The organism is Paenibacillus sp. MSJ-34 (genome assembly GCF_018918005.1).
Classification (GTDB): Bacteria; Bacillota; Bacilli; order Paenibacillales; family Paenibacillaceae; genus MSJ-34.
In genome coordinates, this window is record NZ_JAHLPR010000023.1 from 1 (window position 1) to 57,671 (window position 57,671).

Sequence of the window (57,671 nt, forward strand, 5' to 3'; positions counted from 1 at the left end):
CTTGATTTTCGGGCTGGGTTTAGTTTGGTGCTGTCATTTTCCCTGACTCCCTTGCTTTACGGCCAAGAAAATTTCCAATTCTCAAGAATCAGGGACTTGACATCTTACCGCTGGACTTATCTATGATATATTAAAAGAAACATATGTTGCTTTAATGAAAACTATACAGCCAAAGGTTTAATGCAACAATCAACAACCCTGTGCGAATGTTGCTATAGCCACAATAATAATAAATTGTTGGGTTAGAGGTGAAGGAAATGGCCACAAAAGCAAGGAATATACGAATGACACAAACGAAACAATCATTGATTAATGCTTTTTTCAATTTGGCTTCTAAGAAGGATTTTGAAAAAATTACAATAGCGGATATAACAAGGGGAGCGCAGGTTAATCGGGCTACATTCTATGCACACTTTAATGATAAATACGATTTAATCGATTTTATTATGGGGGATTTCGCCTCAGCATCTATCAAAAACCATACTTCAGGCATTGTGCAGTTCGATCAGGACAGCATACAACAACTCGTTTTAGCCGTATGCGATTTTTATCAACAACCGAACATTGAATGTCGCAGCAGCTATGGTGGCTTGGTTCTACCGCAAATGAAAGAAAAAATACTAAATGAACTGAAGGTTTTTTTGTCGAAAAGTTTGGAACGTATTTATACCGATAACGAAAAGAACTTGTTTGTGCCTATTTTTGCACAAATCATTCATGAAGGTGCCTTGCAATGGGCCACTGGTAGCATCACCACGAATAAAGAGGAAGTCGCCAAGAAGGTTGCTTTATTTGTAGTAGCTGGATCTCAGTCTTTCGAAGGAGCATTACGCTAACGGGAGACGATGCTGCATGAATGAATGATATCAAGCGTTTGTGACACAAACCATGTGAAATCTGTAATACAAAGGAGTTAAATAACTTTATCAACATATGTACAAAATACGGGTTTTGTGAATATGTCATCGTGCAAACATTGCATAACTGTTTTGCCTAGATTTTGTTTCGGTATCGTTTTCAACTCAGGTTACTTTTTACTCTTTTGCAGATCATATTTTTGCAAACAAACGTCAAATCTTGTCCCTTGCCCGTACTTGCTGAATACGTGGATCGTGCCGTCATGCATTTCCACCAATTTTTTTGCGATCGCAAGACCAAGTCCCGAACCTCCATGTTCCCTGGATCTCGATTTTTCCACCCGATAAAACCGCTCGAACAGATAAGGAAGTTCTTTCGGGGGAATGCCGACACCAGAGTCTTCGACCGAGACGCACACCATTCCCTTATTTTGTTTCGCGGAAATGACAATATTGCCTTGTTGGGTGTAACGAATGGCGTTATCGAACAAATTAAAAAAGATTTGTTCCAGACGATTCGAGTCTCCATAGATCAAAAGATCGGGTTCGGACATCTTCTTTATCAGTTGGAGCCCTTTCGCTTCCGATTTCATCGAGACTTTCTTCATCACGCGATCGAGTAACTCGTTTACATAAACCGGCTCCGGCGAAAGAGGAATCCTCCCTTCTTCCATTTTCGAAAGATCAAACAGATCGTGAATGAGACGGTTTAACCGTTTCGCTTCCTCTGAAATAATGTCCAAATATTTTCGCTTCTCCTCTTCCGTTTCATACAACTCTTGGGATACGACATTCGCATATCCTTCCAAATAGGTGATCGGCGTCTTCAGTTCATGCGAGATGTTCGCGAAAAATTCATTGCGCGTATCCCGGTATCTTTGCAAGTCTTCCGCCAAGTCATTGATGGCCTGGGCTAACGAACCGATTTCATCTTTTGAAACGGTCTCCACTCTCGTTTCCAGTTTGCCGGCCGCAATTTGCCGTGTCGCCTCCTCCATTTGAATGAGCGGTCTGGACATTTTGCGGGAAAGGATGGACGAGAATCCGACGGCGATGAGAAATCCGGCAAGACCGGACAAGCATAGAAGCTGTCTTACTTTCATAACGGAAGCTTTCACGATATCGAGCGATGAAATGACAATGACGCCGCCTTGAATATGATCCAGTTGGTTGAGAATCGGTTTGCCGCATACAAGATACGACCTCCCGGCATCATCTTTATATTCCTTTAAGATCCCCTCCCCGTTCGTCATTCCGGAAATTTCATTTGGACGAATAAATTCCAGATGATTGATCGGCGCCTTGCTTGATTTTCCGATCAGCTGCCCTTGTGTATCGACAACGAAAATCTCCACTTTGGAAAACTCGGCCATCGTCGATATCAATTCTGTCGGAATCCCTTGCCTGGATTGCACCATCTTTACAAAATGCGCTGACAGTTCCGCCACTTCTTGATGAGCCTTCTCATAATAAAAGTTGGAAAAGATCCGATCCACAACATAACCTAAAAGAAGCAATAGGATGAAAAAAAGCGATACAATGATCATGCTTAATTTGACCGCAATGCGATTGATCTTCATGGCAGCTCCCCCGGATGATAAAATCTGTACCCTACGCCCCAGACGGTTTGCACCGGATTATAACCAAGGCCGGCTTTTTGCGCTTTATCGCGAATGTTTTTAATGTGCGTATCCACGGAACGCGCATCCCCCGTATAATCATAATTCCATAGAAGCTCCAGGAGCATGTCTCTGGAGAAGACCCGCTGAGGATTTTTGGCTAAAACCAGTAACAAATCAAATTCTTTTGGCGTAAAATCGATCTTCTGTCCGTTTATCTCCACTTCTCTCGATTCCGGAGAAATTTGAAGATTACGGAAACGAATGTACACTTCATGTTCCGGCGAATAGGGAGTTTTGCTTCGGCGAAGCAGAGCGGTTACTCTGGCAAGAAGTTCCGCAGCTTCAAAAGGTTTGACGAGGTAATCGTCGGCGCCTAGTTCCAATCCGAATACTTTGTCTCTTGTGTCCGTTCTTGCCGTAAGCATTAAAATCGGAACTTGGCTTGATTCCCTTATTTTTCCGCATAATGTCCACCCGTCCATATCTGGCATCATAACATCCAAAATGATGAGATGAAACGATTGCTCCGATAATAATTTCAGGGCGTCGCTACCATGACCTGCTTCCGCCACTTGATAACCGCCTTTGGTTAAATAGATTCGCAGCAAATTTCGTAAATTCCATTCGTCATCCACGACTAGAATTTTTTCTTTTTCCATGACGTTCCCCTCGAATCGGTATTTACTCATCCATTATAAATGGTAAATTTGAATTTTTTGTGTGTCTCCATCATTTCTACACATGTTTCTTTTATTGTTATGTACATAATCCAACCAAATCATAAAACAGGAGGAATACAAATGAAAGGCATGCTGCTTAAAAGTATTGTCGTTGCAGGTGCTGTAGCGATCATTACCACAGGTTGTCTGAACGTGGGGAATCATAATGCGATGGAAGGCATGGATCGTTACAACATGAATAGTAGCCCGTCGAACTCTGTTTCCGATACCCAAAGCGTAAAACTTGCGTCGGCAATGCCGGTGGTTGACGGTAAAGAATATACGATCACTGCGCAAGAGAGCAATCTTGAAGTATCGAAAGGTAAGATATTGCCGGTCTGGACATTTAACAACTCGATCCCCGGTCCGCAGATCCGCGTGAAAGTCGGAGATACGGTGAGAATTCATTTGAAAAACGAATTGAAAGAGCCCGTTTCCATCCACTGGCACGGATATCCGGTTCCCAATGATATGGACGGCATTCCCGGCGTTACGCAAGATGCGGTCGTTCCCGGTAAGACGTTCACCTATGAATTCAAAGCGACCGTACCCGGGACCTACTGGTATCATTCGCACCAGGACAGTGTGAACCAAGTCGATAAAGGCCTGTACGGTTCGCTTATTGTTGAAGATCCGAATGACGGTTACGATCGGGATTACACCCTTATGCTAGATGAATGGATGAGCTCCGGCGGGACGGGTATGAGTCAAGATGCCGGCCATTCCGGAGACATGATGAACAGGGGTGGGATAGATCATGGCAATATGCACATGGGTCAAATGGTCATGGGCGGACACGATATGAGCATGTACGATCTATATACGATGAACGGCAAGTCCGGCGACGCCATTGAAAAATTGGCCGTAAAAGAAGGCGACAAGGTGAGACTTCGCCTGATTAATGCAGGATATATTGTGCATCAAATGCACTTGCACGGGCATGAATTTAAAGTGATCTCTACCGACGGCCAGCCGCTGAGCAACCCTGCCGTGATCAAAGATCAAGTTCTATCCGTCGCTCCCGGAGAACGCTACGATATTGAATTTACAGCCGACAACCCGGGGTCCTGGCTCCTTGAGGAACATGGATACGATCAAAGATCCGAAAACATGAAAGCTGTGATTCAGTATGAGGATTCAGACGTGCAAAGCGACAGTTCCGATCGCTCCGAACAATTGCCACAATTTAATTTAGCCCAATACGGCAAACTGTCCGAGTCCCAATTTTCGTTGACGCAATCGTTCGAGCAAGAAGTGCTGATGAATTTAAATACGGAAATGAAAAACGGAGAAATGGTGTATACGATAAACGGCAAAGTCTTTCCGGAAACCGAAAAAATCAAAGTGAAAAAAGGAGATCAAGTCAAAGTGACGTTTGTGAATCAGTCTAAAACGGACGACCATCCGATGCACTTGCATGGCCACTTTTTCCAAGTATTAAGCAAAAACGGCGAACCTCTTCAAGGATCTCCGGTCATGAAAGATACGCTGAATGTTAAGCCGGGAGAAGAGTATGTCATTGCTTTTGAAGCCGATAACCCGGGGGACTGGATGTTCCACTGCCACGACTTGCACCATGCATCGTCGGGAATGGTGACCGATGTGAAATATACGGATTATAAAAACGACTATATGCCGGATCCGAATGTAGCCAATAAACCTGAATAAGGCTATGCGAATTCAAGCTCCTGCCGGATTCATTTCATAAGATAGGTCATCGAATCTCTCGCAGGCAGTGTCCTGCTTTTTGATATGGAAATTTGTCCAATCATAACAAGTCCCCCCTTCATAGAATGTAGAGTCTCCAATATCACCTATTTCAAATGGAACAAAATCACAAAAATGATGAAGGGAGGACTGGGATATGAGATATAATATGTCGCTCCCCTACTTTACTAAAGTCCCATTCTCTGTATTTACAATCAATCAATACCCGAAACGAGGCTATCATCGCAAACAAAACTCCATCTCTCAAACTAAAAAAAGAAAAAATATAAAAAATGATTCGATCGCCGTCAAAAAGATGAAGAGCGAAAAAAGGGCCTCATTGCCTAAAAATAGAGATCGAAATCCGATTCGAAAGAAAAAACGTTTGCGAAATAGCAATGAGGATTGGAAAGGTCAATACTTAGATAGTTCCTTGAATGAGCTGGAATGGTTAAAGGAGTTAAAGGATGGCTGATCTATGACAGGAATTACGCTTTAATTTCTAACTGCCGTCAAGGTCAAGTGCGAGCTGTTTATACGCACTCATCGCCGATCCTCCCCTTTCCAACGATCAGGGGCGTGCGGACGGACGATATCGACATTGGGATCCAATCGCGCAAATCATGGCGCCGCCCGCGAATGCGAACGCATCCGTCGTCTCCCGCCTCGACCCATCCAGCAAAAAGCGAAACCAATACTTCTTTAAACGAACGTAATCCCTGATTTAACGAGGTTTGCTAACTCGTTGTACTCAGGGATTATTTATGAGATTTAAATCGATTTTAATGACGTTTATGTTCGTTACAATTCGTATTTCCAATCGATATGATGTGTGTTAATATACTCCCATATAATAACGATAAAATCATAAGGACGACAATGAAATGAATCAGACGATGAATCACCGTTTTGCTAACGAGAGAATTCCCAAATTGATACTCTCGCTTGCCACTCCCGCAATTATCGCACAGGTTATCAATGCACTTTATAATGTGGTGGATCGAATGTTTATTGGAAGAATGCCTGACACGGGCACGCTGGCCTTGACCGGCGTCGGTGTCGCATTCCCGATCATCATGGCGATATCAGCATTTGCGGCGCTGATCGGATTTGGCGGCGCGCCGCTTGCTTCCATTAAAATGGGGGAAGGAGAACATAAAAAGGCGGAAGAACTGTTAGGCAGTTGTTTTGTCATGCTGTTAATCGCAGCCGCCGGGTTGACGATCGCTTTTCTGCTCTTTCAATCCCGGTTGCTGGCCTTATTTGGAGCGAGTGCCGATACTTTGCCGTTTGCCGAAGATTATATGGGGATTTATTTAATCGGCACGATTGCCGTACTCCTATCGCTAGGCTTGAACCAGTTTATTGCCGCTCAAGGATTCGCCAAAACAGCGATGATGACGATATGCGTGGGGGCGGCGGCCAACATCATCCTCGATCCTATCTTCATTTTTGGAATGGATATGGGGGTCAAAGGCGCGGCGCTGGCCACTGTAATCTCGCAATCCATCTCTGCGGTATGGGTGTTGCGGTTTCTTACTTCGAGACGAACTCCTCTGCGTCTGCGAATACAAAACATGCGCATTGACCTTAACATCGTTGGAAGTGTGCTTGCGCTGGGGCTTTCCCCGTTTATTATGCAGTCGACCGAAAGTTTGATTCAAATCGTATTCAACACTTCTCTTGCTAGATATGGCAATGATCTGTACGTTGCCGCCATGGGAATCATGAGCAGCCTCATGCAAATTTTCACATTGTTGTTACAGAGCTTTGCACAGGGTGCTCAACCGATTATCGGATATAATTACGGGTCCGGCGATTTTGTTCGGGTCAAAGCTACGATAGTGTATTGTACGATCTTCTGTTCCATTTTCGGTTTAGTTCTGTGGGGTATAGCTATTTTTCTACCCGAGCTTCCAATTTTAATCTTCACTAACAATCCCGTACTGATCGCGCTAACGGTGAAGCTTATGAAAATATTTTTTCTAGGTACATGTATTTATGGCGTTCAATTAGCTTTTCAGCAAATATTTATTGCCCTTGGACAAGCAAAGGTTTCCATTTTCATTGCCATCTTGCGTAAAATCATTTTGCTTATTCCACTCGTATATCTATTGCCAACGTTCATCGCGCCGAAAACAAATGCGGTCATTATTGCGGAACCGATTGCGGATGTCTGTGCCGCCTTAACTTGTTGCGCATTATTTGGACTTACGATAAAGCGGCTTCTCAAAGCCAAATCGAATGCGGTAGAACTTTAATTCACCAAGCCGACGATGCCTATAGCCGTACAAAAAGGATAGAGACCCGAGATTTCGGCTTCTTCTATCCTTTTTCGTTGAATGCTTATTACCCGACGGCGTTTATCAAATCTATTTCGGTCTCTTGGCGTAAAACTGACGATGCAGCTCGCGCACTTCCTCCGCCAGTTCGGGAACAGGGCCTTCTATAACGGTATCGCGAATCACATCTTGGATCGGAAGATTGCGAACGCGCGCTGCGCCAACCCCCATTTCACTCAGCCATTGCGCCAACTGTTCGGAGGAACTGGCGTAAACGATCCGGCCTAATCCAACCCAGCCGTGGGCCGCGGCGCACATAGGACAATGTTCGCCCGAGGTATAAACTGTCGCCAGTGCCCTGTCTTCGGCTGTCATGTTCCCGGCCGCCCAACGCGCCAAAGCAAATTCCGGGTGCTGGGTATGGTCGCCGCCGGCGACATGGTTATGGTCTTCCGCAAGCACGTCTCCGTTGGCTGAGACAAGGACGGAACCGAAAGGCTCGTCGCCAATCTCCAGAGCAGCCCTTGCAAGTTCAATACAGCGTCGCAGATGCTTCAAATCTGTATCGTTTATCATCAATTGAACCTCCTCCATTTGAGCGGGTCGATCAACGCTCCCCTTTCCCTCTATACAGTTATGCTACCATGAAAGCAACGAAACGAATAATATATAAAACATAAGCGATGCATATGTTCTTCATATAGTAATCATGCAGTTTGAACGGATCGTTTTGTTAGTTTTTCAGCATGGGAAGCAATGCGCGTATCTCGTCTTCGCTCCATTGGCGACTGTTATAGTCCGCAATCTCGAACGGTTCCGCATACCGAATGCCGGCGCTCTTGTCTTTGCCATACCAGCGTTCCAATGCCGGAATCATCTCCTCAGACACATGAAAGAATTGCCCCCAGTATTTGAGAATAAACGCTCTCCTCCGTTCCCAGCCTTCCGGAACCAGATGATCAATTCTTTGCTGCCATGGAGCCAGTTCATAAAACTGCGATGCGTGGGCATCGCAGCCCATCAGCTTCTTTTCCAGCACGGAAGCGATATCGACGGCAATATCCGCTTTGTAGATGCTGCGGGCCGTGAAGTCCGGCATCAGCAGAAACAGAGGCTGCTTTCCGAATGTTGCGGCGCCACTGGCTACATATTGTGCGGCTTCGCGCACGATTCTGCCGACATTGCGATTGTCGAAATGACCGCCGCCATTTCCGTGGAAGGTAATAACGATGTCGGCTTTCCACTCGCGGATTTGCTCGATGACTTGATCCCGATTCTCGGGGCTGGGCACGAGCCAACCATCGGAAATTTCCCAGATGGTATACTCTTGAACGCCAAGCCGTTCGGCGGCCGATAGCGCTTCTTGGCGTCTGCGTTGCGCAAGTTCAGGACCTTTATAGTCGTAATGACCGATGTCGCCGTTCGTCAGCGTCAAGAACTTTACCCGGTGCCCAAGCTCGGCGAACAAAGCGGCCGTACCGCCGGCATATTCCTCGGGCTCGTCCGGGTGAGCGGCAATAACCAATACATTTAGAGCGTTTGTCATAAGAAATCTCCTCCAACATTCAAATATGAATTCCCATAAATAATGAAGCTGACTGATTTCCAAGCAATTCTCCAGCGATTACTAGTAATAGTAATGAAAATCTATACAAATAACAATATGGATCCGTCAAAACCTCCCTTTGCTTAACGTATACTTTGAAATTGCCTTGGTCATACTTGATTTGAATGAAGACATGAAGGGAACGGCAGAAGATGAATTTTTTCAGAAAGCGGCCGACCGCCCCGCTGAATCCGGACGAGGCGCAACGCAAGGACGGTATGAAAGAGATCGAGCCTTTACATATCAAGCTTGACGATACCATTGAGCAAATCGAATCTACCCTTGGAAACAGCGAGGATTTCGTCAACAGAGAGATTCGCTTTGAGATAGACGGGATGTCTATGAGAACATCGATACTATATATGGACGGTCTTGCCGACACCAAATCGATTCAAAACTTTATTCTGGAAACCTTAATGTCCAGCAATAAACATATCGAGATGGACAGCCGGAATGTTCTGGATGTTTTGAAAGAGCGAGTCTTAACGGTGGGAGATATTGCGGATGTTCGCGATTTCGACAAGCTATTCGATTCCCTCTTATCCGGCGAGGTGATCTTATTGTTCGACGGCTTTGCCGAAGGGCTTACGATCGATATGAAAAGTTCGGAAAAGCGTCCGGTGCAGGAAGCATCGGGCGAGGCGGTCATTCGCGGACCGAGGGAAGGGTTTATCGAGAACATCCGAACGAATACGTCATTGATCCGCAAAAAAATCAACGATCCGAATCTATGGCTCGAAACGTTTACCATCGGCAGAATTACGAAAACGAAAGTATCCATCATGTACATCAACGGGATTGCGGACGAAAAAGTAGTCGAAGAAGTCCGCGCCCGCATGAATCGGATCGATGTCGACGGCATCTTGGAGAGCGGATATATCGAAGAATACATTCAGGACGAAACGTATACTCCCTTTCCGACCATGAACAACACGGAACGCCCCGATGTTGTAGCAGGCGCTCTGCTGGAAGGCCGCATTGCCATTTTGGTCGACGGCACCCCTTTCGTTCTTTTAGTGCCGTCGTTATTTATCCAGTTCTTCCAGTCGGCTGAGGATTATTATCATCGTGCGGATATCAGTTCTCTCATTCGGGCACTTCGCTTTCTCGGGTTTTTTCTCGCCATGCTCGGCCCTTCCCTATATATTGCGATAACGACGTTTCATCAAGAAATGATCCCAACCGCGTTATTGATTAGTTTGGCCTCGCAAAGGGAAGGCGTTCCCTTTCCGGCGTTCGTTGAAGCTCTTCTGATGGAAGTGACCTTCGAAATATTGCGGGAATCCGGGGTCCGGATGCCGAAAGCGATGGGGCAGGCCGTGTCCATTGTCGGCACTTTGGTGATCGGGACCGCGGCCGTCGACGCGGGCATCGTTTCCGCCGCGATGGTCATTGTCGTCGCGATTACCGCAATCGCCAGTTTCGTCATCCCGGCATTCAACGCTTCCATCGCCGCGCGAATGATTCGTTTTCTCTTTATGGCTCTTGCCGCTTCCTTCGGTTTGTTCGGCGTGCTCGTCGGATTGATCGCTTTGATACTCCATTTGTGCAGTTTGCGTTCCTTCGGGGTGCCGTTTATGTCTCCCGTTGGCCCTTTCATCCTTGAGGATCAAAAGGATACGCTTGTCAGGCTGCCGTTTTGGGCATTGTTAACCCGTCCGCGGTTCATTCACTCGCATAATTCGATCCGCCAACGGTTGAATCCGCCGCGCAAACCGAAACCCCGGCCGTAAGCGCCGGAAAGGGGGCAGCCTTCATGAAACAAAAGACCGTTTCGGTAATTCTTCTCCTCGTCATGCTATCTTTCCTGACAGGTTGCTGGAGTCGGCGCGAGCTTAACGATCTTGCCATTGTCGTAGGAATGGGAATAGACAAATCGGGGAAACAGTATGAAGTTTCCGTTCAGGTTGTCGATCCGGGGGAAGTATCCAAAAAGGATGGCCGCGGCGGACAAGCGCCCGTTACGGTATACAGTTCCAAAGGGGATACGATGGCCGAAGCCCTTCGCCGGCTGACGACGGTATCTCCCCGGAACAATTATTTCGCGCATCTCCGGATTCTCGTTTTGTCCGAAGAACTGGCCAGGCAAGGAATCGGCGGGATCGTAGACTTTTTCTCGCGATACCATGAATTTCGCACCGATTTCTATATTTCGGTCGCACGGCAAACGTCGGCAAAACAAATATTGACCATGATGACGCCGACCGTGAGAATTCCCGCGGAAAAAATATTCAACTCTCTCGAAGTGGCGGAAAAGGAATGGTCTCCGGTCATAACCGTTAAACTGGACGAGTTAATTAACGATATCGTCATCAAAGGGAAAAATCCCGTTCTAACCGGCTTTCGTATCGTTGGCGATCCCCGGGAAGGCGAGAAGAAGAAAAATGTCGAGGCGATCGAGCCCGCGGCCAATATCCAGGCGTGGGGATTGGCCGCCTTCCGGGAGGACAGGCTGGTCGGTTGGCTGAACGAAACGGAAAGCAAAGGTTATTCGGATATCACAAACAAGCTGCACCGGAGTGTTGTTGAGATTCCCTGCGCGTCAGGCGGGCGTTTGGCGGTAGACGTAATGCGTTCGAAATCCGATATTAAGGGAAACGTAAGGAACGGCAATCCCGAAGCGACCGTTAAGATTCGGACAGAAGCAAGCGTATCCGACGTGCAATGCAAAATCGATCTGACCAAAACCGAAACGATCGCGCATTTAGAAAAAGAAGTAGAAGAGGAAATGGAGAAACATATCGAAGCTTCGCTAAGAAAAGCAAAAACGTTAAAAACGGATATTTTCGGTTTTGGCGAAGCGGTTCGCCGCGCTAACCCGGCATATTGGAAAACGGTAAAAGAGGATTGGCATCGCCGTTTTCCCGATCTCCCTGTGGAGATTCGGATCGAAGTTCATATTCGACGCGTTGGAACCATTACAAATTCCGTGTATAGCAAAACATAGGGAGGAGTGCCGTAAATGTTCGCTTCGATCGCAATCGTCGCCATCTCGGCCGTACTGGTGATTATAGATTGGCCCCAAATGTCGAAACGCGGAGATAAGCGGGAATTCGCCGTTTATTTTACGCTGCTTTGTCTTGGGATCGGCTTAACCGTATCCAAAATATGGAGCGTCCAAGTCCCGAATCCGCTGGATTGGATGGCTGTCGCTTATAAACCGCTTAGCAAGTTGCTGTTCGGATTATTTTAGACTATCCGAGAGAAGGTGAAAACGCTGAATCGCGTCAAAATATCGCCGTATCAATTAATGGTGATCGTGCTTCTGTTCACGATCGGAACTTCGCTTTTAGTGATTCCGTCAAGCTTGGCTTACTTTGCGAAACAGGACGGATGGATCGCGGCCGCCGTCGGGGGAATGACAGGATTGCTCATCGTCTGGTTATTCATTGCCGTCGGGAATCTCGATCCCCGGCTAACCCTGGTTCAATTAAACGACAAAGTATTTGGAAAATGGATTGGGAAGTTGATATCCTTATTGTTGGTCTCATCGCTCATTGTGGCGGCCCCGCCGGCCGTCTTGTATTATTTAAGCGATTTTATGGTGACCCAGATCATTCCCGCTACCCCGATTCAATCCATTAATATCGTGTATGCGGTTATTGCGGTCATCGGCGTTCGGCTCGGTATCGAAGTCATGGCTCGATCGGCAGAAATCTTGTTTCCTTGGGTGCTTTTGCTATTTATCGTTATGGTGTTTTGCATTTTGCCGCAAACGAAATTGGAATACGCCCAACCTGTACTGGAAACGGGTGTGAAGCAGTTATGGCCGGCAATTCTTACTTTTCTAAGCATTGCGATATTCCCGTCGATCACGTTGCTAATGATTTATCCGCCTAGCCTGAATCGCCCGAAAGCGGCGCAAAAAGCTTTTTACACGGGATACGTCCTCGGCTGCTTGATGATGATCCTTATTGTCGTTCTATGCATACTGGCGCTTGGACCCGATTTGACGGAACGGAGCCTTTATCCGAGCTATATATTAGCCAGAAAAATTAGCGTAGGCAAATTCTTTCAACGCATTGAAGCCATAATGGCTTTCATGTGGTTTATTTCTTTATATTTCAGGCTTACTATATTTTTGTACGCGATCGCTATAGGAATTGCCCAAATCTTTAACTTGCGAGATTACCGTCCTCTTGTCATCCCGTTAGGATTGTTGACGATCGCCCTCTCCACAATTATCTATCCGAATACGATTTACGCAACGGAATGGGATACTTATACATACATCCCTTATACGTTTTCAATCGGATTCGTCTATCCGCTCTTGTTGCTTGGCGCCGCTTCGATTCGCAAAATGGTTGGCAACGCAAAATAGGCGATCATGTCCCGTTCCGACTTGATCGCCTTAGTCGTTTGAATGCCTTATTTATTTCCTTGCGCCGCGCGAATCGCCGCTCCTTCTTCTTCGTTCGGACCATAGACGCCCGGAGGGACGACATCCGCCTGACGCATCAAAATCGTCATTTGGCCGCGGTGATGGATTTGATGGCGTACAACCGTCTCTAACACGCCGGCATAGGTCGTATCGATGAAACCGAATAGCATTATGCGCTCCGCAAGCTTGTCATCGGACCATTGTTCTTGCAGCGCGTCGATCGCGGCCCGGCTCATTTGGCGGTAAGCGTCAACAATTTCCGCCGCGCGAGCCGGCGTTGGCCGCTTATATTCCGGACCGTCGATCTTTAGTCCTGCGGCGCCAAGCATTACATCGAGGGCGCTAACCAAGTGCCACCCTAGATCTCCGAGCGTTCGTTTCTGCTTTGGCGAAACCGATTGTCCGAGAGACTCGTCGCTCAAAGCTTCAAGCACTTTCAAGGTCAGGGCCTCTTCCATGCGCCAGTCGGCGATAAATTCGTTTATGCTGTGGTACATTCCCAATCGCTCCCTTTCATTTTATTATCGTTTAAAGTATAACATTAACGCTTTGAATCTACAAAAGCGCAGTTTTTGAGTACAGATGTTCAAAACCCGGTAAAACCGCCGTATAAGCCGATCAAATACGTCGTAATTTTCGTCATTTGATCCGTATAAAGCAAGACGCCTGTCAAAACCATCAAAGCTCCGCCTATTTTCATCAGCTTGTTTGAATGTTTCAACATCCAACGCATTCTTCCGAGGAAAAAGGCCATCGCAAAAAACGGAACGGCAAAACCTAATGTATAAGCAAACGTGTAGATCAATGCCTGTCCGGGATTGCTTACTCCCAGCGCCAGAACGGCCGTCAAAATCGGCCCGACACAAGGCGTCCAACCTGCCGCATATGTAATTCCGACCAATACGGACCCGAGATACCCAAGAGGCTTGTTGTTCCATTCATACCGAACATTCTTCATTAGCAATTTGGGCGTAAATATCCCCAACATGACCAGACCCATCGCGGCGACCATTACGCCGCCCAGCTTCCGGATCAGTTCTTGGTTCCCGGAAAATAATATTCCGATGAAACTCGCCGAAAGTCCCAAAGCGAAAAAAATAATAGAAAAACCTAAAATAAAAAACAACGTATGCAGCAGCGCTCTTTTTTGCAAGATCCCCCTGCCCTCCTGCAAATCTTTTACCGATACCCCTGTGACGTACGATAAATAAGACGGGTAAAGCGGAAGACAGCAGGGCGATATAAACGATAAAAATCCGGCTCCGAATACAATCCATAACGTTAAATCGGCGGCATTCATCAATAATCCCTCTCCCCATATTGTTTCTCGCAATGCACGTAAAAATCGCCAAAAAGCTATTTACACTACAGATTGTAGTCTATAATGAGTAAAGATGTCAATTTCACTTCCCTGACTTAAAGCTTACGAACAGCTGCCTGCGGTGAAACCTGTCACCACGCATAACAAGGCGATCGTGAACATAAGCGGTTTGCCAAAGGAGAAAGGAACATGGATCGTTTGATCCGGTTGAAGCACTTGCAATATCCGATAATTGATCTCATTGCTTGCAAAAGGTACGGTCGCGGCGTCGCGGCGGACACGGGCAAGCGAAGATAATTTCATTAGTACGCTCCCCAGATAATACTCCGTACCCATTTGCTTCATAGCATAACGGTCGGCCAACAATTCTTGCCACGTCGCATAATGATGCGCTAACGTTCGTACGAGCGGAATATACCCCATACTATCCTTCGTCAATGCCGTCATAAACGCTTGCAGCGGATCTCTGCGTTGGCAATGGTAGCGCTCATGAAGAAGGATTGCTCTTACCTCCTCTTCCGTAAACATGGCAAGAAGACCGGTGGAAATAACGATGCGCGGGCGCAGCATGCCTATGCTCAATGCGACGAAGCCCGCGTCTTTTACAACAATAATTTCCGTTTTCCATTCCCGAAATTCCGCATTTAGGCGAGACGTGTGCCCATGATGCGTATCGTTTCGAAACGCGCGCATCCATTTTGACGTCAGAATCAGTTGTTTCGCCGTTCTCCACGCGATTCGGGCCAATGTATAAATGACGGCGAGATTCAAAATATAGACGATGACATCACGGCCGACGATTGTGTCTTGGGCACCGCTTACACAATATTGCAGTACATTCCATGCAAGAGGAACGCCCCACATTTGATGAGCGACGTACCAGCCCATCTGAGCCAGCACGATGGCGCCAAGCAGCATCAGAGCCGTGAAGATAAGATTCGCTTTGACGACCGGATTCATCGTTTTCTCTCGTTTTGCATTTGGTTTAATTTTTCTTGCAGTTTCGCGATCATTTCCGGATCCGCCTCATCCAATGCATCGATCATATGACCGACGACCAAATCGCCAAACTCGCGGATCAGACCATGCGTTACTTCTTTCGTCTGATCCGACAGGAACTGCTCTTTGCTTTGCACAGGCTGGAAAAACGTCGTTCTTCCCCTGCCGCTGCCCTGTGAGTTTTTCCGCAGCAATCCCTTTTCCAATAAACGGTTCATCACAGTCATCACTGCGTTGAACGAAATCGGCTCTTCTTGATTTAATACGGTCTGAACGTCCCGAATCGTCGTTGTTCCGCTCGCCCAAATGATGTCCATAATTCTCGCTTCCAACGGGCCAAAAAAATGATTCAATCCTTGTTCGTGCATATAAAATTTTTTAATTTTCAACGTCCTCACCTCTACACTACGGATTGTAGTATAAAGATGCCGCCGCTGTCAATCTTTCCTCAAAAACATATGAAAATAGCTGCAAAATATAACAAAACCATCACAATCCGTCACAAATCGTTCTGCCGCGTTTGATCCATATTAAAAAAATGATAAACTTGAATTGATTTCGCCGGAAAAGGTGGGCTATTCGTGAATGATATATACACGGTCCTTGTCGTAGACGACGATCAAAGCATCGTCGAACTATTGCGAGACTTTTTGGAAAACGATAGATTTCAAGTGAAGACCGCTAATGATACCGCCGAAGCATTGGCCGTGTTCCAGCAACATACGATCCATTGCATCGTCCTTGACATTATGATGCCGGGACAAAACGGGTTTGAATTATGCCGGCGGATTCGGGCGGAAAGTAGCGTCCCCATCCTGTTCTTGAGCGCGCGCAGCGACGATGTGGACAAAATTCGCGGTTTGACGCTCGGCGGCGATGATTATATCGTGAAAACCGCTTCGCCCGGGGAGATTGTTGCCAGGGTGAAAGCCGTATTGCGGCGCTCGGGCTCTCAGCAGGAAACGAACAGGAACGTCTTGGATTATGGGCGGCTCAGGATCAATCTGTTCACGAGAGAGGTATTCGTCGACGGGCGTATCGTATCGCTTACGCCGAAGGAATATGAATTGCTGCGGTTGTTTGTAGAGCATCCAAGATATGTTTTTTCTTATGACCAACTGCTTGACAAATTTTGGGACGGTGTTGGCGATAAGCATACGGTTCGGGTTCATCTCAGCCGGCTGCGCGAGAAAATCGAATCCGATCCGAACCGTCCCGAGTATCTGATCAACGTATGGGGCGTGGGGTATCGCTTCGAGGGAGAATCATGATGAGAACGCTCCGTATTCGAACGGTTACGCTGCTTGGACTGGCCCTCATCCTTTCGTTGCCGTGGATATTCTATGTCTCGGCGCACTTCCTTGAAACAAAAACGCTGAGCGTTACAAATCATCCTCAAAATCCGGAGCAACAACAAAATTTGACCGAGACGATGCAATGGATAGAAAGAAATGCGAACCGCTGGACCGATCCCAGTTGGCAGGATCAATTGCGTTCCCGTTTGCGGCAAGCGGGCATAGATGCGGCGATTCTAACCGAATCGGGCCAGGAAATTTATTCATCCGACCCGGAGCGCAAACGCGCTTTGAAATCAACGGAACAGTTTTCTGTCATTCAAGACGGGAAAGTGCTGGGAAGGGTTCTCGTATTCTTGCCCAATGCCAGAACGGTTCAAATGATTGCGGCATTGGCCGGGCTTTTGTTGGCTTTTATTATTATTGGATATGAAATGCGAAGGATGTTGCTCAAGCCGCTTGAGAGGATGGGATCGGCGGCTCGCCAAATTGCGGAAGGAGAGCTCGATGTCCGGTTGCCCGAATCCCGGATCGCAGAAATTGCCGAAGTGCGCGACGGATTTGAAGTAATGGTGAAGGGACTGCAGCAATCGTTCCAGAAACAAAGGGAATTGGAAGAAGAACGACGCTTTGTCATTGCCGCTGTCGCGCATGATTTACGGACGCCTTTGTTTGCCTTGCGAGGATATTTGGACGGCCTGGAACAAGGAATTGCCCGTTCGCCGGATAAAATGGCAGCGTATTTGAAGGTATGCAAGGATAAATCTGCGCAATTGGACCGGTTGGTTGAGGATCTGTTCACCTTTACGAAGACGGAATACGCGCAGGCGGAAATCGTCGACAACGCGATTGACCTGAAACTGCTGTTACTGAGGTCGATAGAAAGCCTGAGTCCATTAGCGCAGCAAAAGCACATATCGTTGATCGCGAATCATTTGGCAGATGATTGCATAATTATGGGCGATACGCATCTATTGGAGCGTGCCATGAACAATCTATTGGATAACGCTGTCAGGCACACTCCCCCCTACGGCAAAATTTACGTCCAATGCGCTAAAGAAGGTCATAAAGCGACCTTTGCCATTCGCGATACCGGATCGGGCTTCACTTCAGAGGAACTGGAGCGCGTGTTCGAACCGTTATACCGCGGCGAAGCGTCGCGAAATCGTTCAACGGGCGGAGCCGGTTTGGGATTAACCATCTCGCGAAAAATCGTCAGACGGCATGGGGGCGAGCTGATTGCAACAAACCATGCATACGGCGGAGCGCTTCTGTCAGGTTGGATGCCTGCCGCCAAGCAAGGCGAGAACGATATTCAACCTAATTAGACTGAGCATAAATCAATATAGTCGGCTTCAAGCGTTCGGCATCTATTTAATCAGACGTAAAAAATATGCGGCGGCAGCCTGGCACTCGTTTTTGTGCCAAATCTGCCGCTGCTTGTTACGGGGGCTCGAACAATGCCAGCTTCCTGATCGGAAGGCCGCCGGCCGCCGCCTTAAGGGCAAGAATCGCTACTACAACAGTACGACATTGAACCCCGCTTCAAAGTACGCATCTGCGGCGGCTGCGGAGATCCGGTGGCGCAGGCGCAATTGTTCGATCGCTTCTCCTTCCGAATCCGGCAGTATCTCCTCTCTTCCGCTGACGATCATTCTGCGGAACGTATCTCCCCGCAAATGAACGCCTTTCTCGAATTTCTCCGCAAGATGCTGTGCGACCGTCGATTTCCCGGAAGCCATAATGCCGGTGATCAGATAAATTCCCCTTTGCTCTTGGACAACCATAGTCATCTCCCCTTTCTTTGATTCGACAAGCGGCAAATTGGCTGCTACCCTCTATTTAGAAAATTACGCACGATATGAACGGGCGACCATTCGGTGTTGGAGGCGGCTATAATCGGATACGGCGTTGGGAAAAGTTCCGCCGTAATTTCGTTTATTTCTTTTCCTTGTTTTGAAAAAGCGAGTATTTTACCCTCTATTTCTTCTAAATAATCGACTTTAAGCTGAATCCATTTTTTTGCGTCCTTTACGTATCCTGCATGACAGCAATACATATGTTCAAAATCATACGTTAGCACTTTTTTTAATGAGTCCAGTGTCGAAACGATATTCTCATCAATGTGGACAACCTTTACTTTCGGGGTTACGAATAGGTCCCCGGTGAATATGGCCCCTCTGTCGCGATTATAAAAAGACATGTGGTCTTTCGTATGCCCGGGCGTTTCGATGACTTCCCATGTATCGTTCCGGGATACGAATGATTGGCCGAGAGGTTGGGATGTAAAAACTTCAGGCTGCCCCCAAAATGCTTGACGATACATAGGTAAGCGGGCAGACCGTTCCGTAAGGTGAGTGGACATCCGATGAATAAAAGTCGGAATTTCCCGATATTGCTGTAAAGAAGCCGCATTCCCGGTATGGTCTTCATGGAAATGGGTCAGCATGATTTGGTCGAAATCGGCTTGTTCGAAAAATGGCTGAAATTGTTCATGTAATGATCGAGCCCCCGTATCGATTAACACACCATCGATATTAAAACTATACACAGTTATTGAAGTGCCGGGAACAGATATCGTACATTTTGCCATGAAAATACCGTTTACATGCAATATTTCTCCGCTTTTTTCAATCGTAAACATCCAATCACTCCTTTAATTCATAAAGAACTCGATTGTTTTCCGCCAGGAATCGGATTGACCGTAGCAATTCCCTTCCAATGTTCCGCCGCAAGTAAAAACCCCTTCCCCCATTTTCACGTTCAACGTTTCATTCAAAGGGATTGTATACGGAATGGGCAACGAATGCCCTAAATCCTCATACGCCAAAAGCTTGTAGTTATATTTATAGTTATGTTTTTCCAAAATATCCATGAGTTCAACGCATGCATCGTACGTATTCCACACATTGTCTTTGCAGCCTGCAATGAATAATAGATCCGCATGCGCATTCTCGATTTTGATTCGCGCGTCTTCTTTATTGGCGGCCCTTTCCACACTCGTCTTGTAGGTGGAAGCAAACCCGAAAGGCTTGTTCTGTTCCAGGCAAATGCGATGATGCTCGTAAAAAATATCATTGTCGACCGGAATAAAAGGCAATGACACTCCCTTATATGACCACGACGAAACAAGGTTGCCGCTCGCCAGGCCGTCCAACGCTTGAAAACAATATGCATGAGGCGCGGAAACCGCAACTTTGGAAATGACATTATAGCGTGAAGCCAGAAGCAGCGCCAATTCTCCTCCTTTGGACGTGCCATGGACATAGATTTCGCCGTTACGGGTTAACGGGTTGTTTTTCAGCCATGCAAACACCTTCTCAAAATATTCGAGAGGCACCTCCTCGAGCTTCGCAGGCAATCCTTCTTCGTTAAAATATCCGACGGTCAGTACATGAAAGCCTCTGGACGCCAGCGGTCCGGCCAGAAGCGAAAGAGCGCTCCGCTCTCCGTCCGATCCGCCCAATAGAATAATCGTATTACGATTCGTATTGTCGGTGTAGAACAACTCTCCCCGAAATTCATCGGCAACCTGTTGTCTCTTCACTTCGGGCAATAGGAACAAGCGCTCCAGGCGTACGCATTCCCGATCTTGTTCGCATTCGCACACCATATCAATCATGACGCTCCGATCGATTGAAATATGCCGGGCAATATTCGCTCCCCCGCTGCTCGTCTTGCGCAACGAAGCAATCAGGCCCATACTATCGATATAATCGTAAGTCCCGGAATCGGGTTTTTGTTTGGACAAATCGACATGGCCGTTTGAGTCCGCAATGAACCAAGCGAATGACTCATACTTTTCGCTGGCCGCCCATGGAAAATGCATGGATGCGGTAACTTTCAGCTTTCCTCCCGGCGGCAATTCCGCGACCTGAATCGCAATCTTCTCGTCGATCAACCCAATTGTCGGCGTTATATGTAATTTCATATTTGTAAACCTCCATCCTTCTCATTCTTTGCCGTTTACAAGCCTCTTTCTCCGCGTGACAAACCGCTCCAACGCCCGAGTCTGCGCCTCTTGAAACCCTTCCAAATGTTCGAATTTATAATTCACATCTTCTTTAAAAGCAACCTGTTCTTCGTCTTTCACACCATGCAATCGTTTTAATAAATCCCATAACGTTTCGAGCTGTTCTGTTGTGAAATCGTTGAACGTGTCCGCCATCAGGGTAACCGCTATCTCGCCGCATTCCATCATCGCCTTTTTGCCCGTTTCGGTAATGGTCACGTTAATGGCGCGCTTATCCCGTTTGCTTGGCATCGTAACGACGTACCCTTTTTGCTCCAGGTTGTCGATCAGCTTTTTGGCGCTTTGTTTACTCGTTTCCAACTTATTTGCAATATTAATAAGCGTTGTTTCATCCTCCGGCAAATGGGATATTGCCAGCATGATCAAGTACTGCCGCGACGTTACTTTCTCAAAATAGTTGTCTCCTTGCGTCTGCAGCTTGTTCGTCACGGAAAAAAAAGTGGCGTATATCTGCTGCATTAAATATAAGTCTTTTAGCGCTTTGGAATATTCCATCATTCGAATCGATCCTCTCTATATTGTCACCATGTTGACAATATAGACTGTAACAGACTCATGTAATTTTGTCAACATGTTTACTAATTTCATCATACCGCAGCGGCTGACGACCCGTCAGGCTTACGAAACATAAACACGCTAATAGTCTGTAAACTACCTAGTTTCTCGTGTAACGAAACTGTAACACGCTAATGAGAGGAAAGAGGCGGTAAAACCGTCGATTTTCGCTGAATAACGATGCGTACTTTCGTTAGCTTGGGAACGTCTTCATTTTGAGCCCAATAAGGATTGTCAGTTTCGTTTGCGCCATTAGGGAGCAATCTATAGAAACAAAGAACTTCTCCAACCCTGCCTTGGCCGATGCCAGACAGAATGCGAAGAAGTTCGATGTTTACGGGACGACGAACGGCTGCCCGCGAGCAGTTTGCATCGCCTGTCCTTCAAAGCTTGACAAGACGCGTATTATGCAAACGAAATCCGTTCCAGCGTTACTTCCCATGAGGATAATTTCATCTCGCCATGGAAGGCGAAGCCTCTGTTCGCGTATTGACGATCGTTTATCTTAACCAAACATTCCGAGCCGGAATATAAACCGTTCTCGGAAACATATGCCGATAATATCGTATCTCCTATCATCATAAATTTTCCGGACAAAGTTCCCAAGGCCGGATTTTCCGATGTCCATGTCGTGAATTCTGCGCGGGCCGGTATTGGATCGATGGAATATGTATTGAAAATCTTGACCGGATGCTCCGATTGCAACTCCATATATCCATCCAAAATCCATTCCTTCTCCATATGTCTAATCGTCGTCTCCGCGTAAACTTCAACTTGATTTCCTTCTTGATCGTAATAACGGCCTGTCGCCTTCCAATGGCCCTCTTCGAATAAATACGAATGTTTCAATTTCACCGCCTCCTAGCGCGTCAACGCCTTCCTCATCTCCGCGGCGTATCCTTTCGTAATCAACTGGGGGCGCGTAATCGCAGAGCCGACGACGACCGCATGGGCCCCGAGCGTCAGCATATGCGCGGCCTGAGACGGCGTACCGATTCTCCCTTCCGCAAAAACCGGAATCGTCAATCGTTCCGCCGCGCTCTTGACCAAATCGTAATCGGGTCCTTCCAACTGCGGGGAATACGCGGTATATCCCGACAACGTTGTCGATACGCAATCCGCGCCCAACGAGGCGGCGTACATCGCTTCTTCCAGCGTCGATATGTCGGCCATAACCGTTTGGCCCCGTTCCTTCATATAAGCGATCAACGACTCGAGCGTTTCCCGGTTCGGCCTTGCGCGCCGCGTCGCATCCAGAGCAATGAGATCGACTCCCGCGTCGATCAGTTCCTCAATCTCTATCCGCGTGGGCGTAATATAGACTTCGCTGTCGGCATATTCTCTCTTGACGAGCCCGATCGTCGGCAGCTTCGTCGCATGTTTGATGGTCGCGATATCTTGCGCGCCATTGGCCCGAATCGCAACCGCTCCGCCCATTTCGGCCGCTCTGGCCATCTTGGCCATCGTATCCGCCCCGTGAAGCGGTTCATGCTCCAACGCCTGGCATGAAACGATCAGCCCGTTTCTAAGCCGTTCGAATAGCGTTCGATTCACGGCCGTCCCTCCCTTTCGGCAACATGCACTTTCAGGCAGACTTCAAAGTTGCTTTTTCATGCCTGTCATCCCCAATTAGCGATATCTCTTAATAAATTCGACTGCCTTGCGAATATCGGTCTCCGGCTGATCGCCTACCTCGCGTTCGATGGTCAAATACCCACGATACCCGATGTCCGATAGCGCATGGAAATAGGCATCGAAATCGACCTTGCCCTCCCCGAGCGGCACTTCCTTGAACATTTGCCCGGAGCGGACCATCTCGGCGATTTTGCCGTGGTCCATCGGCTCGTATCCCAGCGCGCCGTATACTTCGCGCGGATCGACCTCCTTGTAGCGGACGCCGTCCTTCACATGCGTGTGGACGATATAATCCCGGAGCGTGTAGACGCCTTGCACCGGATCGTCCCCCGTCACCATCACCATATTCGCCGGATCGAAGTTGACGGCTACCCCTTTGCCGCTCAGCGTATCCAGGAACGACTTCAAATGTTCGGCCGTCTCGGGCCCGGTTTCGATCGCGAAATGGGCGTTCATGGAGTTTGCATAAAGGCTTAATTCTTCGCACGCTTTTTGCATTTCGGCGTATACTTCGTTTTCCTCATGCGGCACGATCCCGATATGCGTCGTCACGACATTCGTCCCGAGCTCCACGGCCAGATCGAGAATTCGCTTCGACTTTTCGATTTTAGACGGATTTTGTTCTTTATCCTGGAAACCGTGGCCGCCCAAATCTCCGACCAATGCGGAAACTTCCAGCCCCAAGGATTGAATATAATCCTTAAGCTCCTTGCGCGCAGCCGAACTTAACGCATCGGGATCCATTTCTCCCGCTACCGCATAAATTTGCACGCCGTCGGCCCCTATTTCTTGCGTTTTGCGCAATCCTTCCCTTATAGGCAGCCGGAAGCTGTCCACGATCACGCCGATAGGATTGGTTAATTTCATGTCTTTCCACTCTCCTTTTTGTAAACCGTCGTTATACTTCATCCCAGATGCGCCGGATATTTTCCATTCCTATTTTTATGGCGGATTTGCATTCTTCCATTCCTTCGAATTCGATCGATATATATCCGTCGTAACCGGAACGTTTCACGATGCGAATGATTTCGTACATATCGATGTCGCCATGTCCTGCGATCGCGCCGCGCAAGTAATTGCCGTACGCCGTCTTGAACCAGCCTTCGCCCGGGTTGCGGGAATCTTTCACATGCACCATCGAAGCCAGCGGAATGTTGTTCCGTACCGCGATCGACGGGTTCTCGTCGACGCAGAGGAAGTTGCCTACATCCAGCGTCGTGCGGAAATGTTCGCGATCGACTGCCCGAACGAGACGTCCCACCCTTTCGCTTGCTTGAATATAATAACCGTGGTTTTCCACGCTCGTGACGATGCCGAATTGTCCGGCATATTCCGCGACGGTACGGCATGCGCGAACCAGCGCTTCGAAATCGCGCTCGAAATCGTCGACCGATATTTCGTCCGTCGGGCGCCACGCCGCATCGTGACGCATCCGTGTCACGCCAAGCTGCCTGGCGGCATCGACATGCTTCATCACGCGCTCGATTTCGGCCGCGTATTCCGTTTCCGTACCTTTCATAAAATTGGCTCCGATTGCATAATTGGACAATTCGATGCCGGCTTCCTCCGCCGTCTGGCGAATTTGCGCCGCCAGTTCCGGCCGCTCCACGAGATCGAAGCCGATCGGAACGATCTCCACATGCTCTCCGCCGAGTTCCGCCGTCCAACGAATCATATCCAATATCGTCATGCCCTCGCGCTCCGCCGCTCCTTGCAGGCTGTAAGAGCTAACTCCCAACTTCATTGCCGGTCACTCCCTATTCGTAATATCATGCCGTCCGCCGCCGCGGTGCCATGGAATTGAATTTGCATTTCGCCCATTTGATTTCCTTGCCTTTACAAGCGAATTTCCGCGCCCCTGGCCCCGGACTCGTAAATCGCGCTCAACATTTTCATCATCTCTACGCCGTCTTCCACCGGACAGATCGTCTCTGCCCGCCCTTGGCAACAATCGATAAAATGATCGATTTCGTTCTGAAACCCGTTCGCGAAGTCGAAGGTAAGCGCATCGATTTGCGGATGGATATTAAGCATCGTGTCATGCTTTTCCGTCGCCATTGCGAGTTTCGGTTCCAATTCCGCTCCGCCCCGATCCCCGTAGAGCTTGACGGAAATATGATCTTCCTGCGCATGCAGCGCAAAGCTGACATCCACGAACAAGGAAGCGCCGTTCTCGAAGCGGATGAGCGCATTGGCCATATCCTCGACCGTATTGGGGCCGCCTGTATCGGCGGCTTTATAATACGACAGGTGCCGGATATTGCCGCGATTGCCGAGCCGCTTATACGTATTGCCCGTCACCGATTTCACCTTCGGCTTGCCCATCATATACCAGGCGATGTCAATGACATGCACGCCCAGATCGATCAGCGGGCCGCCGCCGGAACGTTCGGTATCGGCAAACCAGCCGCCGGGATTGCCCAATCTTCTCAGGCATGACGCTTTGGCGTAATAGATTTCGCCCAAATCCCCGGCATCGACAAATTGCTTGAGAACTTGCGCGTTCATGCCGAAACGCCTGACATAGCCGACCTGCAACGTTTTCCCGCTCTCCTTCGCGGCCGCTTCCACCGCCAGCGCTTCTTCCACCGTTTTGCAGAGCGGCTTCTCGCAGAGCACATGCTTCCCGGCCCGCAAAGAGGCTATGCTGATTTCCGCGTGGCTGTTATTCCAGGTGCAGACGCTGACCGCGTCGATGTCGGGATCGGCCAGCACTTGCCGGTAATCGGCATACGCTTTGCCCGCCCCATACGCTTGCGCTTTTTGCCTTGCGCGTTCTTCGTTTACGTCGCAAATCGCCGCAATCTCCGTTTCCTTGTTATTTTTGTACGCGTTCAGGTGCACGTCGGAGATGCTGCCCGCTCCGATGACGGCGATTCTAATCTTGCTCATGTGTTCTCTCCTCCTCTATTTCTATCGCGTCGCGGAAATGTTAATCCTTTCCTTTTACAAACCGGTATATCTTCTCATAGTTGGCCCTCGCTTCCGGATCGGCGCTTAGCGCCGCATCGAGGATTGCCTTGTTTCCTTGATAGTATCCGCGGAACGTCTTGCGATCGTAACCGTTCGGCTTGGCGCCTTCGAGATAGTCCAGCATGCGTTTCGCAAAGCCGGCATCCTCGTTGATCCTCTCGTCGAATTCGATTTCCACGCCCATGCCGAGCGCTTTCGCCAATTGGGCCGCGTCGTCGATTCGGGTACGGTCGCTGTCTTGGAAGAAGTGGTTCGATTGATAGGCTACGGCATCAAATCCCAGATTCTTCCAATCATGAAAATGATATCCCCGGTAACGCGGAATCCAATAATATTTCAAGCCTGCGTCATGCACGCGATCCGCGGCAAAACGGATCAATTCCGAATCGCGGGTGCCGTCCGGCGCCACTTCCTCATTCAGCCAGTAAAGTCCGCTTAATTGCAGATGGGAATACCCTTTGTCCTTCCAGCGCCGCAACGCTTCGTCAATATACCAGCCGACCGCTTTTTTCTTGTTGGCCAAGGAAGCTTCCGCCCCGACTTCCGCTGCGCTAAAGTTTTCGCCGATCCCGTCGCCGTCCACATCGCCGAAATTCGTCTGCGGCTCTGCCGGATACGGGATCATCAGCACCACGGGAAACGGCACCTGCTTCTTCCCGAGCGTGCGCGACACGTCCCGCACCGCCTCGTTAAGCTGGTCCATATCGCCGTCCGGGGCGAATGTCTTATCCAAATACCATTGCCAATCTTCGAAGGCAGACCCGTTGAAAGACATCTCGAAGGCTCTGCCTTCCGGCGAGCTCAGCCCTAAATACAGTACGCCGTCGAACAGCCAATCTTGCGGCTGTCCTTGCCGATCGACATAGCTGATATAAGGAATGATTTTCTCTTTCGTCCACTCGCCCAAACCGTCGGGGTAATGGCCGTTGTACAGCAGCACCATATCGCCAATCCCGTCCGTCGTCCGCTTGCCGGGCTCCAAATAACGCGGCTGTTCGGATTTCGCCTTATGGGCTCCCTTCACTTTCCCTTCATAGCCCCACACTTCAATTTCATCGAGAAACACCCACACATTCGTCGTAAACGTTACTTTCACATAACGGGCGTATGCCATGGACGCGTGCTTGTTGCCGCCCGGAACCCCGTCCCTGGCGCCGTCCCATTCATACGAATACGTCGGCGGGTCAGCGAGCCAGAAGGCGGACGGGGCGCCTTCATGCCGCAATGCGTTCCAGTCCTTGCCGTCGTCGGAGACGGAAATGGATGTCACGTTCGGATATTGCACCCCGCCGGACGGAGCTTGCAGGAAGTTGGCTTTAATGGCGGCGATCGAATTCGCGGCTCCCAAATCGATCGTCACTTCGCGGGTATTCCCCTTGTAAAATCCGATCCAGGCTTCGTCCTCGTAAGCGGCCGCCCCATACTTGCCGTTCGTCAGCTTTGTTCCGTCGTCGCTATATTGCGAATCGGGCGGCTGCGAGACGGAGTAAGACTTGCCCAGCGCCAAATTGCGCATCGCGCCGCGGGACTGCTCCGCTTCTTCCGCCGATGCGAGAGAGAGGTTCGCAAACAGCATAACAGCCGCCAACATGCCTGTTCCCCATTGTGCTTTCATTCGCATCCTCCTTTATTGTCCGATCATTTCTTTATAGCGATCATAAGTGCGATCTTGAATTTGCTGCAATTCGTCCAGCCCCAGCTTTTTCAACTGGCTGACGAACTCGTCGAATTTGGAGAGCGGCACTTGTCCGATAACGAACTTCGACACCATCTCGTCGATGTAAGTATTCAGCTGCGTCGTCAGTTCGCCGAACCGTTCGCTGTCTTCTTCGGAATATTTCAACGTCGGATACGGCGGACGGAAATAATCCTTTTCGATATAACTGTACATTTGGTTGAACGAATCTTCGTCCGCAATCAATTTCTCGTAATACGGATGCTGGCGGAAGCCGATCCACGCTTGGCCGCCGAAACGGAGCAATCCGTTATATATGCCGTCGGGGCTCGAGGTCACCTTGTCCGTATATTGATAATCGCCGTTCGCGTCGAGCGTGTACGTATCGCCTTCTTTGCCGAAGTTGAACAAAATCTGCCCCTCGTCGCTATTGACGTATTCGAAAATTTTCATCGTCAGGTCGACATGCTTGTTGTTGGCCGTAATGCCCCAACCTAATTGAATGACGCTTTTCTGCTGCTTATGCGTGAGCGGCTTGTCGCCTTTATTCAGGACCGGAGGAGGCGCTACCTGGTAGTCGAAGCCTTCGATTTGCTGCGCTTCCGCCTTGTTCTTGAATCCGGCGATATGTCCGATCCAATGGTTGGTGGCGCCGACCCGATTGTTCAAAAGGAGCGTGTCCAGATCGGTTTTCTGTCTTGTCATCAATTCCCGATCCAGCAAGCCTTCGCCGTACCAACGGTTCATCACTTCCAGAAACTCCTTGAAACGCGGATCGGTCGGCGTGTAGATCAGCTTCCCGTTCTCTTCCGTCCAGCGGTTGTCCCAATCCCAATTCAAACCCCAAGCGTCCAAAAATCCGATAAACCAGTGGCCTTCGGCCTCCGCGGCAAACGGAATTTCATCGTTCGGATCCCCGTTGCCGTTCGCATCCTGCTCTTTAAACGCTTTCAAAGTCGCATGCCATTCGTCGATCGTCTCCGGCATCGGCAATCCGAGCCGGTCGAGCCAATCCTGGCGAACCATCGGCCCGCTCGAAGTGCGGATGGCGGACATCATCGGCACGCCGTATATCATCCCCTCATCGTCCGAAGTTTGCATAAAGGCGTCCTTGTCGTCGATCACATGCTTCTTGATGCTCGGCGCATGCTGTTCGATCAAGTCGTTCAGCGGAATAAACGCCCCGTCCTTGCCGAATTGATTTATGTCTTTCAATTGCCCGGCCACGATGTCCGGATAATCGCCGGAAGCCATCGTAAACCGGAATTTTTCCGACATCGTGGTGTTGTCGCCGGTGATGAAGTCGAATTCGACGTTGAACTTCTCGCCGATCGTCTTCCAGGTCAGCGTATCGTTGGTATACAGCGCATCGGGCGAACGGCTGACGATAAACAACGATAATTTCGTTTTTTCCTGCGTTTCCTGTTTTGCATTGTCCCCGTTATTCCCGGTTTCCGGTGCGCTTCCCTTGTCCGTTCCGCCGCAAGCCGCCGACGTTAAGACAAGCAGCAGCGCCATCGCCCAAACGGCTATCATATTCCATCTTTGATTCATTTGCTTACCCCTCCCTTTCATGTTTGCAAGCCAAGTTCCGAATGCCGCCGTCATTGCTAGCTCTTGATCACGCCGATCATCACCCCTTTCACAAAATGCTTTTGCAGATACGGATAGATGAGAATGATCGGCAACGATGTGACGATAATGGCCGCATATTGGATCGTAAGGGGCAGCACGCCCGAATCGAGCAACAGCGCTTGCTTCATTTCCTTGTCGAAGGCGCTGTTGCGGATAATCCGCATCAAGATGACCTGCATCGGCATCAGCTTTTCATTGTTCAGGAAGATCGATTCCCAGAAGAACGAATTCCATTTTCCGATCGCGTAATACAATCCAAGCGCCGCGAATACCGGCTTGGACAACGGAACGATAATTTGAAACAAGATCCGCAATTCGCTCGCCCCGTCGATTTTGGCGGACTCTTTCAGTTCTGTCGGCAAACTGCTGAAATAGGTGCGCATGATAATGACGTAAAACGTGGATACCGCGCCATACAGCAAAATTCCGATTCGCGTATCGAGCAGCCCCATATTGCGCACTACCAGATAGAAAGGGATTAACCCCCCGCTGAACCAAAGCGTAATCGCCAGAAAAATCGTGGCCGGCCCGCGCATTTTCCATTCCCGGCACGACAAAGGGTAGGCGGCAAGCGCGGTAAACAGCAAACTGATCAAGGTACCTGCCACGGTATATAAAATGGTATTGAAATACGCCAGCGCGATGCCGTCATAATTCAAAACCGTTTTGTATGCCGCCAGATTGAACCCTTTGGGCCAGAAAAACACTTCGTTCTTCATGACCGGACCTGTCTCGCTTAACGAAACGACGATAATATAATAGAACGGATACAAGGTGACAAAGCAAACGAACGCGATAAAAGCGTATATCGCAATATTGAAACTAACATCCGCCCAGTCTCTTTTGCGTACAACGGTTGCCATAACATTTCTCCTCTCACGATTACCACAAGGAAGTTTCATTCACTTTGCGGCTGATCCAGTTCGCGGCATAGACGAGAACGAATCCGACGACCCCTTGGAAAAATCCGACCGCCGTGGCGAATCCGTAGTTGAAATCGATCAACCCTTTGCGGTATACATAGGTGTTGAGCACATCCGCCGTTTCATAGATCGTCGGATTGTACAGCAGGATGATCTTCTGGAAATCCGCTCCCAGCATGCTGCCAAGGTTGAGAATGAACATAATGACGATCGTCGGCATTATTCCCGGCAAGGTCACGTATCGAAGCTGGTTGAAGCGATTCGCTCCGTCGATGCGGGCCGCTTCATACAGCTCCGGACTGATGCCGGACAAGGCGGCAAAATAGATAATGGCGCTGAAGCCGGCGCTTTGCCAAATGCCGAGCGTCGTATACACCGTGCGGAACCAGCCCGGCTCTTGGAAGAAATGGATGGCGTCCACGCCCAATCTTTCCAGAAACGCATTAATGACTCCTGTTGTCGGCGACAAAAACGTGAGCGCAATGCCGGCGACAACGACCGTGGAAATGAAATAAGGCAAATAACTGATCGTTTGCGTAATTCGTTTGAAAACGACATTGCGAATTTCGTTAAAGCAGAGCGCCAGCAAGATCGGAATGGGGAACCCGAATACGAGCCCGTATACGTTCAGCAATATCGTGTTGCGCATCAGGCGCGGGAAGAACGGGTCTTTGAAAAACGCGATAAAATGTTTGAGCCCGACCCAATCGCTGCCTGCGATTCCTTTGACAATGTTGTATTTCTGAAACGAAATGATCAATCCGTACATCGGCCAATAAGCGAACAGCGCATACCAGATCAACGCGGGTATAAACATAATGTACAGCCATTTGTTCGACAACAGATCTTTGGCCCATGAGCCGGACCTTTGGCGGTTCGTTCCACCCAATTGCTTCGCCTCCCTAGAAGTAATGTTAGACGACGAGTCAGCCTGCTTCTGTCTGCGTCGATTTGCAGTAGACGCCATAGGTCTTCCACGGCGCAAATCCCAATTTTCGATAAAAGTCGGGAATGCCGGTCCAATCGATAGCGAGATGGCGGATCCCGTTGTCGTATTGATAGCGGATCGCCGCCTGCACGAGCGCAAGCCCGTAGCCGCGGTTGCGGCAATCCGGGTCTACGCCGAGCGGCCCGATCCCTCCCAGTTCCTCCCGAAACAGCGGCGCCCAATACGTGTTCTGCGCGATGACCGGAGAAGCGGCGTCATTGATCCGGCAAAATCCGACGATCTCCCCTTCGCGCTCCAATACGACGAATTCTCTTCCCGTGCCGCCGTATTCGAAATATTTGACGGCCTCATACAACCATCGGCCGGGAAAACATCGCTCTAAAAAAGCGAGAAAATCCTCCTTCCGCTCCGGCGAAAGCAACACACAGCTCGCGCCGTCCCGGAAAGAAGGAAAGTCTGGCGGATGCTCCGTCATCATATTGCGGTACACGTCGTATACGTCGTTCTGATACTTGTAACCCCTTCGTTCCAGCCAGCTTGCCGCTTGGGCGTCGCCTTTCGGAACCCCGGGGAAGTAATGCCACGGATCCCCGCCGATATGGATTTGGCGGACGCCGTATTGCCGCAGCGCCTGCTCCGCCGCTCCCAGCAGCCGGCTCCCGATGCCTTGCCCGCGCCAGGCGGTGCCGACGAGCAGGACGGAGATCCACCCCATTCCCTCGCCCAACCGCAGCGGCTCGATCTGCTCCCGCCATATCTTCGAGACGACAAATCCGGCTACGCTCTGCCCGTCGTCGGCAAGCGCGGCCCATGAACCGGCTTCAACCACGTTGGCGTCGCGGATGCTGTTCTGGCGGAACAACGCTTCGCGAATCGGAAATTCGCCGCCGATTTCGCGGTTCCATAACTCGCATAGGGGCCGAATCGTATGTTCATTGATCGGTACTAATTTCATTGCGTCCTTCCTCCATTCGCCGGTCATCGTATCGCTTTGTTTCGCTCGTCTTCACCGGCGCTTTATTCATTGTAAAAAAAATAACCTCCCGCGGCGGCTGCAGATCGTCTTTGTTTCGTGCACTTTCGTCGCGGCTTCCTGGCCGTTTGGACGAAAGTGCACGTTTCGGAGACGAAATTGCACCGATTCGCACCGACTTTCCGGACCTCGCCCATCGTTCTATTGGAAAACGTACAATAACAATGCCTGGTTTATGGCGCGAATGGAAGTTCGATTGGAAAAAGTCCAATGGAATCCCGCATTTTTTCTTTTTCTCAACATATTTCGAAGATTCTGTTGGATAGATTCCAATGAGAAGGCCGCATTCGTGCCCACAACAAAGAAACCGTTGGATACAATCCAACGGCCATCAAGCCTTTTCGGCATCTATTCATATTCGCCCCTTAGTTCCTGCTCGATCTCGTTCAATATTTGCGCGCCTCCTTGCGCCATCCATTCCACGACGAATCGGTCGAAAGCTTCGATCGGCTCTTCGCCCAGCACGATTTTGAAGAACGTTTCGTTTTCAAGCTTTTGCAGTTTCGCCCACTTCTTCTCCATTGTCGGGGTCGACGCAGTGAACAACGGCTTCATTTCGTGGAATGTACGCTTGAGCGCGGCGCCCGAATAACGATAGGCATGGGAAGGCGCCCAATCGCCCGCGTTCGCCCCGGGGTTCGCTTGATCGCGCAAGTAACGCTCGTAAATCGACCGCATCTCTTGGGACAATTGCTGCGGCGCCGTCTCGCCCCGAATCGACCGCATCAAAGCGTCGTGTTTGCGGCTGACGGCATCCCGATATTCGACCGACAGCATCAACGGAAACATCTCGATATACGTGACGTCGAGCTGCAAATCGTCCTCCGTCGGTTCGCGGCCGAAACGGGTTTGTAAATTCAAATTGACGATCAGCGCTTCCGGATGCTTGAACCCTTTCTTCACGACATGAAAATTGCCGCTCATCGGAACCATCGTCGCATGATATTTTCCGTCGTTGCCGGCAATGGCATAAGGCCTCCAATCCGCAGCGGGATCGTTCTGGACCGCTTCGCCGATCTCCCACGGAGCCCACCACGGCGCGAAGAAGACGCCTGTCTGTCCGCGATTCACCAGTTCGAACGGATTTTTGCGCAGCGCGAAATCTTGATCGATCAAACCTTCGGCATACCATTTCCGGACTTGCGCCAAAGCTTGCTTCGCCTCCGGCGTCGTTGAGCCGTACACGAGCTTGCCCTCCGCATCCCGATGCCAAATATTCGGGTAAGCGCCGAATGCGTTGAACACCGCTTTGAAATCATGGGCCTCGGTATACCCGCCCGATGTGATCGCTTTGCTGTTGCCGGTCATTCCGATCGTATCCGCAATTCCGTTGCGGTCCGGATCCCGTTCGATGAACGCTTGCGCAATCGCCGCCACGTCCTCAAGCGTTCTCGGTTCCGGCAGCTTCAATCGGTCAAGCCAGTCTTTGCGAACCCAGACGAGCGGATAGGAATCCGCCTTCGGCAATATATTCGGGATTGCCATTAATTTGCCGTTATATGTCGCGTTGTCCAACGCTTCTCCACGCGTCGCGCCGTATATTTCCTTCAGTAGCGGCGAGGCGTACTTATCGTACACTTCCGTCAAATCTTCAAGCAAGTCGTCTTTCGCCATCATGCGGAACGTTTTTTCGTCCACGATCATCGCATCCGGCAAATCGTCGCTGGCCAGCGCCAAATTGAATTTTTGATCGTAGTCGTTGCCCGAAGCGTACCACAATATTTTAAATTTTACATTCGTCTTATCATAGAGATATCTAGTAAACAAATTGTCTTCGATCGTATCGCCGGGCGGCAGCTTCAAATCGGGTCTGACCGATTTGACCATGGTCACTTCGACCGGCTCCGGCAACCGGAACGGATCGATAACGTCCGTTTCGGCGTCTTGACGATGCAATCCGTCCTTGTCGGCCGCCGTTTCGGCGATTGGCAAGCAAGCGGGCAGCGCCGCCAGAAGCATCATCGACAACAGCAGCGGCAGCGCTTTGCGTATCGGCATCGCGTTTCCCTCCCTTTCCCGTCGCTGGCGCAAAATTGCGCATCCGAAGCATCCGAGGCTCAGTTCATGTTCAAACCGTTCTTATAGATATCGAATTTTTTGCGATATTCGCTTGGCAACATTCCCGTCACGGCTTTGAACACTTTGCAAAAATATTTTTCGTTCGGATATCCCGACTTCGCGGCAATCCAGTAGATCGGTTTTCTCGTTTGTTCCAGCATCGTTCTGGCATAGGAAATGCGGATTTCCCGGAGATGCTCTTGAAAGGTTTTACCGGTAAAATCTTTAATGCAGCGAGCAAAATAGCTGCGGCTCATATTCGCCTCTTTGGCCACAAGCGATAATGTCAGTTCATGGTCAAACTTGCTGTTCATATAATCGAGCGCCTTGCGGACGCAGGCGAGCAGTTCGTCCGAATCGGCGCCGGAAGCCGATTCCGGCGGAATATTGGCCGGCAGACCGGCAACGGGCGCGTTCCGCGGCGACTTCTCGTCGATTCTTGTGCGGATCCGGGCCAGCACCTCGTCCATCTGTTCGTGTTCCAGTTCGGTTTTCGTAATATAGTCGATCGCGCCCAAGCGCAACGATTCTTGAATCAGCTCGAAATCTTGATGGAATGTTAATACGACGGTATGCATATGCGGATATAGCTTCTTAACCTCGCGAAACAATTCGATTCCCGACATCAGCGGCATCGCCAGGTCGGTAATGAGTACGTCCATTCGCTCCCCGGTCAGCAGTTCCAGCGCCTTCTTGCCGCTTCCGGCTTCGCCGGCGACCTCGAAGCCGTATTTATTCCACGGCATCATGCCGATGAATCCTTTGCGCACGAGATGATCGTCGTCAACGACTAAAACCTTGTACATCCTGCTTACCTCCCTCATTCGTCGGCAACCGCACCATGACGGTCGTCCCTTGCCCGGGCGCGCTCTCGATTTGAAGGCCCGCCCGTTCTCCGAAATGAAATTGCAGCGTACGGATCACGTACTGCAATCCGATTCCTAATCCGAACGATTTATGATCGTCCGATTCCCCGTCCAGCAGCCGTTCGATTTCTTTCTCCGTCATGCCCTGTCCGTTATCCTTGATGCGGATCATGACGCCGTTTTCGCCGTCTTCCTTGACCGATACCTCGATTAAACCGTTCTCGTCGTCAAGCCCGTGAAACAAGGCGTTTTCCACGATCGGCTGAAGTATAAATTTCGGCACAGGGCGCTGCAGCACGGTTTCATCCGCATAAATCCGCAGATCGAATTGGAAGTTGTAACGTACGCCTTGCAGCATAATATATTGGCGGATCGCCTCCAATTCGTCCTTGATCAACGCTTCTCCCCGTTTGCTCAAGTTATAATGAAGCACTTTATTTAGCGTGGAGATCAGATGATCGATTTCTTTCTCTCCCTTGGCCCGCGCCAGCCACCGGATCGTATCGAGCGTATTGTGCAGGAAATGCGGGTTGATCTGGTGCATCAGCCGCTCCATTTCCAGTTCCGCTCTCCGCTTCTCCTTCCGTTCTACTTCGCCGATCAATTCGGAAATTCGCTGCCGCATTTTCGTAAACTCGTTATGAATCGTATCGAATTCCAAATTGTTCGACCAACGGGAGGGCGCCGTCAGATTATTTCTGCGGACGGCGCGGATGTCCAAATATAAATTGCGCAAAGGGCGATATAGCGTGCGCCATATAATGACGGCGAATAAGCAGCCGACGGCCAAAGACAATGTGCCGAGCAAGGCGAATTGCTTCTCCCAACGATCGATTTCCGCGTCGTATGCCGCCTGGGGAACCGCCGCCACGATGTTCCATGTCGGGCTTTGGCGGTCCCGGAACAAATAGAAACCGTTTACAAGCGTTTTATCCTCCGATAATCCGTCGAGCAAGCTTCCAACGGGAAAATGCCGTTCGTCCTCGCTATAGGTAACGACTCCGTTTCCGTCGAGAATCAAATGATATGTATTGCTGTTCAACGGATCGTTCTTAATGATCGTTTCCGCCAATCGAAAACTCGTTTCAATATAAAGATATAAGGTATCGCTCTCGGGCAACTCTACCTTCCGTTTCACCGAGAATACCTGGCTGCCGTCCAAAGGATTTAACGACGTATGCGGCCCGTAATAAGTGATTTTGCTCGTTTTCATCAGGACGGGCAATCCGTCGATATCGAACGGTTCTTGCACTCTGTAATTTTCGAATAAATACCGATTCGTGCCTTCGATATAGTAGAAAGTCAGCCCCAGCGTCGGGTTGGTAAAATTGATCAGGCTCAACTCGCTGACGATTTCGTCATGCAGCGCTTTCTTCTCGTATGAATCGGCCAAAAAATACCGCTCCAAATTTTTCCCTACCCTCCCGTCAAACGCAAGCTGCTGGGAAACGTGATTCAATTGGCTTAACGTATTTTCGAGCGAGAAACGAACCTGGTTCAAATGGCTGCGGACGCCCCGTTCGGCCTTGTTGTCCAAGATCGAGGATAACGAAACGTAAGAAATGCTTCCGACTAGAATAAGCGGCATCAAAGCGGTCATAAATAAGCTGATCATCAACCGGTGTTTCAGCGAATATGGCTTAAAGTAGCGCCTGCTTCCGCGGATTCGATTTCCGGGCAACTTCACGGGCTTCAAGTCAGTCATCCCCTGTCTGCGTTCTTATAACCGTTAAAGCGTTTACAAACGTGCGAAAAAGAAGGATACGATTCGTATTCCTCCCACAATTCAATAGTTACAGGGTAACCTATTACGTAAGGTTCCGCAACTACTTCTGTCACCGGAAACATTTGATTCGCCGGTTTGTTTCGATTAGCCTCATATATATTCTTCGTCCAGTGTCTTCGTTTCGAACACATTCGCTTCGCGAAAATTAACGTCGATGCGCAACTGATTCGCAAAACCGCGATCGATGTTCCCTAACTCGAACAGATTCTGTATCGCGTTCCGTTCCGCTTGGATCGCCTTCAACTCGAGATCTCTTCGTTGCGCATTCAACAGCCCTTTCGACCGGGTCCATAAGCGATCGTTCTCGAGATGCAGTTCCATGCCCCGATAATCCGCGATAATCGCCCGCACGGTTTCCCGATTGCGCTCCGTCTCCAACTGTTTCATTCGTTCTATCGCCGCGCGGGCCGCCTCGAGCTTAAGCTCCTTATAAATATTCCATTCCGGATGCGACGGGTCCATCTTCCTTTTTTGCCTCCGCCCCTTCAATCCATGCCATAAAGCCGACCATGCCGCCATCAACCATATTTTGATGCGATACCGGCTTGACAGCAATAGCTCTACCTTGTCAAGAGACCGTTGGAAACGATCTGCAAATTCGGGAGAGATGCGCCCGTCTCGAAGCCATCGCTCGCCGACGCTTCTTTCCGCGCTCAGCGCCTCCATGCGAAGACCCACCGCCGATCTCCACGCTTTTCCGATGTCCGAATGGCCCTTCAATTTCGACAAATGGATTCGTCTCGAATATTCGGACAGCAAGTCCATCGCTTCTTGCTTGTTCTCGTCGCTCATTTCCTCGCGTATGGCCGCTAATCCGGCTTCCAGCACTTGAATGCGGGCATTGCGCTCTACTTCCTCCCGGTTATCCGAATGGATTCCCAACCCGCGGGTGAGCAGCGGCAGCATGACGCTGGCGATAACGAGCGTCAGCAAAATGACGCCCGCGCATATAAAAAGAATGAGATTTCGTTCGGGGAACGGCTGATTGTCCGCAAGCGTCATCGGAATCGAGAACGCCGCCGCAAGCGTCAAGGCGCCGCGAACGCCGGAGAGCGCCGTTAACAGCGAAGGTTTAAACCGGCGGTTAGCCGCCCATACCCAACAAAAGCGCAATAGGATAAGAACGCCGGTAATAGCGACAATATAACCGATCACTTGGCCGTTATTATACGACGGGTCCCGCCATATTTGATCGATGACTCCCGGAACTTCCAATCCAAGCAATAGAAAGACGAGACCGTTCAGCGTATACAGAATAATCGACCACGTGCTGTCCGATACGACGCGCAGCCGAATCGAAGCGGACTTCATCCGATCCCGCTCGACCGCATGCGTGACTCCCGCCGCAACGACGGCCAATATGCCCGATACGTGAAGCTCTTCCGCAATCAAATAAATGATAAACGGCGTCAAAATAATAATGAGCATATGAAGCGTAGTATCCTCCATCCCGAGCCGGCGGAGCAGCGACCTGAGCCAAATGACGAAAAAACCGAGCAATGCGCCCGCGATCAGGCCGCCGGCGGCGATAACGATGAAGCTTCCGATCGCCTTCGGGAGCGAGAAATAACCGGTAACGGTCGCGGCGATCGCAAAGTTAAACGCCACAAGGCCGGAAGCGTCGTTCATTAATGCTTCGCCTTCGAGCAAATGCATAATTTTCCCCGGCAGATTGGCTCGGCCGGATAACGAACCGACGGCAACGGCGTCGGTCGGCGAAAGAATCGCCGCTAAGGCAAAGGCCGCCGATAGCGGGATTGCCGGAATAAGCCAGTGAATAAACGGCCCTGCAAGAAGAACGGTAGCAAAGACGAGTCCAAGCGCCAAGAGAAGAATGGGGGTTCGCAGCTTCCATAGCTCCTCGCGCGGCGTCAGTTTCCCGTCGTTAAACAACAGCGGCGCGATGAACAAGACGAGGAACAGCTCCGGGTTTAGCGGCACATGATACAATCCGGGCATATACGCCGCTGCGACGCCAAGCGCGATTTGGATGAGCGGCACCGGAATAAACGGCAGGAAGCGGTTGATGACATTGGAGATGCCGATAAGCGCCAGAAACATGAGGACCATAAGAAAGATTTCCACGCGGGATCCAGCTCCTTTATAGGGATCAATAAGCAAGACGGACGGCAAACGGTACGGTAAAATTTAACTTGCCGCATGTAGCTAACATCCCCAAAATGGCTGTAAAAAATAAGTTGTTGCAACCATGCTTCATAACATGCGTCTACTCGGGAAACGAGAAAAAGGCCGGTCCCAAGTCGATAACAACTTCTGGACCGGCCCCGCCGACCGTCTTGGAAGACGGATTCGTCTCTATTCGTCAAGCTCTACATTGTGGTACACTTGCTGCACATCCTCCAAATCTTCGAGGACGTCGATCATCTTCTCGAATTGGGTCTGCGCGTCTTCGGGAAGCGTGACATAGTTTTGCGCGAGCATCGTAAGCTCGGCGACGGTAAATTCATCGATGCCGGCATTCTTGAGCGCTTCTTGCACAGCATGGAACTGCTCCGGTTCGGCGTAGACGATGACGGCGTCGTCTTCCTCCATCATATCGCGTACGTCGACTTCCGCTTCCACCAATATTTCGAATACTTCATCGGCCGTTTTGCCGACCAACCCAATCACTGCGGTCGCGTCGAACATATAGGCAACCGATCCGCTTACGCCCAGGCTGCCGCCGTTTTTCGTAAATGCGGCGCGCACTTCGGAAGCGGTACGGTTTACATTATTGCTCAATGCGTCCACGATAACCATGGCCCCGTTCGGTCCGAAGCCTTCGTAACGCAATTCGTCGTAGTTTTCCTCCGCGCCGCCCTTCGCCTTTTCGATCGCGCGATCGATGATCGCTCTCGGCACATTATACGTTTTGGCACGTTCCAGCACGACCTTTAGAGCCCGGTTCGATTCCGGATCGGGTTCCCCTTGCTTGGCCGCTACGTAAATCTCGCGTCCGAATCTTGCATATATACGACTTGTGTTCGCATCTTTCGACGCTTTCTTTTCTTTAATATTATTCCATTTACGCCCCATACTGTTTCCGCTCTCTTTCCATATTGAATCCTCGTCGTCTGACTTCATAATATCTAGTATATTATATCTTTTTCGTGCCATTTGAACAAGTTTTTAAGTGGTTGCATAAAGAAAGGGAAGGCTATACGCCTCCCCCGAATGACCGCTTCGCTTCCCATTTACTTGTTCAAATAAATTCGCGGCACTCTGCTTCCGATTCCCGTCAAAATTTCATTGGCGATCGTGCCGCATCGTCCGGCGATCTGCTGCGCCCCGATCGCTTCCTCGCCGTCCTGTCCGATAATCGTTGCCGTATCGCCTTCTTGCACGCCGTCAATACCGGTTACATCGACCATCAACTGATCCATGCAAATATTGCCCGCAATGAACGCCTTCTGTCCGCGGATAAGAACATACCCGCCCTTCCGGGACCATTCCCGCGGAACGCCGTCGGCATAGCCGATGGATACAGTCGCGATGACGCAATCGCGCCCGGCCGCGTAATTTCGCCCGTAGCCGACAGGCTCGCCTTCGCTCAATCGCTTGACCAACGTAACTCTCGCTCTTAAAGACAGTGCGGGACGCAAGTCGGCATCCGCGTTCACCTGATCGTTCTCATTGCACAGCATTCCGTACAGAGCAATCCCGGGACGGGCCAATCCGCAGTGTATATCCGTATAATTCAAAATTCCGTAACTGCTTTGGATATGAAGCGTACCGGGATCGATTCCCACCCGTATTAATTGTTCCACCGTTTTCATAAACCGGCTAATTTGGCGGTCCGTAAAAGCGATATCCTGCTCTTCCTGACTGTCCGAAACCGACAAGTGAGTGAACGTTCCCGCGATCCGAACGTGGCGGAGCCGATACATCGAATAAATTTGTTCCATCCGGCTGTAATGTTCGCCCAATCTGCTCATGCCCGTGTCGATTTTAATATGCACATTGATCGGTTTGCCGTATTCGTCCAACGCTTTGCCGTAATCGCTGCTAATAACGGTTTGCGAAAGACGGTAGCGCGCAAGATCGGCGAAACGGTCGGGAGAAGTATATCCGAGGACTAATATTTCCCCTTTTATCCCGTTTTTCCGCAATGCGATCCCTTCGTCCACTTCCGCCACCGCGAAATGTTTGACGCCGATGCCGCACAGATGCTTGGCCACCGGTACGCTGCCGTGCCCGTACGCATTCGCCTTCACGACCCCCATCAAATCGCAAGCGGGCGGCAACACGCGTTTAAGCTCCGAGGCATTATGCGCAATACGGGCTAGGTCGACTTCCGCCCATGCTCTGTGGCGGCTGACCGGCTTGGGCGCGAAAAATCGCAGCAGCCGGACCGCAGCGAGAGACAATAGGATAGACAGCAGCGCGACACATACGTAATGGATCAGACTATCGCCGACGACGATCGAAGTCAGTCCGGTTAATTTGCCGGCGCCTCGCACGAAGACAATGGCGATCGGATGCAAAATATAAATCCATGTGCTGATCTGTCTGAGCGTTTGCCCTCTTCCGCTCTCGTTTTTAGGCCGCTCCAAGAGCAAGAAGCCAAACAGAAAGTATACGGCGGGAACGAGAAATAGATACATGCTGTCGTGCCGCGGCAGCTCCAATTGACGCAGCAGCATCCCTTCGCCGAACATCAATGCAAGCGATGCGGCCAAACATGCGGCGCTTGCTTGCGCCGACCGGCCCGAATCGGGCCGTGCGGCCGCCCACGCGCCAAGCGCTAAATAAAGCGGCGCGAAAAACAAACCGTTTCGCGTGTAATCAAACAGCGCAAACATCGATGTATAGGCGTCCAGCAATATCCCGCTTCGTTCGATCAATCCGTAATAGCTGTCGCCGAGCATACCGACCGCATATAATATTCCCGTCGCGGCAAGCGTAATCCGGAGCGAAAAAATCCGGGTGAGATAGTAGACGATATACATCCCAATCATCAGCGCCGGAAGGTACCATAAATGATAAAACGTGCCGTCGAAAACGATATCCTTCAACAAAGAAAAGAAGCTGAAATCGTCGGTAAAATAGCCTGAATAGATATTTAACGGCAAGTATAGCAATATCGAAACCAAGTACAATATCCCGATTTTGCGAACCGTACGGTGCAGCGTTCTCCGATCTTGGCCCAAGTCGCCGGTCAGCTTGCGAAAGAGGAAAAAACCGGAGACGATAAAGAAAAACGGCACGGCCAGGCGCGCTGCGATGCCGGTCAGCATAAAGTCGGCATAGCCGTTGTAGGACATCAACGGGCCGGTATGAATGGCGATGACCAGCAAGGCGGCGACGATTTTGAAACGATCGAGTCCGATGTAACTTGGGCCGTTAGGCGCAGCCATGCTTGTCACTGCCTTTTCGGTGAAATACGGTCACGACGAACCCGTCCTGATTGTTGCCCGAGAGGCAATACCGATCGCCGCGCACGACAGGTACGTTCGTAATGCCGCCCTCCGCCGGAACGTAGTAGATTTCTATTGCCGCATGTTTATGTTCCATAACGAGATGCGAACGTTGAAACGTATATTGCTTGACATATTCGATGTATTCTTCCAGGCAAAATCCGCGTTGTTCCATGATCGCCGAATGCGGAAAGCCGACATAGCGAAAATGCCACGGCTCGCAGGCTATGTTCGTGATCGCTTCCTTCCCTGTTTGATACCTTTGTATAAAGCCGTATTCGGCGGCAAGCCGTTTGAAAACGAAGCAGACGCCGCGGTCGGGGAACGAAGGACGAATATAATCGACATGATCCGTCCGCTCGCCGACATCTACCGCCAACCCCGTTTGATGCTCGCTTTCGTTCGGACGGGCCACATAACTCGCAGTGAAAGCGGCGCCGTTGTCCCGCAGCGAAGTTTCATAGATTTGCGCTTGCGCTTCTCTCGAACGATAACCGCTGACGACGGCGATGCGATCCGTCGCGCGGCAAGCTTTCAACAAGGTCTGCAGCTGCTCGAAGCAGGTTTTTTCCAACGATAAATCCGGTTCATAGGAATGCGAAGCCGCGTACATGCGGTCCACAAGCACAAGGTCTGCCGCGTCTTGCGGCACCATGATCGGATGGCTGCTGTTGACCAATAACAGATGTCCCCGATAAATATGGCCGCGTTCCAAATGAATGATATCGTATGCCAACGAAGGCTGGGCATGATTGGTCCGAACGGATGCTGTCAATTCCATACGACTGGCTCCTCCGTAAGCGCATGCGCAACGAGCCGATCCAAAATTTCGGCATAGGAAATGCCGATGGAGCGAAGCATATTCGGATATCTGCTCGTCGACGTAAAACCGGGCATCGTGTTCACCTCGTTAAACACGAGCCCTCCTTCGCTTGTCAAGAACATGTCTACCCTGGCCAGCCCTTTGCAGCCGAGTGTCCGATAAATCTTCAGCGCCGTCTCTTTGACCTTGGCCGATATGTCGGCGCCAATTCTGGCAGGCAGATGGATCGATGACGTTTCCAGCGAATACTTCTCATGATGATCGAAAAAATGCCCGGCGATTTCAATTTCGTCTACTTCCCCAACAATCGGATCGGTATGGCCGAGAACCGCGCAGCCTACCTCAAACCCTTGAATATGCCGCTCGATCACCACTTTATCGTCATGCGACAAGGCGAGCTTGATGCCGTCGATCAACTCCCCCTCGTCGAAAGCCTTCGTAATGCCGAAGGACGACCCCGATTTGGCGGGTTTCACATAGAGGGGGAAGCCGAGCCTGGCAGCGTCGACGGCGGCCTTGTCGATCGAATCGCCTTCATGCAGCGTAATCGAATCCGGCGTTGCGATGCCCGCGTTGCGAACTAATGTGTGCGCGATGTCCTTATCCATGCAGATCGCGGATGAAAGCGTGCCGCAACCGACGAACGGGATGCCGGACAGTTCAAGCAGTCCCTGTACGGTGCCGTCCTCTCCGTTTTTGCCGTGCAAAACCGGGAAGACAACATCGATCGGAATGATGCGAAATTCGGTACTGATAAACTCGATCAGTCCTCGAACCTCCCTGCTCGGGGATATGCATGCCGGCGAGCAATCGGGATGCGCATGCCAGCTGTCGTCCCGAATCCCTTCTACTTCTCCTTTATATAAGAGCCATTGTCCGTTTCGAGTAATTCCTACCGTAACGATGTGATAGCGATCCCGATCCAAATGTTCGATGATCGCGGCGGCCGAGCTTAGCGATACTTCGTATTCGGTGGAACAGCCGCCGAACAATACCGCAACCGTTGCTTTTTTCATAAATAAAGCCTCCTAAACGTATAAGTGAAGCGCCGCTTTCCGTAAGCCGCGACTTGCAGCAAAACGATACGCTTTGTCTTAATACATCCATGTTAGCCCGGCCGTCTTATTTTTCCTTAAAAATAAAATTAAGTTTTTCTAAAGAATAGACAAGATAGAAATTAAAAATCTTAAAGATCGAAAGCTTGCAAAACAAAACAATGTGTTATATATTATATATGAGCATATGTTCATATATTAATGTTTTTAATTGAATGCAGAATATTTGGAAAAATCGGTCTAAAAGAGGTGCCTGTTTATGAAGAACAATACGTCAACCAAAACCCGCAACAACGAACATCACCACCACCATGGGATCGGCCATCATCATCACGGGGCAGGCGGCCACAGCCACGGAGACAATCGCGAAGGAAACAAGAAAGGTTTGCTCATTGCATTTGTTATCACTACGTCCATTATGGTGTTGGAGTTTGCCGGCGGTCTCGTGACAGGAAGTCTCGCGCTATTGTCGGACTCCGGGCATATGTTGAGCGACGCAAGCTCGCTGCTGCTCAGTTTGGTCGCCATGATCTTTGCGGCCAAAGCCGCTTCGCCGAAGAGAACGTTCGGATTTTACCGGTTTGAAATATTGGCGGCCCTGTTCAACGGCGTTACCTTATTTGTTATCGCTTTTTTCATCATAAAAGAAGCCTGCGAGCGATTCTACAATCCGCCCGAAGTGGCGAGCGGTTCGATGATGCTGATCGCTTCGATCGGACTCGCGGCCAACATGATCAGCGCATGGATGCTGATGAGAAAAGGCGACGTGAAAAACAACGTCAATCTTCGAAGCGCCTATCTTCACGTGCTTGGCGATATGCTCGGGTCGGTCGGCGCGATCGTCGCCGGACTCGTTATGCTCGTGTTCGGCTGGTACGCTGCCGATCCGATCATCAGCGTTGTCGTCGCCTTGTTAATATTGAGAGGCGCATGGGGCGTCTTGAAGCAGGCGGTTCACATTCTAATGGAAGGAACGCCGGACAATATCGATCACGACGAGGTAAAACAAACGCTCCAAAGCATCGACGGCGTCGTCGACGTGCACGATCTTCATATATGGACCGTTACATCGGGTTTTCACGCATTAAACTGCCATATGCGAGTCGACAACGATGCGGATTCCCAAGCGGTGCTGCAGCAAGCCATACATCGGCTCGAAACGGAATATGGCATTACGCACAGCACGATTCAAACGGAGCATTCGCATATTCAACACGAGCAATTAAAACTGTAACGTTGTTGGCCTCGGTAAAGCGGCCGGCCCCCTTTCTTGGGAGTGTCGGCCGCTTCGTTTTATACGATTCGCCGATCCTTACGCGTTTCTCCGTTCAATCAAAACTACGTTAGCGAAGTGATGCACGCTTTTACCTTCCTCTTTTTCCCGCTTTCTGTCGAAATCCCGTTCGCTCAGTAGGCATCCCACGGCATAACCTCATTAATTATTAACATAATTAAATAAATCTCCTGTCTGAACCATCCCACCGCTATCAGGCTTTTTAATGGCCGTTTTGTACGCCAGGCGTAACCTGTTTTCATATTTAAAAGTAATCGTGGACATTCTGTAGGGAAACGGATATTCAGCTTGTCGACGGCTAGAAACGGCCTTCTGAACGAGAGGGATATCGACAGAAGGGACGGAAATGCACATAATAAAACCAAACGCCATAAATCGCAATAAAATGAAAAAAGGGCCGATGGCCCTCCCCTTCTGCGTTACATAAATCGCTAGCGATTAGACGACAGACGATTTCCTTCTCCATCCGATCAGCAAAAACGCTCCAACGACAATCAACGCGATTGCAAAGAGCGGTTGATCGTTGAAACGGTTGAAGATCGATCCAAGCGAAAACACCGCAAAGAACAAAATCGACAATGTCGATAAAATCGCGATCGGGATCAGCAGCCACTTGTTGCGATTGCCGAACCAATAAAATTCGAATAATCCCACCGCCGGAGCCAGTATAAAGCCGGGCCACATAGATCCCCAATTATCGTACAGCATCGATATTTGGCAGACGACTCCTACCGTGAAGAGAATTCCGCCCGGAATCAAGAGGCCGCTTCCCCGCCGATTCGTAACCGAGAAATACATCCAGTGAAAAAATATAGCTAACGGAAGCACGAACATACTCGGCCAAAAATATCCGATAATCGTCCCAGGCCCAAATTCAATTCCCCGGTTTAGAAACAGAAATACGCCGAACAATACAAGCACGGCGCCAACGATTGCGCGCGAATTCATATTTTTCCTCCCTTTGCTTGTTAGCTACATCGTACCAATTCATACTTCGTTCGTCATCTAGCTAAGGTCAAGGGAAAAACTGGACTAAAGTCTGATTTCCTTCCTTATAACGTGCAAGCTGCAACGGATTTATTGCGATTCCAACTCGGTAAAGACGACTAATCGTCGGTTATGTTCGCGCTTCTTTTTATCGAACTTGCCGGTACACGTAATCAAATTCAGATTCGATGTTTCCGCTTCTCCAAAAATTCGTTCCAGAGGAGCTTCTTCGGTTTTGTACGACTCCACCGATTTTACAGTATAAGTCAATTGGTTCCCTTTCTGATCCGAAATCGTCACTTTGTCGTTTTTCTTTAATTTTCTTAAATGATAAAAGATCGCCGGCCCGGTATAATGATCGAGATGTCCGGCGATGACAGCGTTTCCCGGTTCGCCCGGTTTCGTCCAAGGACTTAAAATGCCTACGCGATCGAACTTCTTCGGTACCCCCATATGTCCATTCTCCAGTATTCCTACCGGCTCTACGATCGTATCCAAACCGATTGACGGAATTCGAAGCCGCACCGGAATGAAAGAAATCTCCTCCGTTTCTTCCGGTTCGTCTCTTTCCTCCTCTTCCGTAAATTCGGCGCTGTCATTCCGCTGGTTCGCATCATCAGTTCGAATTTGTTCCGGCTCCGGCGCCGCTAACCGGTCGTAAGACTGAAGCTGTTCCGCATCAGGACGATTCTCCGCCCGAATCGGTTCGCTTTCCGGCCGGCGCTCGCCGGTTTGCGCGAAGCATCCGCATAATATGATCAAAAGGCTGACTACGAACAAAAATTTCATTCGCAAAGCCGTCACTCCTTTCATTCCGATTTTCAAATTGAAAAAAAGAGGGAAGCCCCTCTTTTTGTCGTTACTTGCTCGTTCCGCCCAATCCCGATTTCGGCATTCCCGGCGTTTCGACTGCTCTCATTTTGATTCTTTTTGCATGTTTGCTGTACGGCTTCACATGATGCTTTTTCGCATGTTGTTTCACATGACGCTTTTCATGCGTTTTATGATGGGTTACCGGCTCCGCAAAACCAACTGCGGCGCAAGATAACGACAAAGCCGTCGCAATCATAATGGCAGCGATTCTTTTCATGCTTATCCTCCAAATCGGTGTAGTTAATGTGTTACACGATATATTTTCCGAAGATTCATTTTCAATTATGTGTTGTTATTTTTGGAAGGGAAACAAAACAAAAACCCCAACAATTCGTCGCGATCGCCGGGGGTGAATAGTTGTATTTTCTAGGGACGCTACATTCCGTTCGTTTCGCTGCCTTCCTCTTGAGTCCTCGCTTTGCGCTTTCGCCGTATAGCATATACCGCCGCCGCGCCGAGCGCAGCGACGCCGATCATGCTTGCGTAAGTGTATCCGTTGAATTCAATGGACATAATTCCTAATGAGACCAATGCCAATGCGGAAAAATAAATAAAATTGCCGATGACCGTACTGATGGTAAAATGGCCGAACTTCATGCCGCTTATTCCTGCCGCCGTGTTGATAATGCTTGAAGGCATGAACGGCAGCAATCTGCAAATGAGAATATATACATATCCTCTACCCTCTATTTTATTCTTCCATTTCTGATTCAACTTGCGCGATAGAAACTCCTGAAACCAGTAACGCGCGGCGAAAAATGCGATGGTAGCCGCAACGATGCTCGAAAGGTAGCTCCATAGATAACCGTAAATAAAACCAAACATCGTAACGTTCAAAGAAATAAGAACGATGACCGGAATAATGGTAACCAAATTTTGCACAATCATTAATGTCAACGTAAGAAGCAAAACGAGCGCCATATTCTCATTCGTCAGCTCCCGAAATTTCTCCAAATCGCCTCTAAGCAATAGCGAGAAAGGTTCGGTGGTTAGCGCTGCGATAAAAAGAATGACGAGGAAGGCAAAGGAAATCAGTTTTGCCTTTTTGTTAATTGCGATCACCTCAATTCTGTCTGCGTATCAAAGGAAAAATTTACATAGCCAATTGATAAAGACAGTAATTATCATAATCCGTTTTCGCATAAAAAGCAAAAGATCCTTCGAACGTCATCGCTATGGCTTTTCCATCTAATCCAGCTCAAGATGGACACGCGGCAAACTTAACGCCAGCTTTCGGCGTTACATTATTTTTGCTAGCTAAAGTGCCTACTCCGCGGGACGTCCACCATCCCTATGATGTAAAATGTGCAACGTATTACCCCGTTTCATGAAGCGACTGCCACCTATGCTGCACAATATGCAACATTTCAGGCCATTTCGAGCGATGCAGGCCAACAATTTACCGAAATTGTTGTATTTTCTGCAACATAGCGACCCATTCTATGCTTTTTCCCCGCAAAATGTTGTACTCCGTACAACCTAAGGCTACTCCTACTAATATTTCGGGCAATTCCGCGCCACCAGTCTCGCGATCGAACGGTACAAAATGACCAAACCACAACTCCATTGTCAAACGACAAAACGATATAAAAATCCCCTTCAAGCGAAACATGCGTGGATCGCTTAAAGGGGATTACAGTCAGCGTGACTCGGATCAATCGAACGAAAAATCCTAGTACACTAAAGAAGAAAGCCCGTTAATATGGGATAGATAGCGAATATTGCTCGCTTCTTTCATCAATGAAGCGGGCATGCCTTTCAGGCGGGTTTGATTGCCGCCGATCGTTCCGATCGCGTCTTTGCGGCCAAGGCTGGCAAGCGTGCCGGAGAAGACAGGCTGGAATTCCTTCATTGGCGCTCCTTTGAAATAGGCGAATAAGTTGTAACCGACAAGCTCGCCCATTTGCCATGCGATCTGCGCGCTCGGCGGATAAGGGCGGCCTTCCGGTCCCATAACGACCGCGCTGTCGCCCGCAAGGAATACGTCTTGATGCGACGTAGATTGCATAAACGCGTTAACGGTCGCGCGTCCGCGGTTCGCCTCGATCCCGGAATCCGCTACGACTTTATTTCCGGTCACTCCGCCCGTCCAGACGAGCGTATTCGTTTCAATGGACGTGCCGTCTTTCAGAATGACGTTTTTCCCTTGCACTTCTGTCACGGCGACGCCGGTCAGAATGGTGACGCCCCGTTTTTCCAGACTCGTCTTCGCGCGTTCCACCAATTCCGGCGCAAAGCCCGGCAATATGGAAGGCGCGGCTTCGACGCAATAAAGCGATATATCGTTAAAGTCGATGCCTTTGTTGAGGCATAGCTGCGGCAGCGTATCGGCAAGCTCGCCGATCAATTCGATGCCCGACAGGCCGCCTCCGCCAATGACGAAAGTGGCATCCGCTTTGTTCTTCGTTTGGCTGTACGAGTCGAGGCATGCTTCGACATGCGCGCGAATCCGGTTGGCATCCTCCACGGATTTCAGCGTAAAGCTATGTTCTTCCAAGCCAGGTATGCCGAAATACGCCGTTTCGCTTCCCAACGCGATGACGAGAGCGTCGTACTCCAAGGCCGTGCCGCTGGCCAGGCTCACCCGTTTTTGCTCCAATGCGATTTCCTGCACCGTGCCGATCACGATATCGACATCTTTCTTGCGCAACAGTTTATCCAACGGGAGCGCCACATTTCTTTCGTTCAAGCCGCCGACGGCAAGACGGTGCAATTCCGTGACGATCTGATGGTATCCGTTGCGGTTCACGACCGTAATTCGAGCGTCTTCGGCCGGAATATATTTGCGCGCAGTCAGCGCGGTAAGCAACCCGCCGTAGCCGCCGCCTAATATAACAATATGTTTTGCCATTGTTTATTCTCCATCCTTTCTCGAATCATTGCCGAATTATTGCCGTTTTTGTCGCTCGGATAATACGTCCAAGAACGCTTGCGCGAAGCGAAGCGTTTTTTGCACTTGCGGATCTTTCAACATCTTCAAGATGCCGAACAGGCCGATGGTTGTCGTTTCCGATTCGGCGCGGTCGTTCGCTTCAATCGCAGCGGATGCGATTCCTTTCGCTTTCTCTTGGATCGGCTTGACGAATTCGTTCAATCCGCCTTTGAAATCTTCGATCAGAACCTTGTCCGTAGCGAGAGATTGCGCGACATCGTACGCTTTGGTCATGAAAGTGACCATTTCCGCCAATTTCGGCAGTTGCTCTACTAATTCGGTGAGCGATTGTTGCACCTCGGGCTTCATCAGTTGGTCGAGTATATCCAACTCTCCCCGCGTCTGGGTTGTTGCAGTTTGTTCTGCCTGCTGTTGTGTGACAGTTTCAGACATGTGAAAATGACCTCCTTTTCTTCATTTCCGCAAAGACAAGCATCCTAGAAAAATTCTCCGAATTTTGTCACCTAAAATAAGATTATTTGTGAACAATTTCACATCGAAGTACTACGGATTAGCCTAAACGGATTCTCTACTTTGATTATTGTAATCCTTTTGCCCGTAAACTGCAAAAATTTTTTTGTGTCGGTACCCGGCCCTTTCGAGAGAAAAGGACGCCTGCGGAGCATATGCGCTTCCCGGCATCCTTCTCGTTGCCACTTAATATGAATCGGTGTCGTGGCCTCTTTGTTCCGCTTCCTTGACGGCTTCGCCGGTATGCGCGGATCCTAACGGCCCGGCTCCCTTGCGCTCCGCCGCTTGTTTCAATCCGTCGGCAACGCGCCGGCCGTAGTCTTCGTCGCATTGCGTAAACAATTCGATCATGCGCTGCTGAATATGCGGACTGCATTTCTGCAAGGCATTGACAAGATTGAAGATCAAATCGTTCCGCTCGAAATCGTCGAATGCCCGGTACGTCTCGCCGGCCTGCTTGAAATCGTTCGTCCGGTCGATGCTTTGGCGCACCAGCTTCCCTTCGACATGCGGCGTATATTCCCGGCCCGATTGGGACGCTTCGCGCAAACCGTTCAAAGAGGAAGGTTCGTAATTGATATGCGGGTTTTGTCCGGGCGCAAGATCGACGTAATAGGCCATTTGCCCGTCGCGCTGATTCGTCGCCACCCGCTTCTTGGGCGCGTTGATCGGCAGCTGCAAATAATTGGCTCCGATCCGGTAGCGCTGCGTGTCGGAGTAGGAAAGCGTTCGTCCCTGCAACATTTTATCGTCCGAGAAATCCAGGCCATCTACGAGAACCCCGGTGCCGAACGCAGCCTGCTCGACTTCGGCGAAGTAATTTTGCGGATTTTTGTTCAGTACCATCCGTCCGACTGGCCGCCACGGAATTTGATCTTTCGGCCAAATTTTCGTGTCGTCAAGCGGATCGAAATCCAGTTCCGGATGATCGTCGTCGCTTAAAATTTGAACGAACAGCTCCCATTCGGGATAATCTCCCCGTTCGATCGCTTCATACAAATCTTGCGTCGCATGGTTGAAATTTTTCGCTTGAATCGCTTCCGCGTCGGCCTGCGTCAAGTTTTTAATGCCTTGCTTCGGCTCCCAATGGTATTTCACAAGCACGGCTTCCCCGTTTTGATTGACCCATTTGTACGTATTGACCCCCGAACCTTGCATTTGTCTGTAATTGGCCGGTATTCCCCACGGGGAGTAAACGAAAGTGACCATATGCAGCGTTTCCGGCGAATTGCTGCAAAAATCGAAAAATCGCTCGTCGTCTTGAATGTTCGTAACCGGATCCGGCTTGAAAGCATGAATCATATCGGGAAATTTAATGGCATCCCGGATGAAAAATATTTTCAAATTGTTGCCAACCAGATCCCAGTTGCCGTCTTCCGTATAAAATTTGACGGCAAATCCCCTCGGATCGCGCAACGTTTCGGGAGAATGGCCGCCGTGAATAACGGTCGAGAAGCGTACGAATACCGGCGTTCGCTTGCCTGCTTCCTGGAACAATTTCGCGCGGGTATACTTGGATATCGGTTCGTCGCCGACTTTGCCGTACGCTTCGAAATACCCGTGAGCACCGGCTCCGCGCGCATGAACGACCCGTTCCGGCACCCGTTCGCGGTCAAAATGAGTAATTTTCTCGATGAAATGATAATTCTCCAGCGTGGCGGGCCCGCGATTTCCGACCGTGCGCAAATTTTGATTGTTCGCGACAGGATGCCCTTGTCTTGTCGTAAGCGTTCGATCGTCTTCCCCTTCGCCCTTGCGTCCGTCAAGCGCATCGCCGGCACCCGTTACCGATATGCCGTTTTCCATCGCATTCTCTCTGTTCTGTTCATCGCCCATCAATCTGCTCCTCCTTACATTTCACATGGGAAAACATTAACTTTCTAGTTATTTTATAGAAATTATTATGTTTTATTCATTCCATTTCTTGAAATGTTAGGATGAGCAGGCTGCATCGACTGCAACAGCGCTTCGATTTCTTCGGTGCCGGTTCATTCGGTTTCGAATCCGTACAAACGGTTAAATACCGCCTGCAGCCCGGCCGGGCCGTGGGATTGCTTCAACTCGGCCGTCTTGCCTTCGCAAACGATTCGTCCCCGATCGAGAAAAACGACATCGTCGGCAACCGCTTCCGCGATTTGCAACTGATGCGTTGAAAAAACGACGGCTTGCCCCTGGCTTTTCAATTGTTGAACCAGTTGGACGAACGAATGCATCCAGAACGGATCGAGACCGTTGGTAGGCTCGTCCATGACCAGCAGCGGCGGTTCGGCAAGCAGCGCTTGAGCGAATAATAACCGCTGCCGCATTCCTTTGGAGAAGGAGCGCACCTGCTCGTTTCTAACATCCGCCAGTCCGACGGCGGCAAGCGTTTCTTCCGTTCGCCGCTTGGACACTTTGCGCAGCGATGCCCAGAAGGACAATGTTTCGCCGGCCGTCAATCCTTGGCCGAACAAATAATCGTCGGGCATATACCCAAGCTGCGCCGAGTAAGCTTTGCGATCGTCAGCCCATCGGTATCCGTTCACGCATATCGAACCGCCGCTCGGTTTCAGCACGCCGACGATCATCCGCAAAATCGTGCTTTTGCCGGCCCCGTTGCCGCCGCATAAAGCCAACACGTTGCCCCGCTTCACCGTCATGTTGACGACGTCGACGATGGTTCTCCGCTTGATCGTTTTGCGCACGTCCTGCAATGTCAATACCGGTTCGCAGGACTCTGCCGGCCGGTCCGCCGCCGTTCTAACGTAAGTCGGCTTACCCACGCGTTCGCCCCCTCTCCCATATGAAATAGCTTCCCAGCATCGCCAGACCGACCCATACGGCACAAACGGCGAGAAACAACAGCGTTCCGCCGGGTTCGTCAATCCATTGAATCCAGCGGTAATATTCCGGTCCCAGTATCGATCCGCCGCCCAGTTTGACGACGACAAACAGCCGTACAAGCTCCGCGGGATTGCACATCGTCAGAATAAGCAATGCCGGCTTCGCCCATAGGTATGGCAGCAAGCCGAGCGCCGCAATAAGCAAAGTGGGCCAACCGATAACGGCAAAAAACCAAATCGCCACCGCGATGGTGAGCGCCTGCCACCGGTTTTTGGCCAAAGATCCGACAATGAGCGCAACGGCCAAAAACAGCAGCACCAATCCGACGGAAAAAGCGAAAAACAGCATATACGTATTGCGCTCGAATCCTTTCCCGAACAACGCTCCGGCAACGCCCATGACGCCGTAGCCGAATGCGACGATCGCCAGCAAGACGGAAGCGAGGCCGACATATTTGCCTGCCAAAAAAGACAGCGTCCCGAGCGGATACGTCGACAGCAGTTGCCAGCTTCCTTCTTCCTTCTCCGCGGTCAACGAAAAAGAGCCGAGAAACAGCGTCATGAGCGGAAGCAAGTACAAGATCAAGCTTAACATCGTCCCCGTCGCTCCGGAGTACCCCTGCACGACGTTTTGGGAATTAATCAATAACAGGCTAAGGCTGAAGACGGAGAAAAGGGCCATAAACGAATAGGCCCATGGATTGCGAAACCCCGCTTTCAACTCTCTGCGCGCCACATGGTATACGTTCATCATCGTTACATGCCCGTATCGGAATGCGAGTCATGCGCTTCGGCATCCGCATCGGATTCCGAATGGGATCCTTCTTCCGGGCCGGAATGCGTGTGCGCCTCCGCATCATGGTCCTCCCCGCCGTGCATATGCATCATGTCTTGATTGCGGTCCCAAGAGTGCGAAGCCAATTGATCGGCATTCATGACGATACCGGTTCCCTCCTCCGCAACGAATTGTTCCGCAGACGACCGATCCTTGAAGCTGTAAACGCCGTATGCCATCGGAGACTTGAACGAAGCATCGTATACATAGACGGCATCTTCATACTTGATCCATTCCAAATTGTTGTAATCCCGCACGAATTGCGCGCCGATGTTGTCCGTTCCGTTCTTCGCCTTCCATTCGTTCATACAACCGATATCGTCGAACTTCATATTTTGTCCGTCTTTTGTCGTCAGTTGGGTGGCGAAGGCGTCGTCTTTCACCTGCATATTGCAAATGGCGCATTTATCGACGTTTTCGTCGATGGCGACCGGCTTGTACTCCTTCCAGCCGCATCCGGCCAATATCCCGATTAGCACAATAACCAAACCAATCCATACCGTCTTTTTCATTTTTTTACCCCCACCAAATAAATTGTCGCAATGGACGATGCTAACAAGAAAATGCCAAAGAAAAGGCTCCACCAATAATCGGAATCGCCGGAGCCGGGATTCGGGTCCGCTTCGGCCGGAAGACGCATGAGTGGCGACGAATCGGCGGCCCATACGCTCTGATCGGCAACGAACAGACTTTCCAGAAAACGAATGCCCGGCGATTGGAAAAACAGCTGAAAAGCCGGCTTCCTGTCGACCAGCTGCTGGAAGAACGGATTGATGGCATAAGGAATGTCGCTCATTCCGTCCCGATCCAGATCAATCCCCCGAAAGCTGTCCCAATAGTTGCCGGTCAATCGATTGTCCATGCTTTCCGTCGCTTCCGCCTCGATGACGTTGGCGATAAAGCGATTGTTCGCAAATCGGTTTCCTTCCGATTCGAGCAACTGAATGCCGATAAAATTGCGCAGCACGTCGTTGTCCGTCAATTCATTGCGCAGCGATTGCTCGATATACAAACCGACGCGGTTGCCTTCCACGACGTTGCGGTAGATTCGGGACGTTTGCACGTCAAACAGAAGAATGCCCTGGGAGTTCACGTTTTCGCTTTGCATGCGAAAGACGTTGTCTGTCACCTCGGCATCCTGCACTCCCATGATCATAGCGCCCGTTACATTGAACCGTCCTTCGTTGCCGATGACCTTCGTGCCGTTCGTGTACATGCAATGAATGCCATAGCGCGAGCGCTCCACTTTGTTGTCCTCGACTAAAGCGTCATGGCTGCTTTCCAGATAAATGCCGTCATTCATGCCGGATATTTCATTGCCGGCGATTCGGCTGCGATGCGAGTCGAACAGATCGATTCCGTTGCCTTTTTGCGATAACGGGACTTCGCGATCCCTGTCTGCTTCGGCGCCTAGCCATGCGATTTGGGAATGTTCAATGATGCCGCGATCGGCTTCGCGCAGTTGAATGCCATGCGACCGGGTTCGGATCGCGACGCGGGACAGCGTCGTCTCGTCAGCCTCAACGATTATGGCGGCTTCCCCGGTTTGCGAATTGTGATCGATCTCCACCCCTTCGAGCGTGACGCGATCGGCATGAATGACGACGGCCGGCTCGGAAGCATCGTTCACGATGCGTGCCGTACCCATTCCCCGGATATGAAGCGGCTTATCGACGACGAGCGGCCCCCGGTACGTTCCGGCAGGCAATTCCAGCGTCTCGCCCGGCTTCGCGGCATCGATCAACGTTTGGACCCGCTCGTATCCGGATGTCGGCTCCGCCCCGCCCGGCGCCGCCGCTGCGGACATCGGCAGCAACAGCAGGCATACTACGGACCAAATCAGCGTCGTTCTCACGGCCGTCAAGTCGCTTCCAACTGCTTTTTCTTCGTAATATGCAATTCGCCTTGGTAGAGATGAACATATACGTCGTATAAACTTGTTTTCTTGAACGTATATTCCGCCGAATAGTCGCCGTTGCCCGTAGTTTCCGTATCCAACAAATCTGGAATGCCTTTATTGTCCGCTGTGCGAATATCGAGTTGGACCCTGGCTTTTTCGAACGTGTTAAGTCCCGTAATCCGCACCGTTAGAGCGGTCGTTTCCCCGGCGATTACCGGCTCGGGGGTTGCGATTAACTCCACCTGCACCTTGGCGGGATTCACATTCGACGAACTTGACGGATCGGCGCATGCCGACATAAACAGGAGCGTCAGCATTGCGAACGCAAGCATCCATATGTTTCTTTTCATCTCATCCCCTCTTTCCTCTTACCGCTGATTGCCGCTTGCTATGATAGCCGTCAGTAGTCATCCTACCGGAACGGCATCCGTTTGAATATCGCTCGATAGAGCTATTGTTGTTACAACTGTGTGAAAATTTCGAAACGAAGACGGATACCCGATGCGGCAAAAACAAAAAAACACTTGCCGCGTTGTAAGGCAGCAAATGTTTCGTCATCTAATGATCAATCGGCTTATGTCGCTTTCATGCCAATACGGCGGACACGCGTTGTCACTCGAATTTCGAACGTGGCGTTCTTATACGTTTCCTGCCAACGCTCCTTCGTTCGGACATGCTCGTTCCAATACAAAGGTTTTTTTGCCCTTATATATTCTCCGAAACCGAAAATGTCGGATCCTTTTTCTTGTGTCTTGCGAATGAGATCTCCGTATGTTTTGATCAATCCTTTCTTGTTCTCCTTCTCGATCTCTTTCAATACATCCGAATGGCCGATTTGAAACGATTCGCTTAATTTTTCTTCCACATCGATTTCCGTCATGACGGAGACGATGAAATGCGGCTTTCCATTCCTAATTTCGACATTCATTTTCGATTTGCGGGACGTCGCGTATACCGTAACGGTTTTTTCCGGTCCGTCCGCTCTGACAAACCCGCGGTACCCCGATGTCCTGATCCCTTTAATCCCCATATAACCGGCAATTTCAAAAGGCTTCGTCACGCCCACCATTTTATCGTTCCGAAAATAAGCCAATCCGTAAATTTCAATGTTTTGTTCCTTCATTAGTTTGACATAAGGAAGAAATGCTTCTTGCCCGTGTTTCGAGGAGTTGCTCCAGAAAATGCCGACGAAGTCGTTCGGAAATTTCCCCAGTTTGACCGCATCGTCCAATGTCGCCAGCAAATACAATGTCGGTATTCGTTTCAGTTGCGGCGTCGCCTTCATTAAGTCGATCGCCTTCCCCCCTGAGATGAGCATCCAGGCCGTTCTGCGCACTTCCGAATTGCGGCGC

Annotated in this window: 53 protein-coding genes and 1 pseudogene (1 of these 54 running past the window's edge); 11 read left to right on the forward strand and 43 right to left on the reverse strand. The window is 50.1% G+C overall.

Annotation, left to right across the window (positions count from 1 at the left end):
• The first annotated feature begins 284 nt into the window (after nucleotides 1–284).
• Nucleotides 285–836, forward strand: a complete 552-nt coding sequence (locus KQI79_RS12850) for a TetR/AcrR family transcriptional regulator (protein ID WP_230191626.1) — start codon at nucleotides 285–287, stop codon at nucleotides 834–836.
• A 191-nt stretch (nucleotides 837–1,027) separates the two neighbouring features.
• Here the strand turns inward: KQI79_RS12850 and KQI79_RS12855 are convergent, their stop codons facing one another.
• Both KQI79_RS12855 and KQI79_RS12860 read right to left on the reverse strand, forming a co-directional pair.
• The gene (locus KQI79_RS12855; RefSeq protein ID WP_216538646.1) at nucleotides 1,028–2,437 is read right to left on the reverse strand and encodes a HAMP domain-containing sensor histidine kinase; all 1,410 of its coding nucleotides are present in this window, start codon (nucleotides 2,435–2,437) and stop codon (nucleotides 1,028–1,030) included.
• Nucleotides 2,434–3,138: a response regulator transcription factor gene (locus KQI79_RS12860; RefSeq protein WP_216538647.1), complete on the reverse strand. Its 705-nt coding sequence runs from the start codon at nucleotides 3,136–3,138 to the stop codon at nucleotides 2,434–2,436. Before KQI79_RS12860 ends, KQI79_RS12855 begins: the two co-directional genes overlap by 4 nt.
• 141 nt (nucleotides 3,139–3,279) lie before the next feature.
• Here KQI79_RS12860 and KQI79_RS12865 point away from each other — a divergent pair, with 141 nt between their 5' ends.
• The 3 genes from KQI79_RS12865 to KQI79_RS12875 all read left to right on the forward strand — a co-directional run bounded on the left by KQI79_RS12865 (nucleotide 3,280) and on the right by KQI79_RS12875 (nucleotide 7,166).
• Nucleotides 3,280–4,866 (forward strand): multicopper oxidase family protein, encoded by a 1,587-nt coding sequence (locus KQI79_RS12865; protein ID WP_216538648.1) that lies wholly within the window; start codon nucleotides 3,280–3,282, stop codon nucleotides 4,864–4,866.
• A gap of 196 nt (nucleotides 4,867–5,062) precedes the next feature.
• A complete protein-coding gene (locus tag KQI79_RS12870; protein WP_216538649.1) occupies nucleotides 5,063–5,380 on the forward strand; it encodes a hypothetical protein in 318 nt (105 codons plus the stop codon).
• A 409-nt stretch (nucleotides 5,381–5,789) separates the two neighbouring features.
• Nucleotides 5,790–7,166 carry an MATE family efflux transporter gene (locus tag KQI79_RS12875; RefSeq protein WP_216538650.1) on the forward strand — a complete coding sequence of 459 codons (1,377 nt, stop codon included), beginning with the start codon at nucleotides 5,790–5,792 and terminating at the stop codon, nucleotides 7,164–7,166.
• Nucleotides 7,167–7,277: 111 nt separating this feature from the next.
• Here KQI79_RS12875 and KQI79_RS12880 read toward each other — a convergent pair whose 3' ends face one another.
• Complete coding sequence (locus KQI79_RS12880; RefSeq protein WP_216538651.1) at nucleotides 7,278–7,763, reverse strand: nucleoside deaminase; 486 nt, start codon at nucleotides 7,761–7,763, stop codon at nucleotides 7,278–7,280.
• A gap of 157 nt (nucleotides 7,764–7,920) precedes the next feature.
• Nucleotides 7,921–8,733, reverse strand: a complete 813-nt coding sequence (locus KQI79_RS12885) for a PIG-L deacetylase family protein (RefSeq protein WP_216538652.1) — start codon at nucleotides 8,731–8,733, stop codon at nucleotides 7,921–7,923.
• 212 nt (nucleotides 8,734–8,945) lie between these two features.
• Between KQI79_RS12885 and KQI79_RS12890 the strand changes: the two genes are divergently transcribed.
• Genes KQI79_RS12890 through KQI79_RS12905 form a run of 4 tightly spaced genes read left to right on the forward strand, consistent with a single transcriptional unit; the run spans nucleotide 8,946 to nucleotide 13,114 of the window.
• On the forward strand, nucleotides 8,946–10,526 hold the full coding sequence (locus tag KQI79_RS12890; protein ID WP_216538653.1) for a spore germination protein: 1,581 nt from the start codon (nucleotides 8,946–8,948) through the stop codon (nucleotides 10,524–10,526).
• A gap of 23 nt (nucleotides 10,527–10,549) precedes the next feature.
• Nucleotides 10,550–11,740, forward strand: coding sequence for a Ger(x)C family spore germination protein (locus tag KQI79_RS12895; protein WP_216538654.1), 1,191 nt, complete (start codon nucleotides 10,550–10,552; stop codon nucleotides 11,738–11,740).
• Nucleotides 11,741–11,755: 15 nt separating this feature from the next.
• Nucleotides 11,756–11,986, forward strand: a complete 231-nt coding sequence (locus tag KQI79_RS12900) for a hypothetical protein (protein WP_216538655.1) — start codon at nucleotides 11,756–11,758, stop codon at nucleotides 11,984–11,986.
• A gap of 15 nt (nucleotides 11,987–12,001) precedes the next feature.
• A complete protein-coding gene (locus KQI79_RS12905) occupies nucleotides 12,002–13,114 on the forward strand; it encodes a GerAB/ArcD/ProY family transporter (RefSeq protein ID WP_230191624.1) in 1,113 nt (370 codons plus the stop codon).
• Between the two features lie 47 nt (nucleotides 13,115–13,161).
• Here KQI79_RS12905 and KQI79_RS12910 read toward each other — a convergent pair whose 3' ends face one another.
• From KQI79_RS12910 to KQI79_RS12925, 4 genes are all read right to left on the reverse strand, one after another.
• The gene (locus tag KQI79_RS12910) at nucleotides 13,162–13,671 is read right to left on the reverse strand and encodes a DinB family protein (protein ID WP_216538656.1); all 510 of its coding nucleotides are present in this window, start codon (nucleotides 13,669–13,671) and stop codon (nucleotides 13,162–13,164) included.
• An 89-nt stretch (nucleotides 13,672–13,760) separates the two neighbouring features.
• Entirely contained in the window at nucleotides 13,761–14,474 is a 714-nt protein-coding gene (locus KQI79_RS12915; RefSeq protein WP_216538657.1) for a cytochrome c biogenesis CcdA family protein, read from the reverse strand.
• A gap of 123 nt (nucleotides 14,475–14,597) precedes the next feature.
• A complete protein-coding gene (locus KQI79_RS12920) occupies nucleotides 14,598–15,455 on the reverse strand; it encodes a M56 family metallopeptidase (RefSeq protein WP_216538658.1) in 858 nt (285 codons plus the stop codon).
• Complete coding sequence (locus tag KQI79_RS12925; protein ID WP_216538659.1) at nucleotides 15,452–15,883, reverse strand: BlaI/MecI/CopY family transcriptional regulator; 432 nt, start codon at nucleotides 15,881–15,883, stop codon at nucleotides 15,452–15,454. The genes KQI79_RS12920 and KQI79_RS12925 overlap by 4 nt, the downstream gene beginning before the upstream one ends.
• A gap of 192 nt (nucleotides 15,884–16,075) precedes the next feature.
• Here KQI79_RS12925 and KQI79_RS12930 point away from each other — a divergent pair, with 192 nt between their 5' ends.
• Together KQI79_RS12930 and KQI79_RS12935 are read left to right on the forward strand one after the other, a co-directional pair.
• Nucleotides 16,076–16,765: a response regulator transcription factor gene (locus KQI79_RS12930; RefSeq protein ID WP_216538660.1), complete on the forward strand. Its 690-nt coding sequence runs from the start codon at nucleotides 16,076–16,078 to the stop codon at nucleotides 16,763–16,765.
• Complete coding sequence (locus tag KQI79_RS12935) at nucleotides 16,765–18,117, forward strand: sensor histidine kinase (protein WP_216538721.1); 1,353 nt, start codon at nucleotides 16,765–16,767, stop codon at nucleotides 18,115–18,117. Before KQI79_RS12930 ends, KQI79_RS12935 begins: the two co-directional genes overlap by 1 nt.
• Nucleotides 18,118–18,312: 195 nt before the next feature.
• Here KQI79_RS12935 and KQI79_RS12940 read toward each other — a convergent pair.
• The 22 genes and pseudogenes from KQI79_RS12940 to vanG form a co-directional block, all read right to left on the reverse strand.
• A pseudogene (locus KQI79_RS12940) lies at nucleotides 18,313–18,576 on the reverse strand (AAA family ATPase); the annotation flags it as partial.
• Nucleotides 18,577–18,620: 44 nt separating this feature from the next.
• Nucleotides 18,621–19,433 (reverse strand): MBL fold metallo-hydrolase, encoded by an 813-nt coding sequence (locus KQI79_RS12945; protein ID WP_216538662.1) that lies wholly within the window; start codon nucleotides 19,431–19,433, stop codon nucleotides 18,621–18,623.
• A gap of 12 nt (nucleotides 19,434–19,445) precedes the next feature.
• On the reverse strand, nucleotides 19,446–20,720 hold the full coding sequence (locus KQI79_RS12950; protein WP_216538663.1) for an acyl-CoA thioesterase/bile acid-CoA:amino acid N-acyltransferase family protein: 1,275 nt from the start codon (nucleotides 20,718–20,720) through the stop codon (nucleotides 19,446–19,448).
• Between the two features lie 21 nt (nucleotides 20,721–20,741).
• Nucleotides 20,742–21,317: a MarR family winged helix-turn-helix transcriptional regulator gene (locus tag KQI79_RS12955; RefSeq protein WP_216538722.1), complete on the reverse strand. Its 576-nt coding sequence runs from the start codon at nucleotides 21,315–21,317 to the stop codon at nucleotides 20,742–20,744.
• Nucleotides 21,318–21,782: 465 nt separating this feature from the next.
• Nucleotides 21,783–22,226 carry a hypothetical protein gene (locus KQI79_RS12960; protein WP_216538664.1) on the reverse strand — a complete coding sequence of 148 codons (444 nt, stop codon included), beginning with the start codon at nucleotides 22,224–22,226 and terminating at the stop codon, nucleotides 21,783–21,785.
• 12 nt (nucleotides 22,227–22,238) lie between these two features.
• Nucleotides 22,239–22,931 carry an N-acetylmannosamine-6-phosphate 2-epimerase gene (locus tag KQI79_RS12965; protein ID WP_216538665.1) on the reverse strand — a complete coding sequence of 231 codons (693 nt, stop codon included), beginning with the start codon at nucleotides 22,929–22,931 and terminating at the stop codon, nucleotides 22,239–22,241.
• Nucleotides 22,932–23,006: 75 nt separating this feature from the next.
• Nucleotides 23,007–23,879, reverse strand: coding sequence for a sugar phosphate isomerase/epimerase family protein (locus tag KQI79_RS12970; protein ID WP_216538666.1), 873 nt, complete (start codon nucleotides 23,877–23,879; stop codon nucleotides 23,007–23,009).
• A gap of 31 nt (nucleotides 23,880–23,910) precedes the next feature.
• Entirely contained in the window at nucleotides 23,911–24,756 is an 846-nt protein-coding gene (locus KQI79_RS12975; RefSeq protein ID WP_216538667.1) for a sugar phosphate isomerase/epimerase family protein, read from the reverse strand.
• Between the two features lie 92 nt (nucleotides 24,757–24,848).
• On the reverse strand, nucleotides 24,849–25,904 hold the full coding sequence (locus KQI79_RS12980) for a Gfo/Idh/MocA family protein (protein ID WP_216538668.1): 1,056 nt from the start codon (nucleotides 25,902–25,904) through the stop codon (nucleotides 24,849–24,851).
• A gap of 40 nt (nucleotides 25,905–25,944) precedes the next feature.
• Nucleotides 25,945–27,600, reverse strand: a complete 1,656-nt coding sequence (locus tag KQI79_RS12985) for a DUF4855 domain-containing protein (RefSeq protein WP_216538669.1) — start codon at nucleotides 27,598–27,600, stop codon at nucleotides 25,945–25,947.
• Nucleotides 27,601–27,612: 12 nt separating this feature from the next.
• Nucleotides 27,613–29,214 (reverse strand): extracellular solute-binding protein, encoded by a 1,602-nt coding sequence (locus KQI79_RS12990; protein ID WP_216538670.1) that lies wholly within the window; start codon nucleotides 29,212–29,214, stop codon nucleotides 27,613–27,615.
• Nucleotides 29,215–29,270: 56 nt separating this feature from the next.
• Complete coding sequence (locus tag KQI79_RS12995; RefSeq protein ID WP_216538671.1) at nucleotides 29,271–30,158, reverse strand: carbohydrate ABC transporter permease; 888 nt, start codon at nucleotides 30,156–30,158, stop codon at nucleotides 29,271–29,273.
• Nucleotides 30,159–30,177: 19 nt separating this feature from the next.
• Nucleotides 30,178–31,035, reverse strand: coding sequence for an ABC transporter permease (locus tag KQI79_RS13000; RefSeq protein ID WP_253298131.1), 858 nt, complete (start codon nucleotides 31,033–31,035; stop codon nucleotides 30,178–30,180).
• A 109-nt stretch (nucleotides 31,036–31,144) separates the two neighbouring features.
• Complete coding sequence (locus KQI79_RS13005) at nucleotides 31,145–32,122, reverse strand: GNAT family N-acetyltransferase (RefSeq protein ID WP_216538673.1); 978 nt, start codon at nucleotides 32,120–32,122, stop codon at nucleotides 31,145–31,147.
• 426 nt (nucleotides 32,123–32,548) lie between these two features.
• On the reverse strand, nucleotides 32,549–34,198 hold the full coding sequence (locus tag KQI79_RS13010; protein WP_216538674.1) for an extracellular solute-binding protein: 1,650 nt from the start codon (nucleotides 34,196–34,198) through the stop codon (nucleotides 32,549–32,551).
• A 59-nt stretch (nucleotides 34,199–34,257) separates the two neighbouring features.
• Nucleotides 34,258–35,064, reverse strand: coding sequence for a response regulator transcription factor (locus KQI79_RS13015; protein WP_216538675.1), 807 nt, complete (start codon nucleotides 35,062–35,064; stop codon nucleotides 34,258–34,260).
• On the reverse strand, nucleotides 35,042–36,811 hold the full coding sequence (locus tag KQI79_RS13020) for a sensor histidine kinase (protein ID WP_230191634.1): 1,770 nt from the start codon (nucleotides 36,809–36,811) through the stop codon (nucleotides 35,042–35,044). The genes KQI79_RS13015 and KQI79_RS13020 overlap by 23 nt, the downstream gene beginning before the upstream one ends.
• Nucleotides 36,812–37,000: 189 nt before the next feature.
• On the reverse strand, nucleotides 37,001–38,995 hold the full coding sequence (locus tag KQI79_RS13025) for a Na+/H+ antiporter (protein ID WP_216538677.1): 1,995 nt from the start codon (nucleotides 38,993–38,995) through the stop codon (nucleotides 37,001–37,003).
• Between the two features lie 231 nt (nucleotides 38,996–39,226).
• Nucleotides 39,227–39,946 (reverse strand): YebC/PmpR family DNA-binding transcriptional regulator, encoded by a 720-nt coding sequence (locus KQI79_RS13030; RefSeq protein ID WP_216538678.1) that lies wholly within the window; start codon nucleotides 39,944–39,946, stop codon nucleotides 39,227–39,229.
• A 158-nt stretch (nucleotides 39,947–40,104) separates the two neighbouring features.
• Nucleotides 40,105–42,267, reverse strand: a complete 2,163-nt coding sequence (vanT, locus tag KQI79_RS13035) for a serine racemase VanT catalytic subunit (protein WP_216538679.1) — start codon at nucleotides 42,265–42,267, stop codon at nucleotides 40,105–40,107.
• Complete coding sequence (locus KQI79_RS13040; protein WP_216538680.1) at nucleotides 42,254–43,108, reverse strand: D-alanyl-D-alanine carboxypeptidase family protein; 855 nt, start codon at nucleotides 43,106–43,108, stop codon at nucleotides 42,254–42,256. Before KQI79_RS13040 ends, vanT begins: the two co-directional genes overlap by 14 nt.
• Nucleotides 43,099–44,166 carry a D-alanine--D-serine ligase VanG gene (vanG, locus tag KQI79_RS13045; RefSeq protein WP_216538681.1) on the reverse strand — a complete coding sequence of 356 codons (1,068 nt, stop codon included), beginning with the start codon at nucleotides 44,164–44,166 and terminating at the stop codon, nucleotides 43,099–43,101. Before vanG ends, KQI79_RS13040 begins: the two co-directional genes overlap by 10 nt.
• A gap of 298 nt (nucleotides 44,167–44,464) precedes the next feature.
• On the opposite strand from vanG, the gene KQI79_RS13050 reads away from it, so the two are divergent.
• Nucleotides 44,465–45,439 (forward strand): cation diffusion facilitator family transporter, encoded by a 975-nt coding sequence (locus KQI79_RS13050; RefSeq protein WP_216538682.1) that lies wholly within the window; start codon nucleotides 44,465–44,467, stop codon nucleotides 45,437–45,439.
• Nucleotides 45,440–45,937: 498 nt separating this feature from the next.
• Here KQI79_RS13050 and KQI79_RS13055 read toward each other — a convergent pair whose 3' ends face one another.
• The 13 genes from KQI79_RS13055 to KQI79_RS13115 all read right to left on the reverse strand — a co-directional run.
• Complete coding sequence (locus tag KQI79_RS13055) at nucleotides 45,938–46,447, reverse strand: hypothetical protein (protein ID WP_216538683.1); 510 nt, start codon at nucleotides 46,445–46,447, stop codon at nucleotides 45,938–45,940.
• 129 nt (nucleotides 46,448–46,576) lie between these two features.
• Entirely contained in the window at nucleotides 46,577–47,275 is a 699-nt protein-coding gene (locus KQI79_RS13060; protein WP_216538684.1) for a class F sortase, read from the reverse strand.
• Between the two features lie 70 nt (nucleotides 47,276–47,345).
• The gene (locus tag KQI79_RS13065; protein ID WP_216538685.1) at nucleotides 47,346–47,576 is read right to left on the reverse strand and encodes a hypothetical protein; all 231 of its coding nucleotides are present in this window, start codon (nucleotides 47,574–47,576) and stop codon (nucleotides 47,346–47,348) included.
• A gap of 158 nt (nucleotides 47,577–47,734) precedes the next feature.
• Nucleotides 47,735–48,421 carry a TVP38/TMEM64 family protein gene (locus KQI79_RS13070; protein WP_216538686.1) on the reverse strand — a complete coding sequence of 229 codons (687 nt, stop codon included), beginning with the start codon at nucleotides 48,419–48,421 and terminating at the stop codon, nucleotides 47,735–47,737.
• Nucleotides 48,422–49,031: 610 nt separating this feature from the next.
• Nucleotides 49,032–50,210, reverse strand: a complete 1,179-nt coding sequence (locus tag KQI79_RS13075) for an NAD(P)/FAD-dependent oxidoreductase (RefSeq protein ID WP_216538687.1) — start codon at nucleotides 50,208–50,210, stop codon at nucleotides 49,032–49,034.
• A gap of 36 nt (nucleotides 50,211–50,246) precedes the next feature.
• Nucleotides 50,247–50,684, reverse strand: a complete 438-nt coding sequence (locus KQI79_RS13080) for a DUF1641 domain-containing protein (RefSeq protein ID WP_216538688.1) — start codon at nucleotides 50,682–50,684, stop codon at nucleotides 50,247–50,249.
• Between the two features lie 264 nt (nucleotides 50,685–50,948).
• Complete coding sequence (locus KQI79_RS13085) at nucleotides 50,949–52,601, reverse strand: catalase (RefSeq protein ID WP_483311384.1); 1,653 nt, start codon at nucleotides 52,599–52,601, stop codon at nucleotides 50,949–50,951.
• Nucleotides 52,602–52,750: 149 nt separating this feature from the next.
• Nucleotides 52,751–53,524 carry an ABC transporter ATP-binding protein gene (locus KQI79_RS13090; RefSeq protein WP_367398188.1) on the reverse strand — a complete coding sequence of 258 codons (774 nt, stop codon included), beginning with the start codon at nucleotides 53,522–53,524 and terminating at the stop codon, nucleotides 52,751–52,753.
• Nucleotides 53,517–54,335, reverse strand: a complete 819-nt coding sequence (locus KQI79_RS13095; RefSeq protein WP_483311385.1) for an ABC transporter permease — start codon at nucleotides 54,333–54,335, stop codon at nucleotides 53,517–53,519. Before KQI79_RS13095 ends, KQI79_RS13090 begins: the two co-directional genes overlap by 8 nt.
• 5 nt (nucleotides 54,336–54,340) lie before the next feature.
• The gene (locus tag KQI79_RS13100) at nucleotides 54,341–54,931 is read right to left on the reverse strand and encodes a nitrous oxide reductase accessory protein NosL (protein ID WP_216538690.1); all 591 of its coding nucleotides are present in this window, start codon (nucleotides 54,929–54,931) and stop codon (nucleotides 54,341–54,343) included.
• Complete coding sequence (nosD, locus tag KQI79_RS13105; RefSeq protein ID WP_367398192.1) at nucleotides 54,928–56,274, reverse strand: nitrous oxide reductase family maturation protein NosD; 1,347 nt, start codon at nucleotides 56,272–56,274, stop codon at nucleotides 54,928–54,930. Before nosD ends, KQI79_RS13100 begins: the two co-directional genes overlap by 4 nt.
• Before the next feature lie 5 nt (nucleotides 56,275–56,279).
• Complete coding sequence (locus tag KQI79_RS13110; RefSeq protein WP_216538692.1) at nucleotides 56,280–56,669, reverse strand: hypothetical protein; 390 nt, start codon at nucleotides 56,667–56,669, stop codon at nucleotides 56,280–56,282.
• Between the two features lie 224 nt (nucleotides 56,670–56,893).
• Nucleotides 56,894–57,671: the 3' portion of a Ger(x)C family spore germination protein gene (locus tag KQI79_RS13115; RefSeq protein ID WP_253298128.1), read on the reverse strand. The gene runs 485 nt beyond the window's last position; the window shows 778 of its 1,263 coding nt (coding positions 486–1,263); its start codon lies off the right edge, out of view; its stop codon occupies nucleotides 56,894–56,896.

What these genes read in the sequence shown, in the direction of transcription:
- KQI79_RS12850 (WP_230191626.1), top strand. Translation starts at nt 285, where the DNA reads ATGACACAAACGAAACAATCATTGATTAATGCTTTTTTCAATTTGGCT.
- KQI79_RS12855 (WP_216538646.1), bottom strand. Translation starts at nt 2,437, where the DNA reads ATGAAGATCAATCGCATTGCGGTCAAATTAAGCATGATCATTGTATCG.
- KQI79_RS12860 (WP_216538647.1), bottom strand. Translation starts at nt 3,138, where the DNA reads ATGGAAAAAGAAAAAATTCTAGTCGTGGATGACGAATGGAATTTACGA.
- KQI79_RS12865 (WP_216538648.1), top strand. Translation starts at nt 3,280, where the DNA reads ATGAAAGGCATGCTGCTTAAAAGTATTGTCGTTGCAGGTGCTGTAGCG.
- KQI79_RS12870 (WP_216538649.1), top strand. Translation starts at nt 5,063, where the DNA reads ATGAGATATAATATGTCGCTCCCCTACTTTACTAAAGTCCCATTCTCT.
- KQI79_RS12875 (WP_216538650.1), top strand. Translation starts at nt 5,790, where the DNA reads ATGAATCAGACGATGAATCACCGTTTTGCTAACGAGAGAATTCCCAAA.
- KQI79_RS12880 (WP_216538651.1), bottom strand. Translation starts at nt 7,763, where the DNA reads ATGATAAACGATACAGATTTGAAGCATCTGCGACGCTGTATTGAACTT.
- KQI79_RS12885 (WP_216538652.1), bottom strand. Translation starts at nt 8,733, where the DNA reads ATGACAAACGCTCTAAATGTATTGGTTATTGCCGCTCACCCGGACGAG.
- KQI79_RS12890 (WP_216538653.1), top strand. Translation starts at nt 8,946, where the DNA reads ATGAATTTTTTCAGAAAGCGGCCGACCGCCCCGCTGAATCCGGACGAG.
- KQI79_RS12895 (WP_216538654.1), top strand. Translation starts at nt 10,550, where the DNA reads ATGAAACAAAAGACCGTTTCGGTAATTCTTCTCCTCGTCATGCTATCT.
- KQI79_RS12900 (WP_216538655.1), top strand. Translation starts at nt 11,756, where the DNA reads ATGTTCGCTTCGATCGCAATCGTCGCCATCTCGGCCGTACTGGTGATT.
- KQI79_RS12910 (WP_216538656.1), bottom strand. Translation starts at nt 13,671, where the DNA reads ATGTACCACAGCATAAACGAATTTATCGCCGACTGGCGCATGGAAGAG.
- KQI79_RS12915 (WP_216538657.1), bottom strand. Translation starts at nt 14,474, where the DNA reads ATGAATGCCGCCGATTTAACGTTATGGATTGTATTCGGAGCCGGATTT.
- KQI79_RS12920 (WP_216538658.1), bottom strand. Translation starts at nt 15,455, where the DNA reads ATGAATCCGGTCGTCAAAGCGAATCTTATCTTCACGGCTCTGATGCTG.
- KQI79_RS12935 (WP_216538721.1), top strand. Translation starts at nt 16,765, where the DNA reads ATGAGAACGCTCCGTATTCGAACGGTTACGCTGCTTGGACTGGCCCTC.
- KQI79_RS12945 (WP_216538662.1), bottom strand. Translation starts at nt 19,433, where the DNA reads ATGTTTACGATTGAAAAAAGCGGAGAAATATTGCATGTAAACGGTATT.
- KQI79_RS12950 (WP_216538663.1), bottom strand. Translation starts at nt 20,720, where the DNA reads ATGAAATTACATATAACGCCGACAATTGGGTTGATCGACGAGAAGATT.
- KQI79_RS12955 (WP_216538722.1), bottom strand. Translation starts at nt 21,317, where the DNA reads ATGGAATATTCCAAAGCGCTAAAAGACTTATATTTAATGCAGCAGATA.
- KQI79_RS12970 (WP_216538666.1), bottom strand. Translation starts at nt 23,879, where the DNA reads ATGAAATTAACCAATCCTATCGGCGTGATCGTGGACAGCTTCCGGCTG.
- KQI79_RS12975 (WP_216538667.1), bottom strand. Translation starts at nt 24,756, where the DNA reads ATGAAGTTGGGAGTTAGCTCTTACAGCCTGCAAGGAGCGGCGGAGCGC.
- KQI79_RS12980 (WP_216538668.1), bottom strand. Translation starts at nt 25,904, where the DNA reads ATGAGCAAGATTAGAATCGCCGTCATCGGAGCGGGCAGCATCTCCGAC.
- KQI79_RS12985 (WP_216538669.1), bottom strand. Translation starts at nt 27,600, where the DNA reads ATGAAAGCACAATGGGGAACAGGCATGTTGGCGGCTGTTATGCTGTTT.
- KQI79_RS12990 (WP_216538670.1), bottom strand. Translation starts at nt 29,214, where the DNA reads ATGAATCAAAGATGGAATATGATAGCCGTTTGGGCGATGGCGCTGCTG.
- KQI79_RS12995 (WP_216538671.1), bottom strand. Translation starts at nt 30,158, where the DNA reads ATGGCAACCGTTGTACGCAAAAGAGACTGGGCGGATGTTAGTTTCAAT.
- KQI79_RS13000 (WP_253298131.1), bottom strand. Translation starts at nt 31,035, where the DNA reads ATGTTTATACCCGCGTTGATCTGGTATGCGCTGTTCGCTTATTGGCCG.
- KQI79_RS13005 (WP_216538673.1), bottom strand. Translation starts at nt 32,122, where the DNA reads ATGAAATTAGTACCGATCAATGAACATACGATTCGGCCCCTATGCGAG.
- KQI79_RS13010 (WP_216538674.1), bottom strand. Translation starts at nt 34,198, where the DNA reads ATGCCGATACGCAAAGCGCTGCCGCTGCTGTTGTCGATGATGCTTCTG.
- KQI79_RS13015 (WP_216538675.1), bottom strand. Translation starts at nt 35,064, where the DNA reads ATGTACAAGGTTTTAGTCGTTGACGACGATCATCTCGTGCGCAAAGGA.
- KQI79_RS13030 (WP_216538678.1), bottom strand. Translation starts at nt 39,946, where the DNA reads ATGGGGCGTAAATGGAATAATATTAAAGAAAAGAAAGCGTCGAAAGAT.
- vanT (WP_216538679.1), bottom strand. Translation starts at nt 42,267, where the DNA reads ATGGCTGCGCCTAACGGCCCAAGTTACATCGGACTCGATCGTTTCAAA.
- KQI79_RS13040 (WP_216538680.1), bottom strand. Translation starts at nt 43,108, where the DNA reads ATGGAATTGACAGCATCCGTTCGGACCAATCATGCCCAGCCTTCGTTG.
- vanG (WP_216538681.1), bottom strand. Translation starts at nt 44,166, where the DNA reads ATGAAAAAAGCAACGGTTGCGGTATTGTTCGGCGGCTGTTCCACCGAA.
- KQI79_RS13050 (WP_216538682.1), top strand. Translation starts at nt 44,465, where the DNA reads ATGAAGAACAATACGTCAACCAAAACCCGCAACAACGAACATCACCAC.
- KQI79_RS13055 (WP_216538683.1), bottom strand. Translation starts at nt 46,447, where the DNA reads ATGAATTCGCGCGCAATCGTTGGCGCCGTGCTTGTATTGTTCGGCGTA.
- KQI79_RS13060 (WP_216538684.1), bottom strand. Translation starts at nt 47,275, where the DNA reads ATGAAATTTTTGTTCGTAGTCAGCCTTTTGATCATATTATGCGGATGC.
- KQI79_RS13065 (WP_216538685.1), bottom strand. Translation starts at nt 47,576, where the DNA reads ATGAAAAGAATCGCTGCCATTATGATTGCGACGGCTTTGTCGTTATCT.
- KQI79_RS13075 (WP_216538687.1), bottom strand. Translation starts at nt 50,210, where the DNA reads ATGGCAAAACATATTGTTATATTAGGCGGCGGCTACGGCGGGTTGCTT.
- KQI79_RS13080 (WP_216538688.1), bottom strand. Translation starts at nt 50,684, where the DNA reads ATGTCTGAAACTGTCACACAACAGCAGGCAGAACAAACTGCAACAACC.
- KQI79_RS13095 (WP_483311385.1), bottom strand. Translation starts at nt 54,335, where the DNA reads ATGAACGTATACCATGTGGCGCGCAGAGAGTTGAAAGCGGGGTTTCGC.
- KQI79_RS13100 (WP_216538690.1), bottom strand. Translation starts at nt 54,931, where the DNA reads ATGAAAAAGACGGTATGGATTGGTTTGGTTATTGTGCTAATCGGGATA.
- KQI79_RS13110 (WP_216538692.1), bottom strand. Translation starts at nt 56,669, where the DNA reads ATGAAAAGAAACATATGGATGCTTGCGTTCGCAATGCTGACGCTCCTG.